A 40,719-nucleotide genomic window follows, 5' to 3' on the forward strand; every position below is an offset into this window, starting at 1 on the left:
CGCGCGTCGCCGTCCGGGTCGGCGGCCATCGCCTCCAGCACCAGCCGGTACATCGACGCGATCCGCTCCGCGTTCGCACGCGACACCACACGGCCATGGGCGGTGACGATCACCTGGCCGCCCCGGCTGGAGACGGTCAGCGGGAACTCGGTCGGGCTGTCGTCGATCGCGGCCTCGTGGTCGACGACATCGGTGTCGACCTGGTGGAAGTCCTGGTAGTTGAAGTAGACGTGGAGCAGTTGCCCACCGCCGGAGAGGCGCTGCACGGCGGGCATCGGGTAGTGGCGGTGCGGCCACAGCTCGACCTCGGCGGCGAACACCTGGGTCACCAGTTCCCGCCATGTGGCCGCGCGGCCTGCCTCGAAGGCGAACGGCAGTGTGTTGAGGTACATGCCGTAGACGCGGTCGGCGCCCGGGAGTTCGGGTCTGGCGTCGCACACCAGGCCGGTGTGGAACTCCGTCTCGTGCGTCAGCTGGCTCATGACCTTCAGATGCGCCGCCAGCAGCACGCTCTTCATCGACACCCGGGTCCGCCCGGCGAGCGCCCGCAGCCGCTCCTCCAGATCGCTGACGGAAACGGCGGCCTGGTGGGTGGCGCGCGGCGCGTCGGGGGCGTCGCCCCAGCCGGTCGGGGTCTCCAGCGGGGCGTGGTCGGCGACGACGCGGCTCCAGTAGGCCCGGTCGTCGGCGGAGTCGAGGGACTCCTGTTCGGCTGCGATGAAGTCGGCGAAGCGAGTGGCGGGGCGCTCGGGCTCCTCGACGGGGCGGCCGTCGCGGAGGGCGCCGTACACGTCGAGGATCTCCATCAGCAGGGAGTGGTGGCTCCAGCCCTCCAGGACGGGATGGCACTCGGTGATCGACAGCCACCAGCTGCCGTTGCCGGTGTCGTGGGCGTACAGCCGCATCAGGGTGGGCACAGCCAGGTCGAAGACACGGGCGCGTTCGCGCACGGTGTGGGCGCGCACGGCGGCCCTGATCTCGACCTCGGTCAGGCCGTGCAGCGACTGGGTGCCCACCGGCATCTCGGCGTGCGCGTGGACCAGCTGCATCGGGACGGAGTAACCGTCCAGCGACAGGGAGGTGCGCAGCACCTCGTGGCGGGCCACGACTATCCGCGCGGCGGCGACCAGCGACGCGTGGTCGTAGGGGCGCTCGTCACGGATCCGGAAGCTGGTGACGTTGTGGTAGTTGTTCTGTCCGTTCTCGACGGACATCTCGAGCACCATGCCGGCCTGGACCTGTGAGAGCGGGTAGGCGTCGACCACGCTCTGCGGGAGCCGTGCCCGGTCCTCGGCGCCGATCAGGGCGAAGGGCCGGACGGGCTCCGTGATCACGGCGGGGACGGGGCGGCCGGTGAGCAGTTCGGCGAGACGGGCGACGGTGCGGTATTCGAACACGTCGCGGACGGCGATGTCGTAACCGGCCGAGCGGACCGCGCCGACCAGGGCGACGGCGCGGATCGAGTCGCCGCCCAGTTCGAAGAAGCCGTCGTCGACGCCCACCCGGTCCAGGCCGAGCACCTGCGCCCAGACCGCTGCGAGTCGCTCCTCGGTGGGCGTGCGCGGGGCGGTGTAGGTGCCGCCGGCCCGCCGGGCGCTGCCGCCGGGGGCGGGCAGGGCGCGGCGGTCGAGCTTGCCGTTGGTGGTGAGCGGCAGGCGCTCCAGGGTGACGAACGCGGCGGGGACCATGTACGAGGGCAGGCTGCCGCCGAGGAGTTCGCGCAGCTCGGCCGGTTCGTAGGAGGTCTCCGCGGCGAGCACGGTGTAGGCGACCAGTTCCTTCTGGCCCGGGGTGTCCTCGCGCAGTACGACGACGGCGTCGCGGACACCGTCGAGTTCCATCAACGCGGCCTGGATCTCGCCGAGTTCGACACGGTAGCCACGGATCTTGATCTGACCGTCGGCGCGGCCGAGGAACTCCAGGGAGCCGTCGGGCAGGCGGCGGGCGATGTCGCCGCTGCGGTAGAGGCGGGAGCCGGCCGGGCCGTAGGGGTCGGGCACGAACCGTTCGGCGGTCAGTGCGGGGCGGCCGAGGTAGCCGCGGGCCACACCCGGGCCGGCGACGTGGATCTCGCCGAAGACGCCGACGGGGACGGGCTGGCCCCAGGCGTCGAGCAGATGCACCCTGAGGTCGTCGAGTGGGACGCCGATGGGGTTGCCGACGTCGGTCCCGAGGTCGGCGGGGCCCACCCTGTAGTAGGTGGTGTGGACCGTGGTCTCGGTGATGCCGTACATGTTGAGCAGGGCCGGGCTGTCCAGGCCGAGCCGGTCCACCCACGGCTGGAGGTCGGGGACCTGGAGCTTCTCCCCGGCGAACACGATGGCCCGCAGCCGGAGCCGGCCGACGCGCTCGTCACCGTCGGCGGCCGCGGAGACCAGGGCGCGGAACGCGGACGGTGTCTGGTTGAGCACGGTGACCTGGTGCTCGACGAGCAGGTCGAGGAATTCGTCGGGAGAGCGGGTCACGGCGGCGGGCACGACGACGAGCCGGCCGCCGTGCAGCAGAGCGCCCCACATCTCCCACACCGAGACGTCGAAGGCGTAGCTGTGGAACAGCGGCCACACGTCGTCGGCGGCGAAACCGTAGTGGCGGTGCGCGGTGGTCAGCAGCCGCAGCACGTTGCGGTGACTGAGGCAGACGCCCTTGGGGCGACCGGTGGAGCCGGAGGTGTAGATGACGTAGATCAACTGATCAGGGTGACCAGCCACCGCCGGATCCGAGTCCGGTAGCGCCGCCCACGCCTCGGTCTCGCGCTCGTGGTCGAGGACGACGAGGGGACCGTCATGGATGCCCTCCAGCATCGTGGCGTGCGCGGATTCGGTCACTACGGCGACGGCTCCGGCGTCGCCCAGGACGTACCCGAGGCGGTCGGCCGGGTTGGCCGGGTCGAGCGGAAGGTAGCCGGCACCGGACTTGAGGACGCCGAGGATCGCCGGCATCAGTTCGGGGCCGCGCTCCACGCAGATGCCCACCAGCCGGTCGGGGCCGCAGCCCAGGGCGATCAGCCGGTGGGCGATGCGGTTGGCGCGGGCGTTGAGCTCGCCGTACGTCAGGGCGACGCCGTCGGCCGTCACGGCCACCGCGTCGGGGGTGGCGGCGGCCTGGGCCTCGAAGACCTCGTGGACGAGTCGCGGATCGACCGCGTCGTCGGTCAGCTTGTCGATGAGGACGGCGAGTTCGGGCTCGTCGAGTACGGCCAGCTCGGAGAGGCGGGCGTCCGGGGCGGACGCCACGGAGTGCAGCAGCCGCACCAGGTGGCGGGCGAACCGCTCGGCCGTCCGGGAATCGAAGAGCGCGGTGGCGTACTCGAACTGTCCGCGCAGGGAACCGTCCGGGGACTCCTCGATCTGGAGCTGGAGGTCGAACCGTGCCACCGAGGCGGGGACGTCGAAGGGCTCGACCGTCAGGCCCGGCAGGTCGTATGCGGTGGTCCGGGACTCGTGGAGGGTGAAGGCGGCCTGGAACAGCGGCGCGCGCGAGAGGTCCCGCTCGGGCTGGAGTTCGTCGACGAGGCGGGCGAACGGTGTCTCCTGGTGGTCGAAGGCGTCCAGGACGACGGAACGGTTGCGGTCCAACAGACCGCTGAACCGCGGGTCCCCGTCCCACACGGCCCGCATCACCAGGCTGTTGATGCCGTATCCGATGAGCTCCTGCAGTTCGGGGCGCACCCGTCCGGAGACCACGGTGCCGACCGCGACATCGGTCTGCGCGGTGTACTTGGACAGCAGCGTCTGGTACGCGGTCAGCAGCACCGTGAACAGCGTGGTGCGGTGGGTGGCGGCCAGGTCGCGCAGCCGGGAGGAGAGATCGTCGGGCAGCGCGAAGCGGGCGGTCGCACCGTCCGTGCCCCGCACGGGCGGGCGCGGCCGGTCGGTGGGCAGTTCGAGCGGGGCCAGTCCGTCGAGCTGCTCGCGCCAGTAGGCGAGGTGCCGTTCCGACGTGGGCCCGTCGGTGCGGGCGGCCTGCCAGGCGGCGTAGTCGGCGTACTGCACCGGCAGTGCGGTGGCCGGCTCCTCGCCCCGGTAGAAGGCGCTGAGATCGCGCGCGAAGATCTGGGTGGACCAGGCGTCGCAGGCGATGTGGTGGAAGATCAGGGCGAGCACCCAGTCCTGCTCGGTCAGCTTGAACAGGCGTACCCGCAGCGGCCATTCGGCGGCCAGGTCGAATGCCTCGCGAGTGCATGCCGTGGCGCGCCGGAGGGCCTCCGCCTCACGGTCCGCCGCGGGCAGGGCGGTGAGTTCCTCCGTGGTGAAGGGCACGGGTCCGGCCGGGTCGATCAGCTGTACGGGCCGGTCGGCGACGAAGTCGTAGCGGGTGCGCAGGATGTCGTGTCGGGCGGCGACGGCGTCGACGGCCGTGCGCAGGGCCGTCTCGTCCAACGGTCCGGTGACGCGCAGCATCAGAGGCACCACGTACTCGTGGCTGTCCGGTTCCAGACGTTGCAGGAACCACATCTGCTGCTGACCCGGGGACAGCCGCAGTGGCCGCTCGCGGTCGGCGCGGGGGATCTCCCGGTGCTGCTCGGCGGACCGACTGCCGGACAGACGACGCAGCAGTTCAGCGCGCAGGCGGTCGCCGGTCGAGGTGCGCTCTGCGCTGGTGGTCATGCGGACTGCTCCTTGGTCTGCGGGGCGTGCGAAAGGTCGTGGGTGGATGCCTCGGCCTCCAGGCCGTCCAGTTCTGCCTGGACGAGCGCCTCGACGGCACGGGCGAGCCGGGCGACGGTGGGGCCTTCGAAGAGGGCGCGCAGCGGCAGGGAGACCTGGAACTCGTTCTGGACTCCGGAGATCAGCCGGATGCCGAGGATGGAGTTGCCGCCGTTGTGGAAGAAGTCGTCGTCCATGTCGGGTTCCCGGCCCAGCAGGTCGGTCCAGACGGCGGCGATCCGCTCCTCCACGATGTCGCGTGGGCCGGTGTGTGCGGCGGGGGATCCCGCGGCGTCGGCCGGGTCCGGCAGCCGGGTCCGGTCAAGCTTTCCGTTGGGGGTCAGCGGGACGGCTTCCAGGGCCACGAAGTCGGTGGGGATCATGTGGTCGGGCAGCAGGCGGGCGCAGTGCGCGGTGAGCTCGGCGGCGCCGGGCAGCTCCTGGCCTGCGGGTACCGCGTACGCGGTCAGTCCCCGTCCGGCGAGGACCACGGCCTCGCGTACCTCCGGGTGGGAGGTGAGGACGGACTCGATCTCCCCCGGTTCGATGCGGTGGCCGCGCACCTTGATCTGGTGGTCGACGCGGCCGAGGAACTCCACGGTTCCGTCGGGCAGTTGACGTGCCAGGTCGCCGGTGCGGTAGAGCAGTTCGCCGGGCCGGCCATAGGGGTCGGGCAGGAAGCGCTCGGCGGTCAGCCCGGGGCGGCCGGTGTAGCCGCGGGCGACACCGGTTCCGCCGACGTGGAGCTCGCCCACCGCGCCCAGCGGCACGGGGCGCAGCTCGCCGTCGAGGACGTACATGGACATGCCGGGCAGGGGACGGCCGATCGGAACCGTTCCCTCGACGGCCCGGTCGACGGGGTGGACGCAGGTGCCGACCGAGCACTCGGTGGGACCGTACTCGTTGATGAGGCGACCCGGCCCGAGAAGCTTCAGCCAACGGGTCGCGGCCTCGCCCGGGAAGGCCTCGCCCGCGACCAGGACGACCTCGGCGAGGGAGACGGCCTGCTCGTCGGTCAGTTGCTGGGAGAGGATCTCCAGGTGGCCGGGGGTCAGCTTCAGGAAGCTGTAGGGGGCGTGTGCGGCCAGCGTGCTGCCGAGGTCGGCGAGGTCGAGGTCCGCGGGCAGCAGGTGCAGCGGCTGTCCGGCGGCGAGCGCCGCGTACAGGTTGGGTACGACGAGGTCGTAGGCGGTCGAGCCGAACAGGGCCGCCCCCGAGGTACCGCGGGCGGTGAGTTCACGGGCCGCCCAGGCGACGTGGTTGGCCAGGCCTCGATGCTCGACCCGGACGCCCTTGGGGCGGCCGGTGGAGCCGGAGGTGAAGATGACGTAGGCGGTGCCCCGCGGGTCGAGCAGGCGCGGCGGCCGTCCGGACGGCAGCTCGTCCAGAAGGGGCCGGTCACGGTCCAGGACGACGAGTTCGCCGGGGAAGAGATGCGCCACCCGGGCGCCGTGAGCGGCCGTGGTGATCAGGACGCCGACACCGGCGTCGGCGAGCATCGCGGCCAGGCGGTCGGCGGGGTGCCCGGGGTCGAGCGGCAGGTAGCCGGCGCCGGTCTTCCAGCTGCCGAGGAACGCGGTGAGCAGGTCGGGACCGCGGTCGAGCAGGACGCCGACCACGGAATCGGTGCCGGTGCCGGAGCGGCCGAGACGGTGGGCGATCCGGTTCGCGGCGGCGTCCAGTTCGCCGAAGGTGACGGTCCCGGCGCCGGTCAGCGCGGGGGCGTCCGGGTGCTCGGCCGCCTGGGCCTCGAACATCTCCAGCACGGTGGTGGCGGCCGGGGCCGCGACGGTCTGTCCCGCTCCCGGGTTCCACTCCACCAGCTGGCGGTGGAGTTCCTCGGCGGTCAGCAGTTCCAGGTCGGCGAGCCTGGTGGCCGGGGCGGCGGCCGCCTGTTCGAGGAGCCGGAGCAGTTGGGCGCCGAACCGCTCCACAGTGGCGGGTTCGAACAACGAGGTGGCGTACTCCAGCACGCCCACGACGGCCCCGTCCTGACGCGGCCGCAGGAACAGGCTGAGGTCGGTCTTGGCGATGTGCCACGCGTCCCCGAGTTCGGCGAGGTCGCCGAAGTCGACACCCGCGGTGGTGAGTTCCGCGTCGAGCAGGTCGAACGCCACCTGGTAGACCGGGGTCCGGGAGGGGTCGCGACCCTCCTGGACCTCCTCGACCAGCCGGTCGAAGGGCAGGTCCTGGTGGGCGAACGCGTCGAGGGTGGTGGCGCGCACCCGGTCCAGCGCCTCGTCGAAGCCGATGCCGCCGCTCAGATCGCAGCGCAGCGGCAGGGAGTTGAGGAAGAACCCGACCAGGTTCTCCGTCTCGGGCCGGGTACGGCCGACGACCGGGGTGCCCACGACGACGTCGCTCTCCCCGCTGTGCCGTGCGAGCAGCGCCGCGAACGCGGTGAGCAGCGTCATGAAGAGAGTCGCGCCGTGCGCGCGGCCCAGCGCGGTCAGGGACTGTGCCACCTCGGCGGGGATGGTCAGCGGGACCACGGCGCCGCGGTGGTCCCGCCGGGCGGGGCGCCGGTGGTCGGTGGGCAGGGGCAGCGGGGTGTGTCCGGCAAGCGCGTCCCGCCAGTGGGCGGCGTCGGCGGCCAGCCGGTCCTCGGTGAGACGGGTGCGCTGCCAGGCGGCGTAGTCGACGTATCCGTAGGGCAGTTCGGGCAGTTTCGGGGTGCGGCCGGCGGCGAGCGCCGAGTGCACCTCGGTGAACTCGCGTTCCAGGATCACGGACGACCAGCCGTCGCAGGCGATGTGGTGGATGGTGACGACCAGCAGCGGGGGGCCCTCCGGGAAGCGGACCAGCGCCGCGCGCCACAGTGGGCCCCGCGCCAGGTCGAAGCCCTGGGCGAACCGCTCGGCGAGCAAGGCGCCGAGGGCGGACCGGTCGACAGCCGTCTCGGTCAGTTCGACCCTGCCGGGCGGCACGAGGCACGCTCCGCGCTCGGCGACATCGGCGGGGAAGCGTGTGCGCAGCGCCTCGTGCCGCTCCTCGAGGAGGTCCAGGGCGCGCTGTACATGCTCGGTGACGGCCCCCTCGGGCAGGTCGACCAGCAGGGGCGAGACCCATTCGGCGCCGCCGGGGTCGAGGCGGTCGAGGAAGGCCAGGCGCTGCTGCCCGAAGGACAGCGGCAGCCGTCCGTCCCTGGGGACGGCGGTGAAGGACTGCTCGGCCGCCGCCTCCGCGACCAGGCGTGCCTGGGCTTCGAGCGTGGACGCGGTGAACAGCGCGGCGAGTTCGACGGCTCCGCCGGCTGCCTCCCGCAGCCGTGCGGCGAGCCGGGTGAGGGTGAGCGAGGTGCCCCCGAGCCGGAAGAAGTCGTCGTGGGCGCCGGGTTCGGCCACCCCGAGCAGCTGCGTCCAGACCCGGGCGACGGCGCGCTCCTCGTCCGTGCGCGGTGCGACGTGCTCGGTTGTGTCGGCCGAGAGCTCCGGGGCCGGGGCGGGCAGTGCGCCGCGGTCGATCTTTCCGTTCGCGGTGAGCGGCAGGTCGGTGAGCGGGATCAGCTGAGCGGGGACGATCGCCGACGGCAGCCGGCTCGCCAGGAAGGCGCGCCAGTCGCGAGGAGGCCGCCCGTCGCGGCTGACGCTGTAGGCGACCAGCCGGGTTCCGCCGTCGTGCGCGGGCGCCGCGACGACGACCGCGGCCTCGACCTCGGGGTGCGCCGTCAGGGCGGCGGACACCTCGCCCGGCTCGACGCGGACACCGTTGACCTTGACCTGTTCGTCGGCGCGGCCGCGGTATTCGAGGGTACGGTCCGAGCGCCAGCGCACCAGGTCGCCGGTGCGGTAGAGGCGGGAGCCGGGCGGACCGTAGGGGTCGGGCACGAAGCGTTCGGCGGTCAGCCCGGGGCGGTCCAGGTAGCCGCGGGCCACACCGGAGCCGGCCGCGTACAACTCGCCGGGGACGCCGACCGGGACGGGGCGTCCGTTGGCGTCGAGCACCAGGACCCGCATGCCGTCGAGGGGGCGGCCGATCGGTACGGGACCGCTCTCCTGGTTCGGGTCGTAGGGGTGGGCGGTGATGTCGATGGAGCACTCGGTCGGGCCGTAGGTGTTCCAGACGCGCAGCCCCTCGCTGCCCGAACGGTCCAGGGCGCGGCGGCACAGCTCGGCGTGCAGGGGTTCGCCGGCCGAGAACAGCAGCCGCAGGGTGGTCAGGTCCGCCCAGGCGGGCTCGTCGACGAGCAGCCGGAGCACCGAGGGAACGAGCTGCAGCACGGTGACGCCCCGGTCCACGGCCGCGCGCACGAGGGCCGCCGGGTCGCGTTCGGCGCCCATCGGCGCGAGGACCAGGGTCGCGCCGCTCACCAGCGGGGCGAAGACCTCCCACGCGGCGGCGTCGAAGCCCATGGTGGTCTTCTGCAGCACCCGGTCGCCGGGGCCGATGCCGTGTTCCCGAACGCTCCACCGCACCCGGTTGGCGATGCCCTCGTGAGTGATCACCACCCCCTTGGGGCGCCCCGTCGAGCCCGAGGTGTACACGGCGTAGGCGGCGCCGTCCGGAGCCGCGTAGCTGTCCGGGGCGTCGGCCGGAAGGGCGTCGAGGGTCTCGTGCTGCTCGGCGAGACCGAGCGCCGGGACGCCGAACAGTGTGCCGCCGGGAGCCGTCCCGGTCACCACGAGGGCCAGTTCGGCGTCCTGGGCCATCCAGTCCAGACGCTCGGCCGGGAGCGCCGGGTCGAGCGGTACGTAGGCACCTCCGGCCTTCCAGACCGCGAGGAGGACGACGACGAGGTCGAGGCCACGGGGTAGGTGCACACCGACCAGTGCTTCGGCCGTGACCCCGGACCTCCGCAGCAGCGCGGCGAGCCGACGGGCGCGCGCGTCCAGGTCGGCGTAGGTGTGGGATTCTCCGTCCGCGGTGACGACCGCGATGGCGTCCGGTGTCCAGGCAGTCTGCCGTGCGACGACTTCGGCAAGCGTCGCGAGATGAGTGTCGGGTGCGTCGTCCTGACGGATCTGCGTGGTCATCTGAGGATTCCTCTGCTGGACAGGTGCGGCCGGTGCGGTCACGGCGGAATACGAAGCGCGGAACTCGCGAAAGGACTCGATCTGCGAACTTCGAAATGACGCGAAGACGCGGGATGGAAAGTGAACGGAAATACGGACGAACGAGCTCACATGAAAAAGGAGCGCCGACCCGGCGGGGGAGTCCGGGCCGGCGCGGCCGGTGTCAGGACGCGAGACGGTCCTGGTTCTGCTCCATGCGCAGCCGGAGACTCAGCGGACGCATGTCGGTCCAGATCTCCTCGATCCGCTGCAGGCAGGCCTCCTTGGGGCCCTCGGTGCCCTCCGCGTGCCAGCCGGCGGGAAGGTCACGGTCGGCCCACCACACGGAGTACTGCTCCTCGTCGTTGCGGACCACGCGATAGGCGCGCTCGTCGTTGCTCTCACTCATGTGGATGACTCCCTGTCGGATGATGATGTGCCGGCCGATCGCGGGGCCTGCGCCCGGGACAACTGTTCTAGGAGCAGCTATATCGGCCCCATACGCCGGTGCGTGCCGTCAGCTGCAGCGAATTTGCAACTCGGCGAGGAATTCGAGGCTTTTCAGGGTCTGCCGGGTATTGACTCCGAAATCGACGAGGCAGCCGATCTCGTCGACACCGGTCCGTCGCAGGATGTCCACGACCTGCTCCCCCTGCTCGACCGTGCCGAACATTCCCTGGCGTTCGAAGAAGCGGTTGAATCCGCGCTCCACCAGGTATTCCACGTCCGCATCCTGGATGTCCGCCGAGTCGAAGGTGCCGGGACGGCTGCCGATGGAGCCCGAGATCAGGCCGAACGACGTCTTGAGGTAGGCCGACAGCGGTTCCCGTACGACGTCGCGGACCTCCTCGGCGGACGACCCGAGGAAGGTGTGGAGCATCAGCACCACGTGCCCCTGCCGGTCCGCGCCATGGTGCGCGCGGAACGACTCGCGGTAGGCGGCGATCTTCGTCTTCAGCTCGTCGATGTCCTGGCTGAGCAGGTGCGTCAGGATGCCGCCGCCCTGGGCGCCGGCCTTGCGGAAGGTGTCGACACTGCCGGCACTGGTGATCCAGAAGGGCAGTTCCCGCTGGACGGCCGGGGGGAACACCCGCACCTCGGCGGGTGTGTTCTTGCCATCGGGCAGGGTCAGCGACTCACCCCGCCACAGCTTGCGTACCGTCTCGATCGTCTCGTCCATCACCTGGCGCCGTGTTTCGTGCGCGTCCGGACGCATCACGAAGTCCGCGGGGTGCCAGCCGGAGGCGAAGGAGATCCCGACCCGGCCGCCGGAGAGGTTGTCGACGACGGACCAGTCCTCGGCTATGCGCAGCGGGTGGTGCAGGGGCGCCACCACGCTGCCGGCCCGGATCTGGATGCGCTCGGTGGTCACGGCGAGCGCGGCGCCGGTGATCGCCGGGTTGGGGTAGAGACCGCCGAAGCGATGGAAGTGCCGTTCCGGCGTCCACACGGCCGTGAAGCCGTTCCGGTCCGCGAAACGCGCGCCTTCCAGGAGCAGCTCATAACGACCGGCGTCATCCGACACGTCACTGTCGTTGGCGAAATAGAAAAGGCTGAAGTCCACCCCGGCTCCTCGGTCCGAATCGGGGGCGGAAGGTGTTCCGCACCCGGTGAAGACCGTAGGAGCCGGGGATATCGGTACGATTTTGCCGCCCTATCGTCGGCGCCGGGGCCTGACGGTCAGACCCCGCCCAGGGCCAGCAGAGCGGCGAGGTCGTCCTCGTCGGTCAGAGGTACGTCGTCGATCTTGCGGCCGGGCTCGTCCGCCGCCGCTCTCAGGAACCGTTCGTAGCAGCGGGCGAAGCGCTCGACGGTCTCCCGTTCGAACAGGTCCGAGTCGTAGGTGAGTACCCCGACCAGGCCGTGGATGCCCAGGTGCAGGGTGAGCATGAGGTCCAGTTGGCCCTCCTGGCTGGGCTCCTGGATGCGGCTGACCCGGATGCCCGCGAACTCGGCCGGGAGGCCCTCCGGCTCGCCCGGGGCCGGTGGCGGGAAGTCTGTGTCGAGCCCGTCCATCTGCAGTAGCAGGGCCCCCATGCGCACCAGCGGGCCGTGCCGGCCGGACTGGACCGTGGACGTGGGGAACCGGACGTGGCGCATGCCCTGCAGCAGTTGCCGGCTTGTCTCCTCGGCCAGCGAGGTGAAGGTCGTGTCGCCCTCCACGGCGACCCGGACGGGAAGGCTGTTGAGGTAGCAGCCGAAGACGGTGCGGTCGGGGCGGGCCCTGGTGCTGGCGGGCGTGCCGATGACGATGTCCCGTTCCCCGGTCCACCGGGCGATGACCGCCTGGTAGGCGGCCATGAGCAGGGGGAAGGGCCGCAGACCGACGGATCTGGCGGTGTGCTGCAGGTCCGCCGAGAGTCCGGACAGGTCGAGGGGGACCGTGCCTCCGCGGTGGCTGGGCGCGGTGGGCCGTGCGCGGTCGGTGGGCAGTTCGGTGGCGGTGGCTCCGGCCAGGACCTCCGACCAGTACGCGTGGTCGCGCCGTCCCGCAGGCGTGTCGGGGTGGGCGGCCTCCTCGGCGACGTACTCGTCGTACGCGCGCGGGGGATCCGGCGGTGCGGGTTCCTCGCCGGCCGCCAAGGAGGCGTAGGCGGCGAAGAGTTCGCGCAGCAGCAACCAGTAGGAGGTGAAGTCCCCGGCGATGTGGTGCACGGTGGTGGACAGCGCGAAGTCCTCGTCCGTCCGCCGGTACAGAACCGGCCGCAGGGGCCCGTTCCGTTCCAGGGCGATCGGGCGGCCTGCCGTTTCCCGTGCCAGGTCGAGGAGTTCGTCCTCGGGCATGTCCGGGACGTCGACGATCTCCAGCCCCGACGGCGGGTCCGGTCGCACCAGCCGCACCGGGTCGCCGTCCACCTCGTCGAAGCACGAGCGCAGCATCTCGTGCCGACGGGCGACCAGTTCGACGGCGCGGGTCAGGGCCCCGGTGTCCAGCGGGCCACGTATGCGCAGGGAGAGCACCATGTTGTAGGCGGAGCCACCCGGGGCCAGGCGATACGCGGTCCACAGGGCTCGCTGGGCGGTGCTCAGGCGCCGGACGGCCGTCACCACGCGAGTCCCCCGTCCACCTGGACGACCTGTCCGGTGATGTAGGAGGCCCGGTCGGAGACGAGAAACGCGACCAGGTCCGCCACCTCCTCCGGCTTCCCCGTCCGGCGCAACGGGATCGAACGGAGTATCTCCTTGGCGGTCTGGTCCGGCAGGCCGGCGATCATGTCGGTCTCGATCAGTCCGGGCGCCACCACGTTGGCGCGCAGTCCCGTGCGGCCCGACTCCCTGGCGAGGGCCTTGGTGAAGCCGATGATGCCCGCCTTGGAGGCGGAGTAGTTCGCCTGGCCGGCGTTGCCGTGGAGGCCCGCCACCGAGGACATGGTGACCACGGTGCCGGTGCGGCGCCGCATCATCGAATAGGCGACCGCCCGGCAGAGGTTGAAGGTGCCGTCCAGGTTCGTGCGCAGGACGTCGTCCCAGTGCGCGTCGGACATCCGTACCAGGGGCGCGTCACGGATGATGCCGGCGGCGGTGACCAGGGCGTCCACGGGGCCGAGGGCTCGCTCGGTCTCCTCGGCGAATCCGGTGACGCCCGCCCGGTCGGTGACGTCGACCTGGCGGGCCAGGACCCGGGCCCCGTGTGCACGGGCCTCCTTGGCGGTGGCCTCGGCCGCCTCGTGGTCGAAGGCATAGCAGAACGCGATGTCATATCCGTCGCGGGCGAGCCGAGTCACGACCGCGCGGCCGATGCCGCGCGATCCGCCGCTGACCACCGCCACCGGCCGGTTTCCGGTCTCGGTCATGTCGTTCCTCTTCCTGTGTGTGTCGTCGTTCGGCCGGCCGGCGGGGTCGCACGGGCCGTGGTTCAGGGTGTCGTCGGCGGGCCCAGCAGTACGGCGCTCACCCGGCCGTTCTCCACAGAGGTGATCAGTGCGGGTGCCCGCAAGGGCTCCACGCCGTCGGCGCCGAGTGCGGCAGCGACCTGGAAGGCGGTGGCGGCCGATCCGGCGTTGCCCAGACGGTGCAGGGGAGCCAGGTGCCGTAGGGGGCGGTGGAGACCGGCGAACACCTCGTCGAGCGCGGTGTTCTCCCGGTCCCCGAGGTGACCGCCGGGGTCGGAGCGGACGGCGAGACCTATCTCGCCGGCGCTCGTCCCGGTGTCCTTGAGCAGGTCGGTCACGCAGCGGCCGAGTGCGACGGCGGCGTCACCACCCGCTCGCGGGTGGTACGCGCGAAACCGCAAGCCGAGCAGTACGGCGAGCGGGGTGCGGCCCCGGTCCGCGGCCCCCGTCGCGGACTCCATGAGGAACAGGGCGCCCCCTTCGGCGACGGGCGGGGGTGTCCCCTCGCCCTCGTAAAGGGCGTCCTCGAGCAGGGCCCGGTCCTCGGTGTACTCCTCAGCCGCTCCGGCCAGCAGCACCTGCGCGCGCTGCTGCCGCAGCAGCCTGGCCGCGTGCCCGAGGGCGAGCAGCCCTCCGGCCGCGCCGCCGGTCAGCGTGGTGCTGGGGCCCTTGAACCCGTGGCCGATCGCGCTGCGGCTGGCCGCGCAGTTGGCGGCGGTCGACGGAAAGCGCGCCACGTCGACGTGGAACGGCAGTTTCTCGCTGTAGGACCTGCTGGTGAAGTCCAGGCAGGTCTTGAAGCTGCCCGAGGTGGCGAACACCATCCCGGTGTTCTCCGGTTCCGCCCCCAGGGTGCCGCCCTGGCTGGTGACCAGCAGCCCGCTGAGCCGAAGGGTCAGCCGGGTGAGCCGGTCGAGGGAGCGCATGCCCCGGGTTCCCGGGTAGTCCATCCGGAAGCCCGGCACGACGCCGGCCCGGGTCGGCGTACCCGGCCAGAACTCGCTGTCGACGGTGGAGATTCCGTCGTTCCCGGCGTCGAGGCCGGTTCGGAACGCGGCGGCACCGTCCCCCCATGGGGAGAGCGCCGACCAGGCGCTGATCACCGGCCTCTCGGCCGCGGCGGTCGTCATGAGCCCTCCCCAGCGTGTGTCGCCCCGGGATCGCGGTAACGGCCCAGGACCAGTACGGCGTTGTTGCCCCCGAAGGCCATCCCGTTGTTCTGGACGATGTCCGGTTCCGCGGGCACTGCCACGTTGGGGACGCAGTCGACGCCGCACTGCGGGTCCGTCTGCTCGTGGTGGATCGTCGGCGGCAGGAACCCTTCGGTGATCGCCAGGACGCAGGCGATCGCACCGAGCGCGCTCGCGGCGCCCAGAGTGTGTCCCAGCATCGACTTGATCGCGCTCGTCGGAGGCAGCTCCTGGCCGAACACCTCGCGCAGGGCGGCCGTTTCGACCAGGTCGTTGGCCTTGGTCCCGGTGCCGTGCGCCGAGATGTAGTCGACCTGCGAGCCGCTGATCCCCGCGTCGCGGTGCGCGGCGCGGACCGCCCGGGCCACGCCGTCGCGGTCGGGCGCGGTCGGGTGGCTGGCGTCGCAGCTCAGCCCGTACCCCAGCACCTCGGCATGGATCCGGGCCCCGCGCGCGAGCGCGGCGTCCAGCGGTTCCAGGACGAGCATCCCGGAACCCTCCGCGACGATCATTCCCTGCCGGCCGGTGTCGAACGGCCGGCACACGTCGGGCGCCATGGCGCCGAGCCGGTAGAAGCCGGCGAAGGTCTTGCGGGACAGCGAGTCCGAACCGCCGCACAGGGCCACGTCCGCCTCGCCGGCACGCAGTGCGTCCAGCCCCTGCCCCACCGCGTAGTTCCCGGCCGCGCAGGCGGTGGGCACGGTCACCGACTCGACGTCCTCCAGAGCCAGTTCGTTGACCACCGCGTCGGAGAGACGCTCTGACGGCGTGCGGCGCGCGACCTCCGTGGCCGGCCTGACCTCGCCCGTCCTGAACCGGGCCTCGGCCAGCTGATCGATCTCGTGAGTGCCGCCGTCGGTCGTACCGACCGAGACGAGCACTCGGTGTCGGCGCAGTTCCTCCTCGCCGAGGCCGGCGTCCCCGACAGCCAGCCTGGTGGCGGCGACGGCGAACCGGGCCGCCCGTCCGTACCGCTGCGGATCTTCCCTGCGGAACCACTCCCTGGCTTCGAAGCGGCCGACCTCACCCACGTTGAAGTGGGCGAAGCCGGCTCGGTCGAACGCGTCGGAAGGGCCGATTCCGCTGCGCCCCGCGCGCAGCGATCCGGCAAAGTCGGCGATCCCGGTTCCGAGACCCGTGACCATGCCCATCCCGGTGACCACGACCCGTCGGTCACCCGCCCCCCTGTCGGCGGTCACTTCGCTTCGTGCTCCGCGATGACGGTGTACACACCGTGCAGGTTGACCATGCCCTCGATCGGCGCCTTGGAGAGGTCGATCCCGAGGGCTCTCTCCATCTCGGCGAGCATCTCGATGGTGCGGAGCGAGTCCGCGTCGAGTTCCTCCACGAAGAGCGTCTCGTCGGTGACGGCGGCCGGATCCACTTCCAGCACGTCGCAGACGATCTCCTTCACCTGTGCCCTGGTCTCCGCGCTCAGTCCCTCGGCGGCTCTGGCAGCGCTCATGTCGGTCTCCTGGATCTCTCGATGTCGAACTCTCGGTGAGCTCTTGGGGAGATCCTGCGACGGCGAGCTATCCGCACCCTATAAATGGCCGTCAACTGCCGTTCCAGAGAGGCTGGTTGGCTCACAATGGGCTGGCATCCACACCGTTTGCCTGATACACGCACCTGGTTGTGGGCCGACGGCGGCCCCTTTCCGGCCGGGAACCGCCGTCGGTGGACATCTTCGCCCGGCCGCGGCCGGGCAGACGCTCACTCCGTCGTCGTGAGGCGTACCGCGGGCGTGCGCAGCGCGACCCAGGCCGGCAGCACCGTGGCCAGCAGGGCCACCACCGCGCAGGCCCCCGCGGTCACCGCGAACGGCAGGCCCGGCAGGGTGACCGGCGTGCCCACGACGAGTTGCTGCAGTCCGGCCCACAGCCCGGCCGCGTTGAGCCCGACCACGGCCCCGGCGATCAGCACACCCATGCCGACCACCAGCAAGGACTCGCCGGCCACCATGCGCAGCAGTTGCCGCGGCGTGGCACCGCCCAGGCGCAGCACGGCCAGTTCCCGTGCCCGCTGCCCGGTCGACATCGTCAGGGTGTTGGCGACGGCCACGCCGGTGTAGAGCATCGCGATGCCCCCGACGATCGCCAGGGCCAGCCGGGTCTGCTCGTTGGTGGTGTCGTCGACGGCCGCCTTCCAGTGGGCGATCGGCACGAACCGGGCGGACATGTCCTGGGTCGCGGCGGCCAGCCGCTGCTCGACGGCGTTCCGGTCGGCGCCGTCCGCAAGCTTGAGGTACACCGCGTCCGGCAGGCCCCGTCCGGCGTACTCGGGGGTCAGCACCGCGCCGCTGCCGCCTGCACTCGCCTTGATGACGGCCACCACCTTCAGCTTCTTCTCCGTCCCGTCGGCGAGCCAGACCGTCACCCTGTCACCCACGTTGCGGTTCCAGGTCTCGTCCACCACGATCGACCGGTCGTCGAGATTCCTGGCGTCGCCGTGCACCACGGGCAGCGTCAGCAGACTGCCCAGGGCCTTGGGGTCGACGGTGAGCGCGCTGTACGGCAGCATCGGCGCTCCCGCCGGGAACACCAGGAGGTTGGGGCCGGGAATCGTGTAGATGCCGGTCGGCACGGTGGTCGCGGACTCGACACCCGGCACCGCCCGCACCTTGTCCACCACGGCCCGGCCGAGTCCCGGCGCGCCGTCCGGTGCCACGACGAAGTCGTTGGAGCGCACCCGCTGGTACGCCTCGCTCTGGGCCACCCCGGTCAGCGTGCCGGAGGTGCTCCAGAGGGCCGAGAAGAGACCCACCGTGATCAGCACGGGCGCGACGGTGGCCGCGGTCCGACGCAGCGCCGTGACGGTGTTGGCGTGCACCAGCATCGGGACGGCGCCCTTGAACACGGTGAACGGCGCGGTGGCGACTCTGGCGACGAACGGGACGGCCACCGGGCACAGCAGCGCACCCGCCAGGATCAGAGCCGGGGCGGCCATCGGAGTGATGTCGCCCCAGTAGGCGGGTGGCAGCAACGGGGTGGACAGCAGCAGCACCACACCGGCGCCGAGCGCCGCGAGGCCGAGCAGCCAGCGCACCCCGTTCATGGCACGCCGCTCGATCGTGGACTCGCGCAGCGCTTCGAGTGGCCGGATGAGGCCCGCCCTCACCACGGAGACGCCGGAGCCGAGCACCGCGAGCAACAGCCCGATGAGGAAGGCCAGGAACAGCACGAGCACCGAGCTCCAGCCCACCTGGACGCGGAACCAGGCGGGCGCGAGCCCCCAGTCGCTCATGAGCCGGGCGAGCAGCGGCCCTCCGAGCAGGCCGAGCAGACATCCCGCGCCCGAGGCGATCGCGCCGACCAGGGCAGCCTCGGCGAGCACCAGCTGTCCCACCTGGACGGGGGTCGCGCCGGTGGCGCGCAGCACGGCGAGCTCACGGCGCCGCTGGGCCACCGAGAAGGCGAAGGTGGTGCCGACGACGAACACCGCCACGAAGGCGGCGACGCCGGTCGCCATGCCGAGCATGGTGGACACGCCGACGAGGGCCACCTCGTCCTCGTGGGCGCGGGGGTCCGCCTGCGAGCGCTCGAAACCCGACAGCACCTGGGCACGTCCTTCGACGGCGGTGCGCACCTTGTCCTCGGCGCCGTAGCTGATCAGCGCGTCGACTCGGGGCGAGAGCCTGGCGGCTTCCGTGTTCGAGAAGAAGAGTGCCGACTCGAACGAGACGTCGTTCACGACCCCCGAGACAGTGAAGGCGAGGGGCCCGGCCTGCGTCAGCACGGTCACCCTGTCACCCGGGGCGGCACCGGCCGCCTCGGGGACGGCCACCTGTCCGGTCCCGGTCGGCGCGGTGCCCTCGGCGAGCCGGTAGCCGCCGAACGCGGCCGACGACCAGGGGTGCCCGATCTGCTCGGCGGGACCGGGACGGCCCGCGCCGTCGGCGCCGAGCTGGGCGTAGAAGGTGCGGTCGGTGACGGCTCTGCCCACCGCCGAGACATCCTCGACCAGGGCCGAGGACAGCCCCTCGGGGTCCTTCAACGGCTCGCTCTGGGTGCCGCCCCACGGATCGGGCATGCTCAGGTCCGGCTCTCCGCGAATGATCAGCGGTGCCTGGGCGAGCCGGCCGGGGCCGTGTTCGGGCGAGGCGATGCTCGCCGCGAGCACGAGGCCCATCGTCGACAGCAGCGCGGCGCCGAGCACCAGCGCGATGAAGGTACCGGTGAAGGCGGAGATTCTGCTCCGCAGCGTGTACCAGGCAATGTGCAGCATGAAAAGGGGTCTCCGGGTTGTTGCGAGCGCAGAACGGCCGTCAGTCGGCGACGAGTACTTCCACGTCTCCGGCCCACGAGCGGGCCTTGATCTGTCGTTCGCTGCTGGAGACCTCCTTCACCTCCACCTTTTCCGACCCCATGGTGGTGGAGGCGTTGACCTCGTATCCGCTGTCGGGCACGTGCAGCGTCACGTCTCCGCCCTTGGCGTTGACGTCGATGTCGACGGGCGTCTTGGACCAGGCGAGGTCGATCTTCCCGCCGCCCGAGCTGGCCTTCAGGCTCTGTGCCGCCAGGTTCTCCGCCCGGACCTCGCCGCCGCCGCTGCCGACGTCGACGCCGCCGGAGACGCCGTCGAGGCGGACCGTGCCGCCGCCGCTGTCGACGTCGACGGCCACCCCGCGCGGCATCTCGACCGTGTAGTTCACCGTGCACTCCGCTGAGCCGACGCCGCCGCCGCAGTCGGTGGCGACCTTGAGGACGAGCTTGCCGCCCTTGACGTAGTGCTCGGTCGAGGGACGCTTGCCGTCGGTGAACTTGCGGTTCTCGGTCACCTTGACGGTGTCGGCGTCACTCGCGACGACCTTGATGTCACCGCCTCCGGAGTCGACGCTCACGCTGGTGACCTTCTCGTCGACGCCGTAGGAATCGGTGTCGGATTCGTCGTACTGGTCGCACGCACTCAGCAGCGGGGCCACGACCCCGAGCAGCAGGGCACCCGACGCCAGGGAGGTACGGAAACGGATCTTCATCGGCGGAAGCTCTCCTTGTGGGGGGATGATTGAAAGTGGCACCGTCAGATCAAACGGCGAGCCGGGTCACGCAACCGCGTCCGCCAGGTGCAATGGCAGAAAATCGTCCACACTCGTCCCGATCCCGAACTCCTGGGCCTGATGCCTCACCCAGTGGGCCAGCGCCAGGTCGAGGATGCCGAGACCGAACGGCGAGAAGACCGCGACGCGTCCGGGGTCGCGCCGGAAGGACTCCGGGTCGCGCAACAGGGCACCGATCTCCGCGTCGATGAACTCCCGCCCACCGCTGTCCTGTTCGGCCAGGTGCAGCGAGGTGCGTTCACGGCAGACATGGTCGGCGTCGTCGACGATGTTCTGTGCCCCGAGCACCGCCCGCACGGTCAGGTCGCGCAGCGAGACGTGGAGCACCGTGGTGTCGGCGGACACGCCCGACAGGTCCATGTGGGGGGTGGCCGCGGTGGTGGCGAAGGAGACCAGGCGGTGGGCGGCGAGTGCCTCCCCGGGGGTGGTCGCGAGGTGCACGGCCAGACCCGGGACGACACGGCGGGCCTTGGCCGCGAAAGCACGGGCGCGATCGGCGTCCAGGTCGTACAGCGTGACCTCGGTCAGCGAGGGCAACCGCGCCTTGGTGAATCGCAGCACCTCCAGGTTGATGGGCCCGACGCCGATCAGCGACATGCCCTGCGGCTCCGCCTCGGTGGAGAGCAGGCCGGCAGCCAGGGCCGCGGATGCCGCGGTGCGCTTGGCGGAGATGAGCGATGCCTCGACGAACGCCGTGGGGCGGCCGTCCTCCATGGAGTTGAGGACGATGCTGGCACTGGCCCGTTCCTTACCCTGCGCCACGTTCCCGGGGAAGCTGGCGATCCACTTCATGCCGGCGACCGGCTGCTCGCCGCCCAGGTGGCCGGGCAGGCCGATGATGCGGTTGCGGACGTCGTCGGGGAAGCGCAGGAAGACGGAGTGCGGCAGGGCCGACCGGCCCTGGTCGTGCAGTCGGTAGGCATCGGCGATCAGCGAGAGGATCTCCGGTTCCTTCCCCTTGAGAATGTCGCGCACCTCGCGGTGGCCGATGATCAGCACAGCACTGACTCCTTCTCCGTCTTGTGGTCGATCGGGCGGAACAAGGCCCGCGTGTCCGCGAAGTTCACCGCGCCCGGACCGCGTTCCGGCTCCTTCCACAAGTGGAAGACCTCGCCGAAGTTGGCGCGCACCCAGGCGTCGTCGTAGATGGTGTCGAGATAGCGGTCGCCGCCGTCGGGCAGTACGAGCACGACGTTCGAGCCCGGCCGGACGGCGGGAGCCAGTCGTTCGAGGGCGGAGACCACGGCCCCCGACGAGCCTCCGGCGAGGATGGCCTCCCGACGGACGAGGCGTCTGCAGCCCACCACACACTCCAGGTCCGTGACGTGCACGATGTCGTCGGCATCCGAACGGTCGAGCAACTCGGGTACGACGGAGGCCCCGTGCCCGGGGATCAGGCGCGAGCAGGAGACGGGCGAGTCGAACAGACGGCTGCCCACGGCGTCGACGGCGTGAATGGTGGTCCCCAGGCCGGCGCTGCGGATGTACTCGGCGCAGCCGCTGAGGGTGCCCGTGGTCCCGACCGCGAGCACCAGATGGTCGACCTCGCCGTTCAGCTCCTCGGCGATCTCGCGCATCGTGGTCCGGTGCGCCAGGGAGTTGAGGGGGTTGGAGTACTGCCTCGGGCAGTAGGCGCCCGGAATCCGTTCGAGCAGTTCGGCGACCCGGCGCAGCCGTTGCGGCAGCAGCTCGCCCGTCTCCGGATCCGGCCGGGTCACCACCTCGACCTCGGCGCCGTAGGCGCGCAGGATGCCGATGTTCTGCTCGGTGGTGCGGACGTCGACCACACAGATGAGGCGCAGCCCGAAGTACGCGCAGATCTGGGCGAGTCCGATCGCGAGGTTTCCCGAACTCGACTCCACCACCGTCGACCTGCCCGGGACCAGCTCACCGGAATGGATCCGGCCGAGCACCATGCTCAGCGCCGAGCGGTCCTTGATGCTGCCACCGGGGTTGAATCGTTCGGCCTTTGCGTAGATCCGGGAGGTGAACCCCGGGACCAGCCGCTCCAGTTCGATGAGCGGAGTGCCGCCGACCGTCGAGAGGATGCCCTTGGCCCCGGGTGCGGGGGCGAGGCGCTCGACCGCGGCTTTCCCTTCGTCGTACGGCATGTGATGAAGCCATCCTCGGTTGCGGGTGTCGGAATGTCCGTCGCTCGGCCATGGGGGGAGACGGCGCGGTGGGGGCACGACCAGTCGGCACCGGCCCGGTAAGGCTCTGCCGATCACGACGTTGTCGGCACCGTTGTTCTTGACGCCGTGGCCGGCGCCGAGGTTGACACGCCGTCACTCATCCTCCGCGCCTTCCTTCCGACTCCGGGCTGAGTAGACCTTCAGCTCCTGAAGGCTGTCCGAGCTCGCTATATCCGTTCCATACGCCCCGGTTGGTCGGTCATAGAGGCGGCATAGCGCCGATGGCGAGTCTGTGCGGCATCGGTCGCCCCGCTGCCCTGCTCCGGGTGGCGGCCCAGCGACCGACCAGTCCGCCATCGCTTCCGTCAGAGGAGAAAGCCGCTCATGAACGGCCAGGACAGCCGCATCAAGAAAGTCGTCATCCTCGGTGGAGGTACGGCGGGTTGGATGACCGCCGCCTACCTGGGAAAGGCGTTGGAGAACACCGTGGAGATCACGGTCCTCGAAGCGCCCACCATTCCCCGTATCGGAGTGGGCGAGGCCACCGTCCCCAACCTGCAGCGCGTGCTCTTCGACTTCCTCGGCATCAACGAGGACGAGTGGATGCGCGAGTGCAACGCCAGCTTCAAGACGGCCGTGCGCTTCGTGAACTGGCGCACCGAGGGCAAGGGCGAGCCCGCGGCCCGGGAGCTGCCGGCCGGCGGCCCGGACCACTTCTACCACCCGTTCGGCCTGCTCCCCGACTACGACCAGACGCCGCTCTCGCACTACTGGTACAAGAACCACCACGAGGGCACCACCACCGAACCGTTCGACTACGCCTGCTTCCGTGAGCCTCCGGTGATGGACGCCAAGCTCGCCCCGCGCTGGCTCGACGGCCGCCACGCCACCCGCTACGCCTGGCACTTCGACGCGGCGCTGGTCGCCCAGTTCCTGCGCCGGTTCGCCACCGACAAGCAGGGCGTCCTGCACGTCGAGGACGAGATGACCCGGGTGGAGCAGGACGAGCGGGGCTTCGTCACCGCGCTGCACACCAAGTCGGGCAAGGTCCTGGACGCCGACCTGTTCGTGGACTGCTCGGGATTCCGCGGTCTGCTGATCAACCAGGCCATGGCCGAGCCGTTCATCGACATGAGCGACCACCTGTTGTGCGACTCGGCGGTGGCCACCGCGGTGCCGCACGACGACGAGGCCAACGGCATCGAGCCGTACACCTCGGCGATCGCGATGTCCTCCGGCTGGGCCTGGAAGATCCCGATGCTGGGCCGCTTCGGCAGTGGTTACGTCTACTCCAGCAAGTTCGCCACGCAGGACGAGGCCACCCGGGAGTTCAGCGAGCTGTGGGGTCTCGATCCCGAGAACACCAAGTTCAACCAGATCCGCTTCCGGGTCGGCCGCAACCGCCGCGCCTGGGTGAAGAACGTGGTGAGCATCGGCCTGTCCTCCTGCTTCCTGGAGCCCCTGGAGTCGACCGGGATCTACTTCATCACCGCGGCGATCTACCAGCTCGCGAAGCACTTCCCCGACCGGAACTTCAACGAGACGCTGATCAACCGCTTCAACAGCGAGATCGAGGTGATGTTCGACGACACCCGTGACTTCATCCAGGCCCACTTCCATCTCGCGCCGCGCAACGACACGCCGTTCTGGCGCGCGAACAAGGAGCTGACGCTCCCCGAGAACATCCAGGAGAAGATCGCCGCGTACCGCGCCGGTCTGCCGATCAACTCGCCGGTCACCGACGAGTCCACCTACTACGGCAACTTTGAGGCCGAGTTCCGCAATTTCTGGACCAACGGCAGCTACTACTGCATCTTCGCCGGCCTCGGCCTGGTCCCCGACGCGCCGTTGCCGGCGCTGTCGTACCGACCGGGCTCCGTCGCCGGGGCGCAGCCGCTCTTCGAGCGGGTCAAGCGCCAGCAGAAGGATCTACTGGACACGCTGCCCACCACCTACGAGTACCTGCGCCAGCTGCACGGCGCCTCCTGATCCCATCCCACCAGCGGCCCGTTCGCCTCGCCCGGCGCACGGGCCGCGCCTCCTTCCGGAGTGCCATCCACGGAGTGACCCATGCAGAAGCCGATGCCCGGCCAGGCATCCAGAACCACCGACGAGCCCGACATACGCCCGCTGATGGCCTCCTTCCCCAGCGGGGTGAGCATCATCACGGCCCTCGACGCGGAGGACAACCCGCAGGGGATGACGTGCAGTTCGCTGGCGAGCGTCGCCCTGTCCCCGCCCACCATCGTGGCCTGCCTGCGCACTGACAGCCGGACTCACCTGGCCGTGCGCGAAACCGGCAGGTTCGCGATCAATCTGCTGCATGAGCGCGGCCGTGCCACCTCGGACCTGTTCGGCTCCGGTGCTCCCGACCGGTTCGCACGCGCCGAATGGCGTCTCCCGCTGGGCGCCGGGGGCCCTCACCTGATCGACGCCGCACACGCCATCGCGGACTGTGCCGTCACCGGCACCCTCGAAGTCGGCGATCACACCGCGGTCCTCGGCGAGGTGCTCGACGTCACCTTCCTGGACCCGTCGCCCGAGCCGCTGCTCTACGGGCTGCGCCGGTACGCGACCTGGTCGGCGGTCACGGCAGTGCCCGAAACCGTCGGCGCCACGGCACAGTCGGAGGCCGATCATGGCTGCCGCTGACCCCTTGCCGCCGCTGCTGATCGCCGTGCCCGCCGTCATCCTCGCCTGCCGGGCCGGCGGCGCGCTGTTCCGACGGATCGGCCAGCCGCCCGTAGTGGGCGAGATGTGCGTGGGCATTCTGCTCGGGCCGTCCCTGCTCGGCTGGCTCTGGCCGTCCGCGCAGCACTGGCTGCTGCCTCCGTCGGTCCTGCCGTTCACCGGGGTGCTCGGCCAGTTGGGCCTGCTCGTGTTCATGTTCCTGATCGGTTTGGAATTCGACTGGGGAACCCTGCGCGGTAAGCGGGCAACGGCCCTCGCCGTCGGCGGTACGTCCATCGCCGTTCCTCTGCTCCTCGGGGCGGCCCTGGGCCTGGCCATGTACGGGACCCAGGCACCCGACGGCGTACAGCAGATGCCGTTCGTCCTCTTCATCGCCGTGTCCATGAGCATCACGGCCTTCCCGGTCCTGGCCCGGATCCTCGGCGAACGGGGGTTGTACGGCACGCCCGTGGGCACCCTGGCCCTGGCGTGTGCGGCCATCGACGATGTCGCGGCCTGGTGCCTGCTGACCCTGGTGGTGGCGCTGACGACCAGCAGCTCCGCGATGGGCGCCGCGGGCACCGCGGCACTCACCCTCGGCTTCGCAGCCGCGCTCATGTGGGGGCTGCGTCCCCTGCTCGCCCGCAGGGCACGCCACGACCGGCTGCTCTCCGGCGAACGGCACGAGGGCGTCGTACTCGTCGTCCTGTTCAGCGCGATCTGCCTGGCGGGCCTGATCACCGACCGGATCGGTGTCCACACCGTCTTCGGGGCGTTCCTGTTGGGGACCGCCATGCCCCGCGGTTCGCACACGGTGGAGCGTGCCGCCCGGCAGTTGCGTTCGGTGGTGATTCCGGTGCTGCTCCCGCTCTTCTTCGTACAGACCGGACTGCGTACCGACCTGGGTGGGCTCCACCGCATGTCCGAGTGGCTGTGGGCAGGGGCCATCCTGGTGGTGGCGATGGCCGGGAAGTGGGGTGGCGCGGCGCTGGCAGCCCGGACGGCCGGCCAGGACGGGCGTTCGTCCCTGCTCATCGGCGCGCTGATGAACTGCCGCGGTATGACGGAACTGATCGTCCTGAACATCGGCTACGACATGGGGGTGATCGGCCCACAGGTGTTCACGATGCTGGTCATGATGGCACTGATCACCACGGCCCTGACCGGTCCTGCCCTGGACCGCCTGAGTCCGGGCACCCGGACGACCGGCGCCGCGGAGCCCTCGCCTGCGCCGGACGGTGAGAAGGCCGTGGCGGTACCCGTGTCCGGCCGCCCGTGAGAGCCGGTGCGGGCCATGTGGAGTGCGTTGTTATCCCTGAACCGGTGGCCGAGGTCTTTCGACCTGCGGGTGTGGCGATGCGCGGTGTGGGTGTCACGGGCGATGTCCTGACGCTGAAACGGCGCTCGTGACGCACATGTGACGCTCGTTCTGATGGGGTGTCAGGTGGGCTTCGGTGCTGCCGGGGTCGGTGGTGTGCTGAAGACCAAGAGGCTCCTTCTTGAGAGTCGGGCGTTCGGTGGTGAGGGCCGGGCGAAGAGCGGGCACTCCGGCCCCGGGTACACGCTGCGGAAGTACTCCCACTTCCCGCCCCGCGCGGGCACGCGGGGCAGACTGCCATTGACGCGATCTTCGCGTGGCAAAGGCCGGTCGGTGGAGCCCGTGGAGCGTGGCCCACAGCCCGCCCGCCGTGGCGCCAAGGGCCCGGAAAGTCGTAGAGATGCCGCCGCGCCTCACCCCGACCCGCTGAATAGCAGGTCAGGCCGGGGTGCGGCGACATTCGTGTGCCAAATGTCCCGGAAGAGACCAGTGAACGCCGTGACCTGCTGCGACGGGCGGTCGCAGGCCGCTGACCTGCTGGAATGATCTTTCGGCTGTTTCAGGCGCGTACTCGTTGATGCGGCCGGAAGTCCCAGGGAAATCCCACTGCCCGAGGCCGCTCTTGCGGCTCTATGCAGCGTGTGCGGGGGCGGTGTGGGCTGGTGATCATGCATCGGAGGTCCGCGCTGAGCGAACGGCAACGCGCGCTTTTGAAACGGCTCGCGGCTGGTGAAGGTCGCGGGGGACTGGTCAGCGGGTGTCTGGCGGTCGGCCTTGCGCGACCATGGACCGCGGAATGGATCCACCTGCGGACCACGAACCCCATCGAGTTGACATTCTCCACGGTCAAGCTCCGCACCAAGGTCACCCGCGGAGCCGGCAGACCCGCCGCCGCACTCGTGATGGTGTTCAAGCTCGTCGAGTCCGCCCAGGTCCGCTGGCGCGCGATCACCGGCGCCCACCTGGTGCCCCTTGTCCGTGCGGAAGCCAAATTCGAAAGCGGTGTGCTGGTCGAACGTGGCACGGTGGCGGCATGAACCCGCTGCCCCTGTCTCGGACGTCCCCTCACCGCGGTCAGGTAGTTGTCCTGACCGGGCCGCCCGGAGCAGGCAAGAGCACCGTGGCGCAACTGCTGGCAGATCACCTGACTCCCAGCGTCCACCTGCACAGCGACGATTTTTGGCGCTATATCAAGCAGGGCTGGATCGCGCCTTACCTGCCCGAAGCCCACGAGCAGAACCAAGTAGTCCTGCAGGTACTGGTCTCAGCAGCGTTCGGCTACGCCGAAGGCGGATACCACGTGATCTGCGACGGCATCGTCGGGCCCTGGTTCATCGACCTCTTCCGCGTGACGGCACGGGAGCGGGCCCTGCCGCTGAGCTACGTCATCCTTCGGCCGGACCAACACACCACACTGGAACGGGCAACGAGCCGGGCCGACGACGCTCTGACCGACCCCGAGCCGATTCGCTCACTGCACGGCCAGTTCAGCAACCTGGGTCTCTATGAGGCCCACGTCCTGGATTCCACCACCCTGACCGCTGAGGCAACCGCCGACAGCATCCTGCAAGGCGTCGCGAGGGGCTCCTACCTCCTCAACCCGAGCGACAGCACCACCGATGCGAACGACTCGATCCACAACTCTTGACAATGGCTCCCCGTAAAAGCCCCCGCACCGACAGCTGGTCCAAGAAGGCCCAGGCTGCTCAGGAGTGCTTCCAAACGAGCGTGTAGCGCCAGAACAGCCGTCGTCGCAGCTGCGCTCCGGGGAGGACGTCTCTGGCTTCACGGACAATGTCGTCGAAGGTCATGTCCGCTGAGCGAGTAGAGGCTGTCATGGATACGGGCCGGGGCGAGGGACGCCCCTTGTTCTTCAGCCAGCCCATGGCGGCGTTGGCCGGAATGGCGGCGACATCGAGCAGGTGGTCCACAGGGGTCTGGGCGCGGAACAGGCCGACGATCACCAAGGTACCTCCCGACGCCAGGTGGCGGCGGAAACAAGTGATGGCCTGGGCGAACGGCATGTGGTGGATCGTGGCGACGCACGTGATGACGTCGTAGGAGCCGGCCGGGAACTCGGCTACTGCATCCGCGACGGTGAAGGTCACGGGAAGCGCATCAGGAGTCAGCTCCTGGGCCTGGGCGGTGATCGCCGGATCAGAATCGACTGCCGTCACGGCGGCGCGTCTGGCCAGGAGCCTTGCGAGGTCACCGCTGCCGGAGCCGATGTCGAGGGCGTCGTTGAAGCGTTTCGGCAGCTGCCGCAGGATCCAGCGGTGGTAGTGGGCGTTGTGATCCCACGGATAGGCGGCATTGAACCGTTCAAGAGCACGCAGGAGACGAGGCGACAGGATCTTCATCCACCCAGTCCACCAAGTCCGGGCAGCGAAGCACACCCTGTTCCGGAACAAAGATCAACCGCTTACCGGACCGCCCGACTCTGCCCATCGAGGCGAGTTGCGGCAGGCGGTATATGCACGTCCTGCTGCAGCCCGCGAGCCGCTCGACCATGCAGCATCCAAGGCGTGGATCACGGCAATCATCCTGCCTGCCGCACCCGAACTGTGACAGGTGGCCCATGAGCCGAGGGACTGCGTGCCGGGTGGGATGTGTCGTCAGCTATCCCGACGCCGGTCTCACTGAATTGATCAGCAATTCGCTCTGATCCACATTCCGCTGGCCGCGCGCGACCGCCCCTGCGGCGTGAGATCGCGCATGTGGATGCGGTGCAGGGGCGTTGTCGGCATCCGCTGCGAACTTGTGCGACCCGACGGCTGCTTGTCCGGTTGGACTGACTGCAAGGCGTCTTCTACGGCAGGGAGCGGTTGTGGACGATCGCGTTATTCGGCTCTGGCGCTGATCTTGTGACGCTGCCGGTGTCAGTGGTGGCTGTGATCGTGGCTCGCGTGTTCTTCGCGGAGTTTCGAGGTGTTGTTCCCTCATCTGGCCGGCGTCGTGGTGGAGTTGGTCGAGCGGGCTGTGACCGGGGTGGTCACGATGCATGCGCGGGCCCGCTCGGCGGGTGCGGAATGCCCGCACTGCGGTAGTACGTCGGGCCGGGTGCACGGCCGGTACATACGACGGCTCGCGGATGCCGCGGTCGGTGGCGCCAGAGTGGTGATCGAGCTGCTGGTGCGTCGGTTCAAGTGCCCCAACCCCGCGTGCCGGGCGGTGACGTTCGCCGAGCAGATCGCGGGGCTGACAAGCCCGCATGCCCGCTACACACCACTGGTGCGTGAGCAGTTGACCTCGATCGCCCTCGCCCTGGCCGGCCGCGCGGGAGCCCGCCTGGCCGCGGCGCTGGGCCTGCGCGTCGCCAAGGACACCCTGTTACGACTGGTCCGCGCCACGCCGGAAGATTCGTCGGACAGATTCGTGTGCTCGGTGTCGACGATTTCGCGCTGCGGAAGGGCGACTCGTACGCCACGATCCTGGTGGACCTGGAGAGACGGCGCCCGGTGGACGTGCTGCCCGGCCGGGACGCCGAACCCCTGGCCGCATGGCTGAAGAACCATCCGGAAGTAGAGATCATCTGCCGGGACCGGGCCGGGGCTTATGCCGAAGGCGCTCCCAACGGAGCGCCGCAAGCGGTGCAGGTCGCCGATGCCTGGCATCTGTGGCACAACCTCGGTCAGGCAGTGGAAAAGACCGTCTCCGCCCACCACGCCTGCGTCCGCGCAGGGTTCGAGAACACCGCGCCGGCAGCCCCGCCGACCAGCGACGACATCTGGCAGACACCACCGCCGGCACCGGCTGCCGAAATACTCGACGTCTGCGGACGCGAACGCCGCCTGGTGACCCGGACCAGGGAACGCTACACCGCCGTGCGACAGCTCCTGGAGGACGGCAGCACGCTGGAGAACATCTGCCGGACACTGCAGCTGGACCGGTCCACCGTACGCCGCTTCGCCCGCGCCACCAGCATCGACGAACTGCTGGTCAAAGCGACCAACCGCTCCACCATCCTGGACGAGTACAAGCCCTACCTCTACCAGCGATGGAATGAGGGCTGTCATAACACTGCCCAGCTCCACCAGGAGATCGTCACCCTGGGCTTCATCGGAAGCATCCAGACCGTCCAGCGTTACCTCCGCCCGTTCAAGGCCGTCACCGCCATGCCACCCGCACGCCGCCCGGCTCCACGACCGCGTCGTATCGTCCGCTGGATCATGACCGACCCCGGAAACCTGACCGCCCATGATGCCGCCGACCTCAAGGAGATCCGGACCAGCTGCCCCGAGCTCGACGCCGTCACCCACCACGTCCGCGACTTCGCCGCCATGATGCGTGACCTGCGGGGCGACCAACTGCCCGCCTGGATGGAGCGCGTCCTCGCCGACGACCTGCCCGCTCTCCACTCCCTGATCAACGGACTGGGCCGCGACATCGACGCCGTCACCGCCGGACTCTCCACCCCCTGGAGCTCCGGCCAGGTCGAAGGGCAGGTCACAAGGACGAAACTACTCAAAAGGCAAGGATATGGACGAGCAAACCTCGACTTCCTCCGCAAGCGCGTACCCCTCACGCCCTGAAGCTGCCCAATCAGGTCAAGACGGCCCCTTGATACCAGGGAAGGCTGCGCGGTGAAGCCGGCTCAATAGCGGTGGTTGGGCCAGTGCGGGTCATCCCAGCGGGCGGGGCCGGTAAGTCCGATGAGTCGTATGCGGTGCAGCAGTTCCTCGGGAGCGTCCTGGGCTTGAAGCCGCGAAGGGGCGTGACGGACCAACCAGGCCGCGAGCTCGGTGCGCAGGTCATCTGCGTTGTCCCACGCGTCCCATGGAAGTTGATCGCCCAGAAGGTCGTACTCCCAGTGGGCAGCCGCTTCGGTCAGGTGCCGGTCGGCAACGCGGTCTTCGAGTGCCTCCCAGGTGTTGAGCCAAGGGCTGAGCGTGGCAGATGCCTCGGCGCACAGCGCGAGGACCTCATGCACGGGGACGGCCGGATCCGATTCGGCGAGGGTGTGAGCCCACCAGGCACGCAAGAACTCCCACACCGCCGCACTCTGGTGCGCAGGCCACTGCCGCCAGTGGCCGCGAATGAACGAACGTCCGACCTCGTCCATGCCAAACATGGGCTCCACAAGGCCACTGACCAGTGCCCTGGCGAATTGAGGCAGGATACGGCGCAGCACCGCGCCGTGGTCGTTCCAGTCGGGGGCATCCCAGGTGCGACGCAGAAGGTCCGGGTCGAGCACCACGTCCGGGACCTTCAATTGCGCAAGCTCTTCTTCGCTGCCCCAGTGGCAGTCACACTGGGTCTCATCGCTGCGGGCGGTCATTCCGCGAAAGGTGACGTCCAAGCAGTCCAGAGCACGGTCGAGTCGGAGCCGTGCGGGAGTGTCGTCGGGGTTCATCGTGTCGGCACAGCCTCAGGGGGACTCCGGGTGGCTTCCGCCAACCGAAGATCACAACCCTACCGGGTCTCATCAGCCATCGTCACGGCAGTTACCCAGTTTCCCAGCCGCTTACGATGGCCGGGCAACCAGTCACAAGATCAGCGCCAGAGCCGAAGAACTTGATCGTCGACACAAAGGGACAGCGCGAATACGACTGGGCAGCCGTCCAGTTGCGCCCAGTGGCCGAGTACGACCACCAGGACGGCGTGTTGATCCGTCGACGGTGGGCGCTGGCACGGCGCAGCCTGAGTCGGCCGGACGAGATCGCCTACTACCTCGGCTACGCACCGCTGGATGTCGGCGTGGACGAACTGGTGCGCGTCGCCGGCGCCCGGTGGGCGATCGAAGAGTGTTTCCAGGCAGCGAAGAACGAGTGCGGCCTGGACGAGTACGAAGTCCGCCGCTACGTCGGCTGGTACCGGCACATCACCCTGGCCATGCTCGCCCACACCTTCCTCGTTGCGATGAGCGCGCGAGCAGCCGAAAACGGGGATCCACCGGTGAGGATGCCGTGGTCATCGAGCTCACCGTCCGCACAAGTGCGGCGACTCCTGGCAGCTCACACACCCCGAGACCTTCACACCCTCACTCACGTGTTGAGCTGGTCGCACTGGCGCCGACGAAGCCAAGCGGTGGCCCGCCGCTGCCACTACCGACGTCGGGGGCACTCTTTCGAGGGGCGTGCGGGCAGAAGCCGTCCGTGACGACTTCCCGCCCGCTACACTCCCACCGCTCGACGTTTCCCCAGGTCAAGCCACGAAGTACTGCTGGAGTACCAGGCAGCAATTACGCGGCATAACACCAGACCCTGCAACAGCCGACCGGCGTCAGTAAGTTGCGAGGCAGTCACTTACCTACCATGCGGAAACGTGCTCGTCCTTCTTCCTCGAGAACTACCGGCGATGATGCCCCCTGGGTCAGCGTCGGTCCCGCACTGTGAAACCGGCCGGATTTCCGGTCGGTGTGAAATGCAGCGAGGAGAGTCCACGTGGTTTCCATGTCCTACGCGCAGCGTCGCCTATGGTTCCTGGACCAGGCGGGCGCAGCCGCGACCTACAACGTGCCGCACGCGCTACGTCTCGTCGGCCCGCTGGACCCCGATGCGCTGGAGTCGGCCGTCGCTGATGTCATGGCCAGGCACGAGACGCTGCGGACGGTGTTCCCATCGGTGGACGGCGAGCCTCAGCAGGAGGTGTTGCCTCCCAGCGGAGTGGGGCCGCTGCTGAGACGTGTTGCGATCCGAGCCGAGGATCTGGCCGCCGCCCTACACGAGGCGGGCACTCGGCCCTTCGACTTGGCGTGCGAGCCGCCCCTGCGGGTAACACTGTTCACACTGGATTCGGATACCCACATTCTACTCCTGCTCTTTCACCACATTGCTACTGATGCGTGGTCAGACGGGCCTTTCGGCCGGGATTTGGCTACCGCGTACACGGCACGCGCCGCAGGCCGGACGCCGCGCTTCACTCCATTGCCCGTCCAGTATTCCGACTACACTCTGTGGCAGCAGGAGCTGCTTGGAGATGCTGCGGACCCCGGCAGCCTGACGGCCCGGCAGTTGGACTTCTGGCGGATTGCCCTAGCGGGTGCGCCGGAGGAATTGGAACTTCCTTTCGACCGTCCTCGACCGCAGTTCTCTCGGCACCAGGGCGACACAGTGGACTTCCTTGTGGAACCGGAGGTGCACGCACGCCTTGCCGCTATCGGACGCGCCCACCAGGCATCCGTTTTCATGGTGTTTCAGGCGGCCTTCGCCGCACTGCTCGCCCGTATGGGAGCCGGAGAGGACATTCCGTTCGGAACAGTGGTGACCGGACGTGCCGACGATGCCCTCGACGACCTGGTCGGCTTCTTCGCCAACACGGTGGTGCTACGCACTGACGTTTCGGGCGATCCGTCCTTCACCGACCTCGTGAAGCGGGTGAGGGAGACAGACCTGCGGGCGTTCAACCACCAGGACGTACCGTTCGAACGGGTCGTCGAAGCCGTCAACCCGGAGCGCCTGCTCGGACGGCATCCCCTCTTCCAGATCATGCTCGGCTGGCAGCAGAACGATGTGAACGGCTCCGGCCAGTTGTTCACCGGAGTGACAGCGACACCTGAAGCACTGGGTACCAACACCGCCAAGTTCGATCTCGCGGTGGGGGTCGCCGAGCACGCGAGCGACGGCGCGCTCGCCGGGCTTTCCGGCAGGATCGAGTACGACACGGACTTGTTCGACCGCGCCACGGCCAGTGCGCTTGCCGACCGCCTGGTGCGTCTCCTAGGCAGTCTCTCCGCCAATCCGGAGGCGCCCTTGTCCGCCGTGGAACTACTCACCGCGGGGGAACGTCGACAGGTACTGCAGGAGTGGAATGGCACCGTTACGCCGCTGCCCGGTGACAGCCTGCCCGAGCTGTTCCAGGAGCAGGTACGCCGAACGCCGGACGCCGTCGCAGTCGAGGGCGACGGAACAACGCTGACATACGCCCAGCTCAACGCGCGCGCTAATCGGCTGGCCCGGCTGCTGATCGGAAAGGGGGTGGGGCCCGAGCAGTATGTCGCCGTGGTCGTCCCCCGGTCGGTGGACCTCGTCGTGGCCATGCTCGCGGTATTCAAGTGCGGTGCGACATATCTACCCGTCGATCCGGCCTACCCCGAGGATCGGATCTCTTACATTCTCGACGACGCGGAGCCGGTGGTCGTTGTCACGGTGAGCTCCGTCGCGGCCGGTCTATCTGCATACGAAAATGTCGTCCTTGACGGTGCCGGCACCGTCGAGGCCCTCGCTCACAGCGCCGAAACGGACCCCGGGGACGACGACCGCACGGCCCCGCTCAGCCTTCACTCGCCCGCCTACATCGTCTACACCTCCGGTTCCACCGGCCGCCCCAAGGGCGTCGTTGTCACCGCTCTGGTCCTGATCAACCTGCTGGCCTGGCAACTGGTCACGATCCCAGGACGACCCGGCAACCGGGTTTCCCAGTTCAGTGCCATCAGCTTCGACGCCTCGGAGCAGGAGGTCCTCGCCGCGTTGCTCGCAGGCAAGACCCTGGTGATCCCCTCCGAGGACATCCGGATCAACCCAGAAGACTTCGCGGCATGGCTGGACGACCAAAAGGTGAACGAGTTCTTCGCCCCCGATCTGGTTGTACGGGCCGTGTACGAAGCAGCTGCCGGGCAGGGACGGGATTTGGCCGCTCTCCAGGAGGTGATGCAGGGCGGCGAGCCCTTGCACCTCACCGACCAGGTCCGCGCCTTCCATGCACGGCGCCCGCACATCACCCTGCACAACCACTACGGGCCGTCCGAGACTCATGTCATCACCGGTATGCCGCTGCCCGCCGACCAGTCCCTCTGGCCTGCGGTCGCCCCCATCGGGCGGCCCATCCACAACTGCCGCACCTACGTCCTGGACGCCTCCCTGCGCCCGGTTCCGGCCGGCGTCACCGGAGAGCTCTACCTCGCTGGTGCCGGGGTTGCCCGTGGCTACCTCGGCCGTCCCGGTCTGACCGCGCAGCGCTTCGTGGCCGATCCGTTTGGACCGTCCGGCAGCCGCATGTACCGGAGCGGCGATCTCGTGCGGTGGAATACTCGCGGCGAACTGATCTTCGCAGGCCGGGCTGATGATCAGGTCAAGATTCGTGGTGTCCGGGTCGAACTGGGTGAGATCAACGCGGTGCTCAGCGAGCATCCTCACGTAGGCCGGGCCGCCGCGGCCGTCCGCGAGGAGACGCCGGGCGACCGGCGCATCATCGCCTACGTCGTCCCAGCGGGGCCGCATCGTCCCGACGTCGCCGAATTGCGCGGCCATGCGGCGTCCCTGTTGCCCGCCGCCATGGTTCCCGCGGCATTCGTGGTCCTCGATGACCTGCCGCTCAATTCCAACGGCAAGCTGCACCGCCAGGCGCTCCCAGCCCCGGATTACACCGCCCTCACCACAGGCCGTCCTCCGCGCGATTCCAGGGAGGAGACCCTGTGTCGGCTCTTCACCGAGATCCTTGGTGTTGAACGGATCGGCATCGACGACGGGTTCTTCACTCTGGGCGGCCACTCGTTGCTCGCGACCAGGCTCATCAACCGCATCCGTGCGGAGCTGGGCGCCGAGATCACCATCCGCACGCTCTTCGAGGCGCCGACGGTGGCTGCCCTTACCGAACGCCTAGACACGGGCGGTGATCAGGGAGCGATGACGCCGCTGTTGCCCCTGCGTGCGGAGGGGACCAAGGCGCCCATCTTCTGTGTGCACCCCGCGGCGGGCATCAGCTGGGTGTACGCCGGACTGATGCGGCATCTGGATGGTGAAAGGCCGTTGTACGGGCTCCAGGCCCGCGCTCTGAGCGAGCCCGGGCAGCTGCCCTCTTCAGTGGAAGAGCTGGTTGACGACTACCTGGCCCTCATCCGGACCGTGCAGCCGCACGGTCCGTACCACCTGCTCGGGTGGTCGTTCGGCGGGATCGTCGCTCACGGGATGGCGGTACGGCTTCAGGAGAGCGGCGAGGAGGTCGCGCTCCTTTCGATGATGGACAGCTACCCGGCCGCGCCCAGCGACGGGATCGACCGCTTCGTCGGCGACCAGGCGGACGTCGTGACGGAGGTAGCCAGGTCCATGGGGCACGGCCCGGAGGCCCTGGACGCCATCCTCGCCGATGTGGACGGGCTGGACATGGTCGCGCTGAGCCGCGTCTTCGTGGCGGCGGCCCATGCCCAACGGCGGTACATACCAGGCGTTTTCACCGGCGACCTTGAATTCTTTCCCGCGACTGCCGACCCCGACTACTTCCCCAAACTCATCGAACGCTGGGCTCCACATATCACTGGCGATATCGCGATCCACGAAGTGCCGTGCGAACACGGGGAGATGACCAAACAGGCGCCGCTCGAACTGATCGGCAAGGTCCTTGCCAGCCGGCTCCGCGACTGAACTGCGGCCACGGGATTGCCGCCCACCGGCGTCCACCCACGACAAGGAGGAAATCTTGGATGCGATTGCGTGCATCACCAGCCGTCGCAGTACACAGCGGCTGGGAGAGCCTGGGCCCGATTCCGAGGACCTAGCCACACTGATGTCCTGCGCACAGGCTGCCCCCGACCACGGTCGGCTGCGGCCCTGGAGACTTGATGCGGTCACCGGTCATCGACGCACCAGGCTTGGTGAGGGCCTCGCGCGGGCCGCTCTGGATCTGCGGCCGGACCTAGAACCGGCCGCAGCTGACCGGATGCGGGCCAAGCCGCTGCGCGCACCGCTGCTGATCAGCGTAATCACCAGCGAAGTAGAGCATCCTCGGATCCACGACTGGGAACAGCTGGCCGCCGCCTCCTGCGCGGTGCAGAACCTGTCCCTCGCCGCGCATGCCCTCGGATTCGGCGCGATCTGGCGCACCGGGCCCTATTTGGACCATCCCGCCTTGCGAGAGGCCGTCGGCCTCCAAGACCACGAGAAACTGCGCGGCTGGATCTACATCGGGTCCGCAGTCTCCTGACTCGAGCGCCGCCCGCGTGAAACCCAAGACGTGCGACGTGCTGTCGCACCAGCCTGCCCCAACGACTCATCCAGGGAGTACCCGTGACCACCACCGCTGTTCTCACTTCTGACTCGGTCCTGGAGGACCGGATCACGGCGATAATCCGGGAGACGGGTCTCTGCCGACCCGCCAACCGATTTTTCAGCGACGTGCGCATCGCCGAGCACATTGCCCCGCTCGCCGCGCTGCGAGTCGGCCGCCAGTGGCAGGCCATGACCAAGTCGTTCATGTTCACCACTATCAGCAGCCTTGGTCTGATGGCTCGGGATTTCAACCAGCAGATCGCCCCTGACCGGGGAGTGCTCGGTGCCTTTCAGACCGCCTACCTGGTCATCGGTGACGACCTGGCCAACCTCGCACCGGAGTTCGCCGCGGTGTCGCCCAAGGGCGTTGCCGGCGTGCACTACCTCTGGTGGGAGGAAAGTATCCTCGGGCCGCTGCTCGCATCGGTCGGCGAGACCGAAAGGGCCGAGGCGGACCAGCTTCCCGAAGGGGTGCGGGGACTACTCGCCAACATGGAGCGGCTGGCGCAGTCACCGTTGGGCGCCGCCGTGCAGCTCCGTGTCGTCGAGGCAATCGCGCTCGATATCGCCGTCGCCTTTCGCCGGATGTATGCGAAGGTCCGAATTGACGGGGCCAGCCCGTACAGCACGGAGAGCGCGCTGGCCTGGATCGACTCGCATATCAAGGCGGAGACCGTGCATGCGAAGTCGGTCAGCGACGACGAGACCGGCATGACGGTCGCTGCAGCCACCGCCGCCGAGCGGGCCGAGCTGCTGGTCCTGTCCGAGGAGTACGCGAAGAGCTGGGCCGCGGCCCTCAACGAGTTCGCCGATGCCCTGGTGAACGCTCCCGAGATGGCCGAAGCCGGAATCTGAGACCCCGGTCGCTTGTGTTGAATGGAGCATCACCATGACAGAAACCGATATAGCCTCGGTAATCAGCGAGGTCAATCGAATCCGGGAGGACCTGGGGCAGCGGTCCGACTTCCGGCGGCCAGAATTCTTGGCTGACCTGGCCGGACGACTGAAAGCCTCTCCGGTGCTCAGCGGGCAGGCCGCTGTTCAGATGTTCATTGAGGACATTACCGGCTTCATCGATGACCCCCGGCTGCGCCGCACCAAGGAACACATCAACAGTCGGCGAGACAACCACATCTTCTCTCTCTTTGACGCGTCCTACTTTCCCACTCTGTCGCTGGAGTATCTGACGTATCGGACCCTTCCCACCGACGAGCACCTAGCGCGCCGCTATGCGAGCAACACGATGCCGGTGTTGATTGAGCAAGGGTCCAGAGGATTCGACTCACGCGTAGTGGTGGCTCTCTTCCCGGAGAATCATCTCGACGGAATTCAGAACCCCGACGATCAGATCTTCTACTTCATCGATAAATTCGTCGAACGGCACGTGTGCCTCACCCGGCGACTGATCAGTGACATGATGGCCGAGGATGCCTTTCCCCGGCTGCGCACGGCCGACGAGACCGACGTGGAGCGAGCCTCTTCGTGGTGGGTGCGGCTGCATGAATACCACCACAGGCAGGGGGACATGCCCATCCCCGAATATCTGCCGGCGAAGAAGCTCAAGCCGCTAGCAGGTCTAGAGGAACTGCGCACCGACGTCTCCTCGATGTTGGTGTGCCTGGACGACAAGGATCTCCCGGCCGAGGACGCGGCGCTCACCTACGAATACATCCTGGCGGAACGTCTGCTCCGGTACGCAGTCGAAGGAATGCCACGGCCGAACTACGATGCGGTGGCCTCGCAGCTACTGTTCAATTACCTTCTCAAGGCCGACGGAATAAGACTCAAGGGAGACCGTATCCATCTGACGCCGTTCCTCCCTGATGCACTACGCGCCTTTCTGGAGGAGATTCGGCAAATCGAGAAGTTTATCCATGTCGAGAGTGTCGAGAGGGTCAAGAAGCGGCTGCTGGAATTTACCAATCAGCATACAGACTTCGATCACGAGTCGAACGATTATCGACACATCCCTTTCTTCGCAGACGCTAAGCAGCGGCTCATTGTTTGACGATCTGCCAGCTTCTCGGTATTCCTGTACATGAAACGGAAAGGGCTGTAGATGCTGTCTGACCCGTGTGGCCAAATGGAGATCCCGCTCTATCAGGTGGACGCCTTCACCGACCGGCTCTTCTGGGGAAACCCCGCAGCGGTCTGTCTGCTGGAGGCGTGGCTTCCCGACGAGGTGATGCAGGCGATCGCTCTTGAGAACAACCTTCCGGAGACCGCATTTCTCGTTCCCGCCGGCGATGACTACGCTCTGCGCTGGTTCACTCCGGCTAGGGAGGTGGACCTGTGCGGGCACGCAACCCTGGGTGCGGCACATGTCGTCTTCCGTCACCTGCGCCCCGGGACCACTCAGGTCACCTTCGACTCAGCGAGTGGCCCCCTGGTGGTGAACCGGGCGGGGGAGCGGATCGACCTGGACTTCCCGGCGCTGGATTTCGTGCCGGTGGCTCCGCCGGAGGCCCTGCTACGTGGCCTTAACGGGCCACGTCCGACGGCTGTGCTCCGCTCGATGGACTATCTCGTCGTTTATGAGACCGAGGAACAGCTCCTCACGGTGAGGGCTGACCAGGAAGTTCTTCGGACCCTCGATCTACGCGGCGTGGCGATTACCGCGCCGGGCACATCCGGTGATTTCTCCTCGCGGTGGTTCGGCCCGAAACTTTCCATCCCCGAAGACTCTGTGACCGGCTCCGCGCACTGTGCGCTTGTGCCCTATTGGGCCCGGCGGCTGGGCAGTGACCGGCTGGTCGCTCACCAGTTCTCCCCGCGCCTTGGCCGGCGCCGATCCATACGGCTCGACTGTGCCCTGCGGGGCGACAGGGTGCTGCTCGGCGGGGCCACCCGCGAGTACCTGACCGGCACGGTTCGCTTGACCACAACAGACCTGGACCAGCGGCCCAAGGAGGTCGTCACGCTGTGACTCGCACGACTCGCATCACCACAATCGACCTTGACCCTGACCGTCTCTCCGGTGACCTTGCCGTCGCCAGGCGGTTCGGTTACAACGACTCCTACGGAGAGTTCATCTGCGGTGCTTGGCGCAGCTGCATGCTCTGGAATCGCTCCGGTGACATCGGCGATACGTTCCTGGAGGACTATGACGGGCCGGCCCGCAGCACCGAGTACGGTGCCGCTCTGCCTTACCTGCGTGAACTCGTGGAGCGTCATTTTCACCTGAGCGAACTGAAGTTCGCGCGTCTGGCCCGTCTCACTCCAGGCAGCGTGCTCGTGCCGCACCGCGACTACATTGAGCTGGAGGAGGAATTGACGCGTATTCACCTGCCGCTGCAGACGGACAACAAGTGTTTCAGCGCGGAGGACGAGACGATTTACCAGATGCGCCTCGGCGAGGTCTGGTTCCTCGACGCAACGCAGACCCACAGCGCCGCGTCCCGCTCTGACCGCGACCGGGTCCATCTGATCCTTGACTTCTCGACCCGAGGGCCAGCCGAAGCCCTGCGCTCCGGTCTCGAGGTCGGGGGCGGCATCCCGCAGGACAGCGTCGTACCGCGCAGGGCACTCGGCCCGGCCGAGCGGCAGAGCTTTGAGGCGCTCTCGCGGGTAGTGGACGCATCCAACTATCAGGATGTCCTGGCCATGGTGATCAAGCGGTACTTTGAGGCTGACGTGAGGGCCTCGGACGTGTTTGGTTGGATGAGGGACATCACCCGTGCGAGCGGCCGCCCGGAGCTCGCTGCGAAGGCCGCCTCGCACGAAGAGCACTGCCTGGTCAGCCGATGATCCGCGGCGGATGCGGCCTGCTGTTCCAGTACGAGGCTGCTCTTGCTGGCGTTCCTTGTCGACGCGGGGCTAACGCAAAACTCACCCGGTTGCTGTACTTGCGGAGCAGGTTGGAGCTTGAGGATGATCCTTTGGAGTGGCCACCCTGGTAGTGGATCTTGATGGTCCAGGGAGGGATGTCCAGGTGGGGCGCAAGTCTCCGTATCCGGAGGAG

General features: G+C 68.9%; 26 protein-coding genes and 3 pseudogenes. 14 read left to right on the forward strand and 15 right to left on the reverse strand.

Features of this window, described 5'->3' with window-relative positions:
* From ACWCRJ_RS41815 to sbnA, 13 genes are all read right to left on the reverse strand, one after another.
* Positions 1–4,607, reverse strand: a 4,607-nt coding sequence (locus ACWCRJ_RS41815; RefSeq protein ID WP_450944220.1) for an amino acid adenylation domain-containing protein, incomplete at its 3' end; no start/stop codon positions are given.
* Positions 4,604–9,619 carry an amino acid adenylation domain-containing protein gene (locus tag ACWCRJ_RS41820; protein WP_450944221.1) on the reverse strand — a complete coding sequence of 1,672 codons (5,016 nt, stop codon included), beginning with the start codon at positions 9,617–9,619 and terminating at the stop codon, positions 4,604–4,606. The genes ACWCRJ_RS41815 and ACWCRJ_RS41820, both read right to left, overlap by 4 nt.
* A gap of 202 nt (positions 9,620–9,821) precedes the next feature.
* Positions 9,822–10,046, reverse strand: coding sequence for an MbtH family protein (locus tag ACWCRJ_RS41825; protein WP_046918928.1), 225 nt, complete (start codon positions 10,044–10,046; stop codon positions 9,822–9,824).
* Positions 10,047–10,154: 108 nt separating this feature from the next.
* Entirely contained in the window at positions 10,155–11,201 is a 1,047-nt protein-coding gene (locus ACWCRJ_RS41830) for a MupA/Atu3671 family FMN-dependent luciferase-like monooxygenase (protein ID WP_450944222.1), read from the reverse strand.
* A 116-nt stretch (positions 11,202–11,317) separates the two neighbouring features.
* On the reverse strand, positions 11,318–12,688 hold the full coding sequence (locus ACWCRJ_RS41835; protein WP_450944223.1) for a condensation domain-containing protein: 1,371 nt from the start codon (positions 12,686–12,688) through the stop codon (positions 11,318–11,320).
* A complete protein-coding gene (gene fabG / locus ACWCRJ_RS41840) occupies positions 12,682–13,431 on the reverse strand; it encodes a 3-oxoacyl-[acyl-carrier-protein] reductase (RefSeq protein WP_450944224.1) in 750 nt (249 codons plus the stop codon). The genes ACWCRJ_RS41835 and fabG overlap by 7 nt, the downstream gene beginning before the upstream one ends.
* A 62-nt stretch (positions 13,432–13,493) precedes the next feature.
* Entirely contained in the window at positions 13,494–14,600 is a 1,107-nt protein-coding gene (locus ACWCRJ_RS41845) for a beta-ketoacyl synthase N-terminal-like domain-containing protein (RefSeq protein WP_450944225.1), read from the reverse strand.
* Positions 14,597–15,859: a beta-ketoacyl-[acyl-carrier-protein] synthase family protein gene (locus ACWCRJ_RS41850; protein ID WP_450944226.1), complete on the reverse strand. Its 1,263-nt coding sequence runs from the start codon at positions 15,857–15,859 to the stop codon at positions 14,597–14,599. Before ACWCRJ_RS41850 ends, ACWCRJ_RS41845 begins: the two co-directional genes overlap by 4 nt.
* Positions 15,856–16,125, reverse strand: coding sequence for an acyl carrier protein (locus tag ACWCRJ_RS41855; protein WP_450944227.1), 270 nt, complete (start codon positions 16,123–16,125; stop codon positions 15,856–15,858). Before ACWCRJ_RS41855 ends, ACWCRJ_RS41850 begins: the two co-directional genes overlap by 4 nt.
* A gap of 248 nt (positions 16,126–16,373) precedes the next feature.
* Positions 16,374–18,884 (reverse strand): ABC transporter permease, encoded by a 2,511-nt coding sequence (locus ACWCRJ_RS41860; protein ID WP_450944228.1) that lies wholly within the window; start codon positions 18,882–18,884, stop codon positions 16,374–16,376.
* 40 nt (positions 18,885–18,924) lie between these two features.
* Positions 18,925–19,635: a DUF4097 family beta strand repeat-containing protein gene (locus ACWCRJ_RS41865; protein ID WP_450944229.1), complete on the reverse strand. Its 711-nt coding sequence runs from the start codon at positions 19,633–19,635 to the stop codon at positions 18,925–18,927.
* A gap of 66 nt (positions 19,636–19,701) precedes the next feature.
* On the reverse strand, positions 19,702–20,715 hold the full coding sequence (gene sbnB / locus ACWCRJ_RS41870) for a 2,3-diaminopropionate biosynthesis protein SbnB (protein WP_450944230.1): 1,014 nt from the start codon (positions 20,713–20,715) through the stop codon (positions 19,702–19,704).
* A complete protein-coding gene (gene sbnA, locus ACWCRJ_RS41875; protein ID WP_450944231.1) occupies positions 20,709–21,827 on the reverse strand; it encodes a 2,3-diaminopropionate biosynthesis protein SbnA in 1,119 nt (372 codons plus the stop codon). Before sbnA ends, sbnB begins: the two co-directional genes overlap by 7 nt.
* A gap of 405 nt (positions 21,828–22,232) precedes the next feature.
* Between sbnA and ACWCRJ_RS41880 the strand changes: the two genes are divergently transcribed.
* The 5 genes and pseudogenes from ACWCRJ_RS41880 to ACWCRJ_RS41900 all read left to right on the forward strand — a co-directional run bounded on the left by ACWCRJ_RS41880 (position 22,233) and on the right by ACWCRJ_RS41900 (position 27,484).
* A complete protein-coding gene (locus ACWCRJ_RS41880) occupies positions 22,233–23,837 on the forward strand; it encodes a tryptophan halogenase family protein (RefSeq protein WP_450944232.1) in 1,605 nt (534 codons plus the stop codon).
* 81 nt (positions 23,838–23,918) lie between these two features.
* Positions 23,919–24,500: a flavin reductase family protein gene (locus ACWCRJ_RS41885; RefSeq protein WP_450944233.1), complete on the forward strand. Its 582-nt coding sequence runs from the start codon at positions 23,919–23,921 to the stop codon at positions 24,498–24,500.
* Positions 24,487–25,797: a cation:proton antiporter gene (locus ACWCRJ_RS41890; protein WP_450944234.1), complete on the forward strand. Its 1,311-nt coding sequence runs from the start codon at positions 24,487–24,489 to the stop codon at positions 25,795–25,797. The genes ACWCRJ_RS41885 and ACWCRJ_RS41890 overlap by 14 nt, the downstream gene beginning before the upstream one ends.
* An 836-nt stretch (positions 25,798–26,633) precedes the next feature.
* Positions 26,634–26,873, forward strand: a pseudogene (locus ACWCRJ_RS41895) (IS256 family transposase); the annotation flags it as partial.
* Positions 26,870–27,484 (forward strand): AAA family ATPase, encoded by a 615-nt coding sequence (locus ACWCRJ_RS41900; RefSeq protein WP_450944235.1) that lies wholly within the window; start codon positions 26,870–26,872, stop codon positions 27,482–27,484. The pseudogene ACWCRJ_RS41895 and the gene ACWCRJ_RS41900, both read left to right, overlap by 4 nt.
* 58 nt (positions 27,485–27,542) lie before the next feature.
* Here ACWCRJ_RS41900 and ACWCRJ_RS41905 read toward each other — a convergent pair whose 3' ends face one another.
* Positions 27,543–28,196, reverse strand: coding sequence for a class I SAM-dependent methyltransferase (locus ACWCRJ_RS41905; RefSeq protein ID WP_450944236.1), 654 nt, complete (start codon positions 28,194–28,196; stop codon positions 27,543–27,545).
* A 637-nt stretch (positions 28,197–28,833) separates the two neighbouring features.
* Here ACWCRJ_RS41905 and ACWCRJ_RS41910 point away from each other — a divergent pair.
* Both ACWCRJ_RS41910 and ACWCRJ_RS41915 read left to right on the forward strand, forming a co-directional pair.
* Positions 28,834–28,932, forward strand: a pseudogene (locus ACWCRJ_RS41910) (hypothetical protein); the annotation flags it as partial.
* Between the two features lie 281 nt (positions 28,933–29,213).
* The gene (locus ACWCRJ_RS41915; protein WP_450944237.1) at positions 29,214–30,368 is read left to right on the forward strand and encodes an ISL3 family transposase; all 1,155 of its coding nucleotides are present in this window, start codon (positions 29,214–29,216) and stop codon (positions 30,366–30,368) included.
* A 62-nt stretch (positions 30,369–30,430) separates the two neighbouring features.
* Here the strand turns inward: ACWCRJ_RS41915 and ACWCRJ_RS41920 are convergent, their stop codons facing one another.
* Positions 30,431–31,189 (reverse strand): hypothetical protein, encoded by a 759-nt coding sequence (locus tag ACWCRJ_RS41920; protein ID WP_450944238.1) that lies wholly within the window; start codon positions 31,187–31,189, stop codon positions 30,431–30,433.
* Positions 31,190–31,542: 353 nt separating this feature from the next.
* On the opposite strand from ACWCRJ_RS41920, the pseudogene ACWCRJ_RS41925 reads away from it, so the two are divergent.
* The 7 genes and pseudogenes from ACWCRJ_RS41925 to ACWCRJ_RS41955 form a co-directional block, all read left to right on the forward strand.
* Positions 31,543–31,831, forward strand: a pseudogene (locus ACWCRJ_RS41925) (IS701 family transposase); the annotation flags it as partial.
* Between the two features lie 397 nt (positions 31,832–32,228).
* Positions 32,229–36,134, forward strand: a complete 3,906-nt coding sequence (locus tag ACWCRJ_RS41930; RefSeq protein WP_450944244.1) for a non-ribosomal peptide synthetase — start codon at positions 32,229–32,231, stop codon at positions 36,132–36,134.
* A 55-nt stretch (positions 36,135–36,189) separates the two neighbouring features.
* Positions 36,190–36,693, forward strand: a complete 504-nt coding sequence (locus ACWCRJ_RS41935) for a nitroreductase family protein (protein WP_450944239.1) — start codon at positions 36,190–36,192, stop codon at positions 36,691–36,693.
* Between the two features lie 83 nt (positions 36,694–36,776).
* Complete coding sequence (locus ACWCRJ_RS41940; protein ID WP_450944240.1) at positions 36,777–37,613, forward strand: DUF6202 family protein; 837 nt, start codon at positions 36,777–36,779, stop codon at positions 37,611–37,613.
* A 34-nt stretch (positions 37,614–37,647) separates the two neighbouring features.
* Positions 37,648–38,766 (forward strand): DUF6421 family protein, encoded by a 1,119-nt coding sequence (locus tag ACWCRJ_RS41945; protein WP_450944241.1) that lies wholly within the window; start codon positions 37,648–37,650, stop codon positions 38,764–38,766.
* A gap of 75 nt (positions 38,767–38,841) precedes the next feature.
* Positions 38,842–39,684, forward strand: coding sequence for a PhzF family phenazine biosynthesis protein (locus ACWCRJ_RS41950; RefSeq protein WP_450944242.1), 843 nt, complete (start codon positions 38,842–38,844; stop codon positions 39,682–39,684).
* Positions 39,681–40,505 carry an aspartyl/asparaginyl beta-hydroxylase domain-containing protein gene (locus tag ACWCRJ_RS41955; protein WP_450944243.1) on the forward strand — a complete coding sequence of 275 codons (825 nt, stop codon included), beginning with the start codon at positions 39,681–39,683 and terminating at the stop codon, positions 40,503–40,505. The genes ACWCRJ_RS41950 and ACWCRJ_RS41955 overlap by 4 nt, the downstream gene beginning before the upstream one ends.
* Positions 40,506–40,719: the final 214 nt, after the last annotated feature.

The sequence above is a fragment of the Streptomyces sp. NPDC002324 genome, assembly GCF_053593335.1.

Excerpts from the sequence above, each read along its gene's own strand:
- ACWCRJ_RS41845 (WP_450944225.1), bottom strand. The coding sequence starts at position 14,600 with ATGACGACCGCCGCGGCCGAGAGGCCGGTGATCAGCGCCTGGTCGGCG.
- sbnA (WP_450944231.1), bottom strand. The coding sequence starts at position 21,827 with ATGCCGTACGACGAAGGGAAAGCCGCGGTCGAGCGCCTCGCCCCCGCA.
- ACWCRJ_RS41820 (WP_450944221.1), bottom strand. The coding sequence starts at position 9,619 with ATGACCACGCAGATCCGTCAGGACGACGCACCCGACACTCATCTCGCG.
- ACWCRJ_RS41860 (WP_450944228.1), bottom strand. The coding sequence starts at position 18,884 with ATGCTGCACATTGCCTGGTACACGCTGCGGAGCAGAATCTCCGCCTTC.
- ACWCRJ_RS41920 (WP_450944238.1), bottom strand. The coding sequence starts at position 31,189 with ATGAACCCCGACGACACTCCCGCACGGCTCCGACTCGACCGTGCTCTG.
- ACWCRJ_RS41905 (WP_450944236.1), bottom strand. The coding sequence starts at position 28,196 with ATGAAGATCCTGTCGCCTCGTCTCCTGCGTGCTCTTGAACGGTTCAAT.
- ACWCRJ_RS41885 (WP_450944233.1), top strand. The coding sequence starts at position 23,919 with ATGCAGAAGCCGATGCCCGGCCAGGCATCCAGAACCACCGACGAGCCC.
- ACWCRJ_RS41945 (WP_450944241.1), top strand. The coding sequence starts at position 37,648 with ATGACAGAAACCGATATAGCCTCGGTAATCAGCGAGGTCAATCGAATC.
- ACWCRJ_RS41890 (WP_450944234.1), top strand. The coding sequence starts at position 24,487 with ATGGCTGCCGCTGACCCCTTGCCGCCGCTGCTGATCGCCGTGCCCGCC.
- ACWCRJ_RS41880 (WP_450944232.1), top strand. The coding sequence starts at position 22,233 with ATGAACGGCCAGGACAGCCGCATCAAGAAAGTCGTCATCCTCGGTGGA.
- fabG (WP_450944224.1), bottom strand. The coding sequence starts at position 13,431 with ATGACCGAGACCGGAAACCGGCCGGTGGCGGTGGTCAGCGGCGGATCG.
- ACWCRJ_RS41825 (WP_046918928.1), bottom strand. The coding sequence starts at position 10,046 with ATGAGTGAGAGCAACGACGAGCGCGCCTATCGCGTGGTCCGCAACGAC.
- ACWCRJ_RS41930 (WP_450944244.1), top strand. The coding sequence starts at position 32,229 with ATGTCCTACGCGCAGCGTCGCCTATGGTTCCTGGACCAGGCGGGCGCA.
- ACWCRJ_RS41855 (WP_450944227.1), bottom strand. The coding sequence starts at position 16,125 with ATGAGCGCTGCCAGAGCCGCCGAGGGACTGAGCGCGGAGACCAGGGCA.
- ACWCRJ_RS41900 (WP_450944235.1), top strand. The coding sequence starts at position 26,870 with ATGAACCCGCTGCCCCTGTCTCGGACGTCCCCTCACCGCGGTCAGGTA.
- ACWCRJ_RS41865 (WP_450944229.1), bottom strand. The coding sequence starts at position 19,635 with ATGAAGATCCGTTTCCGTACCTCCCTGGCGTCGGGTGCCCTGCTGCTC.
- ACWCRJ_RS41950 (WP_450944242.1), top strand. The coding sequence starts at position 38,842 with ATGGAGATCCCGCTCTATCAGGTGGACGCCTTCACCGACCGGCTCTTC.